The organism is Mycobacterium sp. 1245111.1 (assembly GCF_001673405.1).
Lineage (GTDB): Bacteria > Actinomycetota > Actinomycetes > Mycobacteriales > Mycobacteriaceae > Mycobacterium.
In genome coordinates this window covers 112330-166633 of record NZ_LZLV01000034.1, presented here as the reverse complement: position 1 = coordinate 166633, position 54304 = coordinate 112330, and the positions used below count along the sequence as shown (strand labels likewise).

The following is a 54304-nucleotide window of genomic DNA, read 5'->3' as shown; positions in this document are numbered from 1 at the left end:
GTGTTGGTCAAGCCCGAGGATCTGGCCGCAACGCTGATGCTGATCCGCGGCGGCTCCAACGCCGACGGCTCTGACGCTGAGTCCGAAACATAAAGAGCTGACGCCGGCTACGTCAGAAGAGAGCCGGCGGGTAGACGGCGCGGCGTCCCTCGGGTGGCATCACGTACGACGTCATCGTCCGGCACTCTGACCGCCGTCCACGTGCAATATCTCGCCGGTCACAAAAGGTGAGTTCTCCAAGAACATCACGGCGTCGACGACATCGTCGATCTCACCCACCCGGCCCACGGGATGCCTTTTGGCCAGGGCGTCATAACTCGCCGGGTCGTGCATCGGGGTGCGGATGTCACCGAGAGCAACGGCGTTGCAACGGATTCCCCGCTTCGCGTACTCGATTGCCAGTTCCTTGGTCACCGCGTTGAGGCCCCCTTTGGTCAGCGACGCCAGCGCGGACGGGAGTGCAGAATCAGCGTGGTCGACCAGACTGGTCGAGATGTTGACCAGGTGGCCGCCTGCGCCGATGCTGAGCATCGCCGACACCGCAGCGCGCGAAACCTCGAAGAAGCCACGCAGGTTGACCCCGGTGATGGCGTCGAAGTCGGCGTCGGTGTACTCGGTGAAGGGCTTGGCGATGAAAATTCCGGCGTTGTTGACCACCGTCCGGATCCCTCCGAACCGCTCCAGCGCGGCGTCGACAATACGTTGCCCGACGCCGGGTTGCGCTATGTCTCCGGCTACCGCCAGCACCATCGGATCGTCGCTCTGCGACACGTTTCGCGAGTTGGCGACGACGGCGTAACCGAGCCTGCGGTACCCCGCAACCAAGCCGGCGCCGATGCCTTGGGACGCGCCGGTGATGATGGCAACGGGTTGAGAACTCACACCCCTGCACCTTTCCTGATCAAAGGACCAGCAGCATCCGCGAATTACCCAACGTGTTCGGCTTGACGTAGCTGAGGTCGAGAAATTCCGCGACACCGATGTCGTACGAGCGGCGCATCTCCTCGAACACCTCGGGAGTCACCGGAGTGCCCTCGATCTCGGCGAACCCGTGTCGGCCGAAGAACTCCGTCTCGAAGGTCAACACGAACAGTCGCTCCAGTCGAAGTTCGCGGGCCACCCGGAGAAGCTGATCCACGATCGCGTGGCCGATACCGCGGCCGGTCACCGAAGGGTGCACGGCCACCGTGCGGATCTCGCCGAGATCGGCCCACAACACGTGCAGAGCGCCGCAACCGATCACCACACCCTGATGCTCGGCCACCCAGAACTCCTGGACCGATTCGTACAGCGTGACCAGGTTCTTTTCCAGCAGGATCTTGCCTGCGTAGGTGTCGACGAGCTGCTTGATCGCAGGTACGTCCGAGGTGCGCGCGCGACGGATCGTCGGCCCGTTGGCCGGTGGTCCGCTCGCTTCGTTCACGAATTGCAGACTATCGGCTACGGCTCCTCGAACCGGTAACCGATATTCTGTTGCCGTGTCGGGGCAGCCTCAACCAGGTCCGGTGGTCCCGCGCGTTCGCGTCACCAACCTCGCCAACGTGCTCACGCTCTTGCGGCTGGTCCTGGTGCCGGTGTTCCTGTTGGCGTTGTTCGCCGGCAACGGACACGAAACTCCCAGCCGCATCATCGCTTTCGTGGTGTTCGCCGTCGCGGTCATCACCGATCGGCTCGATGGCGCGCTGGCCCGCAACTACGGCATGGTGACCGAATTCGGCACGATGGCCGACCCTATCGCGGACAAGACCTTGATTGGCGCGGCCCTGATCGGGCTCTCGATGCTCGGGGATCTGCATTGGTGGGTGACGGGGGTCATCCTGGCTCGGGAGGTCGGAATCACCGTGCTGCGCTTCGTGATGCTGCGCCACGGCGTCATCCCCGCCAGCCGCGGCGGCAAGCTCAAGACCCTTGTCCAGGCCGTCGCCATCGGGCTGTTCGTGCTGCCGGTCTCGGGGCTCTGGCTGAAGGCGGCCTGGGTGATGATGGCGGCCGCCATCGTGCTGACGTTGGTCACCGGGCTGGACTATGTCGTCTCGGCCGTCAAGGATTCCCGTGGACGACCCGCTGCTGACTGAGGATGCGCGCGGACTCGTCGCCGATCTGACCGTTCGCAAGCAAAGCGTCGCGACCGCCGAGTCGCTCACCGCCGGTCTGCTCGCGGCGACGCTGGCCGGCGTGCCCGGCGCCAGTGAAGTCCTGCGCGGCGGCCTGGTCACCTACACCGAACGCACCAAGGTGTCGCTGGCCGGTGTCGCGCCGCAGATTCTCGAGGAGGTCGGACCGGTTGCCGCCCCGACCGCGCGGGCGCTGGCCGTCGGTGCTCGTCAACGCTGCGACGCGACCTGGGGCGTGGGGTTGACCGGCGTCGCCGGACCCGATCCCCATGGCGGGCATGAGGTGGGCACGGTCTTCATGGGCCTGGCGGGCCCGGTCGACACCGAGGTGGTCGAGCTGCGGCTATCCGGGACGCGCTGGGACATCAGGCTCGCGGCGGTGCGGGAGTCGATCAGCCGGCTTCGGGCGCTCGTCACAGCGGCGTAGACCTCCGGCGACGATGCGAGCCGCAGCGGCTCGCTGAGGAGACGGTCACAGAAATCGCTGCGGGGAACCAATGGCCGAGCGACGTGCGTTGACCTGATGAAGAATCTTGTTGTCCGGACGTAAGGAGAGCGCGATGCCGTCATTGCTGCGCGAAGTTCTCGGCGACGTGCTGCGTCAAGCCCGCATCACGCAAGGTCGGACGCTGCGACAGGTGTCCGACAGCGCGCGGGTCAGCCTCGGATACCTTTCCGAGGTCGAGCGCGGTCGTAAAGAGGCATCCAGCGAGCTGCTCAGCGCGATCTGCGACGCGCTGGACGTGCCGCTGTCACAACTGCTCACCGACGCCAGCGAACAGCTGACCGTCCAAGAGTCGGCGCAGGAGCCGACCGTGGTCGACTCCCTGACGGCGGCCAACATCGACGCCAGCACCAAGGTCGTCATCCCGCCGGTGGTGTCGTTGGCTATCGCCTAGGCCGGGGTGGAGACGATAAGTTGACCCTGACGACAGACATCTACACACGAAGGCGGAGCTAACCGATGGCCAACCCGTTCGTCAAAGCGTGGAAGTACGTCATGGCGCTGTTCAATGCCAAGATCGACGAGCACGCCGACCCCAAGGTGCAGATCCAGCAGGCCATTGAGGAAGCGCAGCGTCAGCACCAGGCGCTGACCCAGCAAGCCGCACAGGTGATCGGCAACCAACGCCAACTCGAGATGCGGCTCAACCGCCAGCTCGCCGACATCGAAAAGCTCCAGGTCAATGTCCGCCAAGCGGTGACGTTGGCCGACAAGGCCACCGCTGACGGCGACACCGCCAAGGCCACCGAGTACAACAACGCTGCCGAGGCGTTCGCCGCGCAATTGGTGACTGCCGAGCAGAGCGTGGAAGACCTCAAGGTGCTGCACGACCAGGCGCTCGGCGCCGCCGCGCAGGCCAAGAAGGCCGTCGAGCAGAACGCCATGGTGCTGCAGCAGAGGATCGCCGAGCGCACCAAGCTGCTCAGCCAGCTCGAGCAGGCCAAGATGCAGGAGCAGGTCAGTAAGTCGCTGCGGTCGATGAGTGAGATCGCCGCGCCCGGCACCACGCCGAACCTCGACGAGGTACGCGACAAGATCGAGCGCCGCTACGCCAACGCCCTCGGCCAGGCCGAGCTGGCACAGAACTCGGTGCAGGGCCGCATGATCGAGGTCGAGCAGGCCGGGGTGGAAATGGCCGGCCACTCCCGCCTCGAGCAGATCCGAGCCTCGATGCGCGGCGAGGCCTTGCCGGCCGGCGGCGCGACCGCCGAACCGACGGCCGGCCCCGGAACCCCAGCGGCAGCGCCTCAGGCCGCACCCACCGAGAAACCGCTCGGTCAGTAGCGCGGACGCGCGGGCGATGGCAGTGCAGTCCGGTCGCAGCGGGGTATGGCGGACGCTGCTGTTGCGCGGGCTCGACACGGCCAGCGATCTTTCCGAGCTGGTTTTCCAAAAGATCAGCGCCGCAACCGATCCCAGGGAAAGACAGCTGCGGCGTCGCCGCCGTGCGCTGCGCTGGGGTCTGATCTTCGCCGCGGGGACCGTCTTCTGGGCCGTGGTGACCGCGATCCTGGCGGCCTGGGGATGGTTCGCGCTACTACTGGAGATCACCGGAGGAGTAGCTGTCGCGCAAGCGATGGTCGCAACGCTGCTGCTGATCCGGTACCGCTGGCTGAAGGCAGACCCGCTGCCACCACAACGTCCGACTAGCCTTCGTCGTTTGCCACCGCCGAGTTCAGCGGCCCGGCCGGCGATGTACGCACTGGGCGCTTCCGAGCGGGGTTTCTTCTCCCTGCTGGGCGTCATGGAGCGCGGTAACATGTTGCCCGACACCGAGATTCGCGACTTGACGGCGGCGGCCAAGCGGAGTTCGGCGGCGATGGCCGCCACTGCCGCAGAGGTGGTGTCGATGGAGCGTGCGGCGCACGGCACCCCGCAGTCACGGTCCTACCTGGCGCCCACGATCAACGCGTTCACCGCACAGCTCAGCGCTGGCGTGCGTCAATACAACGAAATGGTCACCGCGGCCGCGCAATTGGTGTCATCCGCGAACGCCGACGGTGGCGCGGCGCTGGTCGCGTCTCGGCAGCGGTATCGCGCGGAGCTGGCGGGCGCGACCGACCGCCTTGTCGGGTGGGCGCAGGCGTTCGACGAACTCGGCGGTCTGCCCCGGCGGGCGTAGCCGTCAGCCGTCGCGAGGCCCGTAGCGCTCGATGTACGACTGGCGCATCTGCTCTTCGCGCTTACTGCGGCGTGCGTCAACCAGATTCGGGTCGAGGCCGTGCACCTGCATCATGTGCCGGCGCCACACCTTGTTCAGCGCGTGCGAGAAGTACACGAACGGGATCAAGATCGGCAGCGTCATGCTCAGGTGCACGTCCAGCGTCGTCGGGATCAGCCAGAACGGGGCGAGCACCAGCACCGCCGGAACCGCGACCCGTCGCATCATCCGGCCCGTCGCGCCCTTACCGGTCAAATCGTTGCGCACCCAGTCCCGCATCGAATCGGGCAGCCGCGCGCCGCAGCAGTACCGGACGAACTGCCAGGCGTTGGGTCGTGCGCCGTTGTCTGACATGGTGATTAAAGCGATGCCCGCAGCGACGGCACCACGAGGCCAGCGAGGCCGCGAAGGGTCGCCTTGAACATGTCGAAGAAGTCGAAGTAGTCGCGCCAGAGCGTGATGTGCCCGTCGTGGACCTCGAAGACGCCACACACCCAGAACTGCAGGCGCAGCGGACCGAAGATCAACGCGTCGGTCCGCTCGGTGAGCACCGCCGCGCCGTCGGCTGCGATCCGGTGGATCTTCACCTCGAAGCCGCTGGCACCACCGAGGGAGCTGAACAGTTTCATGGCTCGGCGACGGCCGTGGATCGTCGGCAGGCCGACGTTCTGGTACACCAGATCTTCAGCTAGTACGGAGCCCGCGGTGTCGAGGTCGGCGTCCTGCAAAGCATGCAAGAAGACCTCGACAGTGCGGGTGTTTTCAAGGCTCTGCTCGGTCATGATCACCAGCCTAACCAGTCGCTGTGGCAGGGTAGGGCGATGCGCGTGGCGGTGGTGGCCGGACCGGACCCCGGCCACTCCTTTCCGGCGATCGCGCTGGGTCAGCGGTTCCGGGCGGCCGGGGATACACCGACCCTCCTGACCGGCGCCGAATGGCTTGCCACCGCGCGTGCCGCCGGTATCGACGCTGTCGAACTGACCGGGCTCGACCCGATGCAGGACGACGACGATGCCGATGCGGGAGCCAAGATCCACCAGCGCGCCGCGCGGATGGCCGTGCTGAATCGCGCGCAGCTGCAGGCGATGGAGCTCGATCTGGTGGTATCCGACGTGATCACCGCCTGCGGCGGGATGGCGGCCGAGCTGCTGGGAATTCCGTGGATCGAGCTCAACCCGCATCCGCTCTACCGCCCCTCCAAGGGTCTACCGCCGATCGGCAGCGGCTTGGCGCCGGGCACCGGGATTCGTGGCCGGCTGCGTGACTCCACGATGCGCGCGTTGACCGCGCGGTCGTTGCGGGCCGGCAATCGGCAGCGGGAGCAGGTCCGCGTCGAAATCGGTTTGCCCGCAAGTGATCCCGGGCCACTGCGGATGCTGATCGCGACGCTGCCAGCGCTAGAGGTTCCACGTCCGGACTGGCCGGCCGACGCGGTCGTGGTGGGTCCGCTGCACTTCGAGCCGACCGAGCAGGTGTTGCCGCTACCGCCCGGCTCGGGTCCCGTGGTGGTGGTGGCGCCGTCGACGGCGACGACCGGTGCCAAGGGAATGGCCGAGACGGCTCTGGAGAGCTTGGCATCCCTGGGCGTGCGTCTGGTGGTGTCGCGACTGGGCGGCCCGGAATTGGCGCTGCCCTCGTGGGCGGTCGCCGGGCTGGGGCGGCAAGACGATTTGCTCGCCCACGCCGACCTGATGGTCTGCGGCGGCGGGCACGGCATTGTGGCGAAGACGTTGTTGGCCGGCGTACCACTTGTGGTGGTCCCCGGCGGCGGCGATCAGTGGGAGATCGCCAACCGGGTGGCGCGCCAAGGCAGTGGGCGGCTGGTGCGGCCGTTGACGGGCGAGGCGCTGGCCGGTGCGGTCGCTGATGTGCTGGCGACGCCCGGCTACCGCGACGCCGCACGGCGCGCCGCGGTCGGCGCCGCCGACGTGGCCGACCCGGTGCAGGTGTGCCATCAGGCGCTCGCACTTGCCGGGTAGGTAGCTTGGCGGAGTGCGTCTGACGGAATTCAACGAACGGGTCACCCTGCGATTCGGCGCGACATACGGCGCCTCGGTGTTGGCCGACCACGTGCTGACCGGGTTCGACGGGCGCACCGCCGCGCAGGCGATCGAGGACGGGATCGAGCCACGCGACGTGTGGCGGGCGCTGTGCGCCGACTTCGACGTTCCCCGGGAGCAGTGGTGAGCCGGTTATAGGGCGGCGATGATCGCGATCAGGGCGATGATCGCGGTGACAACCAGTGCTGCTTGAAGGATGCGTACACGCGTGGCGAGGATTTGCGCTTGCTCGTGTGCTGAGGCGGCGTGGGTCCGCGCTGTCTCCAGCTGCTTCACGGCCGCCGTCAGCGCGTCGTGGTGGCGTTGGCTTTCGTTTTCCAGCCTGAGGTTTTCGTGGCGTCGCGACGCCTTGAGGTAGTCGCGAGTGTGGGCCACCTGATCGCCGAATTCGGCTGTGTCGGCTAGGTTTTCGGCGTCGATGAGGCGGGTCCCTGACATCAGCCAGTTGGCGTCGCGGTTACCGGCTTCCCATTCGGCGGCATAGCGTTGCAGGTCGTCCGCGGTGTTGAGGTTGTGCCGTTGCTCGCGTAGCCACCCATGCAGCTCGGTCCAGTCGTGCAGCAGGCTTCGGTGGGCGATCTCGACGAAGATCTCACCCACCTCACCGCGGTCACCGACGCCGCGTCGTTCCTTGACCAGGATTCGCTTGGCGACCAGGGCGTCGACGAGCGGCTGGCTGGCTTCGGGGATCTGACTCCAGCGCGCGACCCGGTGCACGTACTGATTGCCACCGTCGATGGTGGCCAGCCACGGGATGAACGCGTCCCGCAGAAGTTCGAGTTGGCGGGCTCGCTCGTCGGGATCGGCCGAAAGGACGTCGTCGACTTGGGAGTCGACGACGCTCGGCGGTCTGTTCGGCTCTGAGAACTCAGCCATCTAGGGCGGCGATCAGGGCCTTGATCTTGGTGGTCTCTTCCTGGGTGGTCGGCTCGCCGTTTTCGATGGCCTCGAGCAGATCCGCGCGGAGTCCGACACCGTTGGCCGCTTCCTGGATCGTCAGGTCGGCCCCGCGCCGAGCGGCGTAGATTTGCTGACCCAGCGACGCGGACGGCGCAAGCGCGGCGCGCTTCATCAGGGTGGCGTAGCTTCGGCGGGCTTGACTCAAGGCCACCACGACGGAGGGGGTGGCGCGGCTACGGCTGGCCGCAAGCGCCAACGACGCCTCGAGTTTGCGCAGACCGGTGAGGATCACGTCGGCGCGTTTGACGAAGCTGCCGTCCTTCTGGTCCGGCAAGGCCTCGATGGCCGCCTCGAACATGTGCATGGCCGCTTCGGCAGCGCCGACGATGGCCGGGGCCTCGCCGTCATCGGGCGTTTGTCCGCGGTCCGGCCGGATTGGCGGGGGTGTCGGGCGCTCGCCCTGGTGGTCGGATTTGTGGTCGACGACAGCGCCTTCGTGCGCAACCGGGGCGGTGTCCTCGGCAGGCTTCTTCTCCACCATTGCTTGTGAACCTTCCATAATCGCGGCCAGTCCGGCATCAGATGTGTGCTGTCGGCGCCGATTACGCCGCGACCGCGCTGTCGCAGGAGAGGCGCGCCAACAGCGCCCGGTTTGGGCGACCCTACGCAACGTAATTGCTGGCTGAACGTCTGCACCCAAACCGGCACAACCCTACGGTGGCGCAGGTGGCCGATACAAGGCCGAGGCGTTGAAGCTTCGGTGGGCGGGCGGCGCGCCGAAGACACGCCAGCGGCGCGCCTTCTTGCTTTCGAACACTTGTTCGCTACTGTGGTGATCGTTCGACAGATGCCGACTTGTCGGAGGGCTGCTTTAACGTCACGGCCAATCGACCAACACCGGTCAGACCGAACAACGACTACACCGAGAGGTAGCACCATGGCACAAGCCCCAGATCGCGAAAAGGCCCTCGAACTGGCGATGGCCCAGATCGAGAAGAGTCACGGCAAAGGGTCGGTGATGCGCCTCGGAGACGAAGTGCGTCAACCGATCTCGGTCATCCCCACCGGATCGATCGCGCTGGATGTGGCTTTGGGCATCGGCGGCCTGCCCCGCGGCCGCATCGTCGAGATCTACGGTCCGGAGTCCTCCGGTAAGACCACCGTCGCACTGCACGCGGTGGCCAACGCCCAAGCCGCGGGCGGCATCGCGGCGTTCATCGACGCCGAGCACGCGCTGGATCCCGACTACGCCCACAAGCTGGGTGTGGACACTGATTCGCTGCTGGTCAGCCAGCCGGACACCGGGGAGCAGGCCCTCGAGATCGCGGACATGCTGATCCGCTCGGGCGCGCTGGACATCCTGGTCGTCGACTCGGTGGCCGCACTGGTGCCGCGCGCGGAGATCGAGGGTGAGATGGGCGACAGCCATGTCGGCCTGCAGGCCCGGCTGATGAGCCAGGCGCTGCGAAAAATCACTGGCGCACTCAGCAATTCGGGCACGACGGCGATCTTCATCAACCAGCTTCGGGAGAAGATCGGCGTGATGTTCGGCTCGCCCGAGACCACCACGGGTGGAAAGGCTTTGAAGTTCTACTCGTCGGTGCGTCTAGACGTGCGACGGATCGAGACGCTGAAGGACGGCACCGACGCGGTCGGCAACCGCACCCGGGTCAAGGTCGTCAAGAACAAGGTGTCGCCGCCGTTCAAGCAGGCTGAGTTCGACATCCTCTACGGCCGTGGCATCAGCCGCGAAGGCTCGCTGATCGACATGGGTGTGGACCAGGGCTTCGTCCGTAAGTCCGGGTCGTGGTTCACCTACGAGGGCGAGCAGCTGGGGCAGGGTAAGGAAAACGCCCGCAACTTCCTGCTGGAGAACGCTGACGTGGCCAACGAGATCGAGAAGAAGATCAAGGAAAAGCTCGGCATCGGTGCCGTGCTGACCGACGAGCCCGCCAATGTCGAGCCCCTGCCCGCTCCCGTCGACTTCTGAGCCGTCTCGCGAAGAGCAGGCGCGGGCGTTGTGCCTGCGCCTGCTCACCGCGAGGGCCCATACCCGCGCCGAGCTGGCCGGCCAGCTGACCAAGCGCGGGTACCCCGACGATGTCAGCACCCGGGTACTCGATCGGCTCACCGACGTCGGATTGCTCGACGACACCGAATTCGCCGAGCAATGGGTGCACTCACGGCTGGCCAACGCGGGAAAAGGCAAGCGCGCATTGGCAGCTGAGCTGCACAGCAAGGGCGTCGACAAAGACGTGATCGCCTCGGTGCTCGGCGGCATCAATCCCGCCGCCGAGCGTGGCCGAGCCGAAGAGCTGGTTCGCAGGAAGCTGCGGCGCGAGAACCTCAGCGATGAGGCCGCCGATGCCCGGGTGACCCGCCGGCTGGTGGCAATGCTGGCGCGTCGCGGGTTCGGCCAGGGCATGGCCTTCGATGTGGTCAGCGTCGAGTTGGCCGGCGAGCGGGAGCGCCGGCGCGTCTAGGTCGCCCGAACGCCGGGCTGCTGCCGCGCCGTACCATGGCCCAGTGACTTCGACGGTGGAACCAGACGTGACGCCCGCGGCGGCGCCGCTGCCGTCGCAGCGCACTTATGAGGTCCGCACCTACGGCTGTCAGATGAACGTCCATGATTCCGAGCGCCTGGCGGGTCTGCTCGAGGCGGCCGGCTACCGGCGAGCGGACGACGGTGACGATGCCGACGTGGTGGTGTTCAACACCTGCGCGGTGCGCGAGAACGCCGACAACAAGCTCTACGGAAACATCAGCCACCTGGCCCCGCGCAAGCGGAGCAACCCCGACTTCCAGATCGCCGTCGGCGGATGCCTGGCTCAGAAGGACCGCGACGCCGTATTGGGCAAGGCGCCGTGGGTCGATGTCGTCTTCGGGACCCACAACATCGGGTCGCTGCCGACGCTGCTGGAGCGGGCCCGGCACAACCAGATCGCCCAGGTTGAAATCGCCGAGGCGCTGCAGGAGTTTCCGTCGGCGCTACCGGCCGCCCGCGAATCCGCTTATGCCGCTTGGGTTTCGATCTCGGTGGGCTGCAACAACAGCTGCACGTTCTGCATCGTCCCGTCGCTGCGCGGCAAAGAAGTGGACCGCAGCCCCGACGACATCCTGGCCGAGGTGCGCTCGCTGGTCGCCGATGGCGTGCTGGAAATCACGCTGCTGGGCCAGAACGTCAACGCCTACGGGGTGTCGTTCGCCGACCCGCAACTATCGCGCAACCGCGGCGCCTTCGCCGAACTGCTGACCGAATGCGGCCGCGTCGACGGCCTGGAGCGGGTGCGGTTCACCTCGCCGCATCCGGCCGAGTTCACCGACGACGTCATCGAAGCGATGGCCCGGACGCCGAACGTCTGCCCGGCGCTGCACATGCCGCTGCAGTCGGGGTCGGACCGGATGCTGCGCGCGATGCGGCGGTCTTACCGCGCCGAGCGTTACCTCGGCATCATCGACCGGGTACGCGCGGCCATGCCGCACGCCGCGATCACCACCGACCTGATCGTCGGTTTCCCCGGCGAAACCGAAGAGGACTTCGCCGCGACGCTCGATGTGGTCCGGCAGGCCCGCTTCGCCAACGCCTTCACCTTCCAGTACTCGAAGCGTCCGGGTACCCCCGCGGCCGAGCTCGACAATCAGGTGCCGAAAGCCGTTGTGCAGGAACGCTATGACCGGCTGATCGCGCTGCAGGACCAGATCGCGCTGGAAGAAAACCGTAACCAGATCGGCCGGACCGTCGAATTACTGGTGGCTACCGGAGAAGGCCGCAAGGACAGCAGCACCGCGCGGATGAGCGGGCGCGCGCGCGACGGGCGGCTGGTGCATTTCACGCCCGGCCAGCAGCCGGTGCGCCCGGGTGACGTCGTCACCACGACGATCACCCGCGCCGCGCCGCATCACCTCATCGCCGACGGCGACGTCCTGAACTACCGACGTACTCGCGCGGGTGATGCCCACGCCGCCGGCCGGCGTCCCAGCGGTGTCGGCCTGGGCATGCCCGCGATCGGACAGCCCGTCGCCGCGCCCGAACCGCTCGGGTGCGCGCGATGAGCGGGGGAGAGTTCGACGCGTTCCGCGACGACATCGAGGCAGCCGAGCGTCGTATCGCCCGCGAAATCGAGCCGGGCACAAGGGCTTTGGTGGTCGCGATCCTGGTGTTCGTGCTCATCGGGTCGTTCGTCCTACCGCACACCGGTGATGTGCGCGGCTGGGACGTGCTGTTCTCCACGCATGGCGCGGGTAAGGCGGCGATAGCGCTGCCGTCGCGCGTATTCAGTTGGCTCGCCTTGGTTTTCGGGGTCGGATTCTCGATGCTTGCGTTGCTGACCCGGCGCTGGTCGCTGGCCTGGGTGGCGCTGGCGGGTTCGGCGGTGGCCAGCGCCGCTGGACTGCTGGCGATCTGGTCGCGGCAGACAGTGGCATCCGGGCATCCAGGTCCCGGCATCGGGCTGATCGTGGCCTGGATTGCGATCCTGTTGCTGACGTTCCACTGGGCGCGAGTGGTGTGGTCGCGCACGATCGTGCAGCTCGCCGCCGAGCAACAGCGCCGTCAATCCGCGGCGCAGAGCCAGGCCCGGACCTTGCTGGAAACCCTCGACGACCCGCAGCCGCCCACACCCAACGGCAAGACCGACTCGAGCTAGCGCCGGCGAGTCAGCGCGTCGGCCGCCGCGTCGGCCCACTGCCGCCATTGGTCGGCGTTGGCCTTGGCTTCCGCGGCTTCCTTACTGCGGCCTGCCGATTCGGCCTTTTGCGCTTGACGTTCGTACTGCTCGGCGCGCTCGCGGAACTGGTCGGCGCGGGCCTGCGCCTCCGGGTCCGGTCCGGACGGCTCGGCGGCGTCGCGCACCTTCTTCTCGACCGCCCGCAGGCGCCGCTCGAGATCCGCCGATTTCTCCCGTGGCACCTTGCCGATCGCGTCCCACTTGTCGCCGATGGCCCGCAGCGCGGCCGAGGCCGCCTTGGGGTTGCTGGTGTCGATCTTCTCCGCCTCTAACAGCAGCGCCTCTTTCGCGGTCGCGTTCGCATTGAATTCGGCGTCGCGCTCGGCGGTCGCGGCGTTGCGGGCCTTGAAGAAGGTGTCCTGCGCTCCCTTGAATCGGGCCCACAGCGCGTCGTCGACGTCGCGGGCGGCGCGCCCGGCGGCCTTCCACTCGACGAGTAGCTTGCGGAATTCGGCGCTGGTGGCGCCCCAATCCGTCGAGTCGACAAGCGCTTCGGCCTTGACGCAGAGCTTCTCCTTGGCCTCGCGGGCCCCGGCCCGGTCACGGTCCAACTCGGCGAAATGCGAGCCGCGCCGCCTGTTGAACGTCTCCCGCGCCGCCGAATAGCGCTTCCACAACGCGTCATCGGTCTTGCGGTCCAGCCCGGTGATCGTCTTCCATTCGTCGAGAATCGCGCGCAGCCGGTCGCCCGCGACCTTCCATTGCGTCGAGGTGTTGGCCAACTCTTCGGCCTCGGCGGCCAGGGCATCCTTGCGCGCGGTCTGGGCCGCGCGATGCTCGTCGCGGCGGGTGCGGTCGGCCGCGGCGGCCTCGCTGGCGTGGTCGGCTATCGCGGTGAGCCGGATGGCGAGCGCGTCGATGTCGCCCAGGACGTTGGCGCTGGGCAATGTCTCGGCCAGCGCCGCTGCCGTGGCCTTGATCTTGCGCGCATCGCCGGTGCCGGCGGTCAGGCGCTCTTCGAGCAGCGTGATCTCGGTGCTCAGGTCGTCGAATCGCCGCCCGAAGTGGGCGAACGCGGCTTCGGTGTCGCCGGCCTGCCAGGAACCGACGACACGCTCGCCGGCCGCCGTGATCAGCCACACCGTTCCGTCGTCGTCGACACGGCCGAATTTGTGCGGATCGCTGGTCGGCACCGACAGAACCGGGTGTGCGGGGGGACGTGGAGTCGGCTTGGGACCTGGCCGGGGTCCCGGCCGTGGGATGGGCCGGGATTCAGTGGGTTGCTCGTCAGGCGTCATAGCTGCCGTTACCTACCCTCCGTGCGGTTTTTGACCGCACACCTGCCGCGCATAGCGGCGCCGTCGACACGGGGCACGCACTGGAGTGCCCCATCAGTATTGAAGCAGCTTGTCGTGCGAAGCGTCCCGAGTTGGCCGCTCAGTGCCTGTTGGTTAGCTGAAATTTGGTGCGCGACGACGGTGTGAGCGCGGACGAGTCGCGGACCCCCTTAGGCTGGTTCACGGGAACTGGGGATGAATGGGTGGTGAACGATGTCAAAAGTGGACGTGGCGGCGCTGATCGCGTTGTGCGCCGCTCTGGCATCCGCGATCGGCGACGTGATCCGCCAGCGTTCGGCGCAGGAGGTCACCGATAAAGAGGTCGGCCACCTCGAGTTGTTCTGGCTGTCGGTACGAGACCTGCGGTGGTGGCTGGGCGGCATGGGCGCCGTCGCCAACTACAGCCTGCAGGCCGCTGCGCTCGCCTTGGGATCGGTGCTGTTGGTGACGGCATTGCAGGTGACCTCGCTGCTGTTCGCCTTGCCGATCTACGCGCGCCTGGCCTACCACCGGGTGACGCGCTGGGAGTGGACCTGGGCGGCGCTGCTGGCCGGCTCGCTGGCGGTGCTGGTGACAGTCGGCGACCCGGCCGACGGGTCTGCGCGCGGTTCGGTCGGCAGTTGGGCGGCGGTGGCCACGGTGATGGGTCCGCTCCTGGTGTTGTGCGTTTTGGGCGCGCGGATCTGGGCCAGGACGACGGTTGCGCCGGTGTTACTGGCGGTGGTGGCCGGGTCGTCGCTGGCGCTGTTCGCGGTGCTGACCAAAGGTGCGGTCGGTGCGGCGTCCGGTGGGTTCGGGGCATTTCTGCGCGCACCGGAGTCCTATTGCCTGCTGCCGGCCGCGCTGGTGGGAATGATCTTTCAGCAGTCGGCATTTCGGGCCGGCGCGCTGACCGCGTCGCTGCCGACCGTGACGGTCGCCAAGCCGGTGGTCGCCTCCGTGCTTGGTGTGCTGGTGCTCAGCGAGACGTTGAATGCCAGTGGCCCAAGGGTATTGACGCTGGTTGCCGCCGCGGCGCTGGTGCTCATGTCGACCATCGCGCTGGCTCGCGGTGAAGCGGCCACAATGGCGGCAGGACCCGGGCAGGACGTCGTCGTGCCTGCGAAAGCGCCGTCGAATCGGTAGCTGCGACGCGCGCCGACGAGCCTTTCACAGCGGACGTCAGTACCGTGGCGTGGAACGAAGAGTGCGAGGAGGTTAGGGCGTGCCGAAGGCAGAGCTCGCGGGACTGCTCGCGCTGGCGGCCGCGTACGCATCGGCGCTCGGCAACGTGGCGCGGCAACGGTCCGCCCACGAAGTCACCGAGGGGCGAGTCGGCTACCTCGCGCTGTTCTTCATGTCGTGGCGCAACCGGGACTGGCGGCTCGGCGCCGTCGCGGCGATCGCGAATTACGGCTTGCAGGCCGCGGCACTGAGCCTCGGTTCGGTGATCCTGGTGACGGGGTTGCAGGTGACGGCGTTGCTGTTCGCGCTGCCGCTCTACGCCCGCATGACCGGATCCCCCGTGAGCCGGTGGGATTGGACGTGGGCGGCGATACTGGCCACCGCGCTGGCCGTCGTTGTCACCGTGGGTAACCCGGTGGCCGGGTATTCGCGGGCGCCGCTGCACACGTGGCTGGTGGTTCTCGCCATCGCCGGCCCGCTTGTTGCGCTGTGTCTGCTCGGCGCGCGGCTCTGGCCCGACGGGGCGATCGCCGCGGTGTTACTGGCCGCGATCTCCGGTGCGTCGTTGGCGTTGTTCGCGGTGCTGGTCAAGGGCGCGGTCGAGGCGGCCAAGGGCGGCATCGTCGCGGTGTTGTGCGCCCCTGAGCTCTACGCCTGCATCGGGGCCGCGGTTGCCGGGATGGTGTTCCAGCAGTCGGCGTATCGCGGCGGACCGTTGAACGTATCGATGCCGACGATGACGGTGGCCAAGCCAACGGTGGGTGCACTGCTGGGAGTGTTCGTGCTGGGGGAGACCGTGCATCCTGGCGACGAGACGGTGTTCGTCCTCGCGGTCGCGGTCACCGTGATGGTGATTGCCACCGCGGCGCTCGCCCGCGGCGAGGCCAAGACGGTCGAAGCGCACACCGACACATTCGCCGCTATCGGGTTGACCCGCTAGTTTGATGGCGTGCTGAGCGCCATCTCGATCATCCCGTCCGCGCCGGTGCTGGTTCCCGAGCTGGCCGGCGCGGCCGCCGCCGAGGTCGAGGAGTTGCGGTCGGCCATGATCGCCGCCGCGGCGGCGTTGCCGCGGCGGTGGATCGTCGTCGGCGTGGGCGCCGCGGACGACGTGATCGGCCTCGAGGCGGTCGGGACGTTCGCGGGTTACGGCGCCGACGTTGTGGTGCGGCTGTCGCCGCAGGCCAGCGGTCCGCCGGTGCCGATGCCGTTGTGTGCGCTGATCGGCGGTTGGATCAGGGATTTGGCTCAGCCCGATGCCGAGGCGCAGGTTCGGGTTTACGCCGACAGCCACGACACCGCGGGCGCGGTCGAGCTCGGCCGGCGGCTGCGCGGTGAGATCGATCGGTCGACGGAGCCGATCGGGGTGCTAGTGGTCGCCGACGGGGTGAACACGCTCACCCCGGCGGCGCCTGGCGGATACCGGCCCGACGACGCCGAGGTGCAGAGTGCCTTGGATGACGCGCTGGCCTGCGGCGACGTCGCCGCGCTGACGCGGCTGCCCGCCCACGTCGGGGGACGGGTCGCGTTCGAAGTGCTGGCCGGGCTGGCCGAGCCGGTGCCGCGGTCGGCCAAGGAGCTCTACCGTGCGGCGCCCTACGGCGTCGGATACTTCGCCGGCGTCTGGCAGCCGTGAGGCCGCTGGCCATCGTCGGGCCGACTGGAACCGGCAAATCGCAACTGGCCCTTGATGTTGCCGAGCGGCTCGGCGGGGAGATCGTCAACGCCGACGCGATGCAGTTCTACCGTGGCATGGACATCGGCACCGCGAAACTGCCCGTCGCGCAGCGCCGCGGCATCCCGCACCACCAGCTCGACGTCCTGGATGTCACCGCCACCGCGACCGTCGCGCGCTACCAGCGCGACGCCGCCGCCGACATCGAGGCGATCGCCGCCCGCGGCAATGTTCCGGTGGTGGTCGGCGGCTCGATGCTGTACATCCAGTCGCTGCTCGACGAGTGGTCATTCCCGGCGACCGAACCTGCGGTGCGCGCGAAATGGGAGCAGCGGCTGGCCGAGATCGGCGTCGGCGCTTTGCACGCCGAGCTCGCCGATCGCGATCCGGCCGCGGCGGCGTCGATCCTGTCGACCGACGGCCGGCGCATCGTGCGCGCTCTCGAGGTGGTGGAACTCACCGGTCAGCCGTTCGCCGCGTCGGCGCCCGTCATCGGAACGCCGCGTTGGGACACCGCGATCATTGGATTGGATTGCGAAACAAAGCTTCTCGACGAGCGGCTGGCTCAACGCACCGACACGATGTTCACCGACGGCCTGGTCGCGGAGGTGGTCGGTCTGCGCGACCGCGGGCTGCGCGACGGCGTCACCGCGTCACGAGCTCTGGGTTACGCGCAGGTCCTCGACGACCTCGATGCCGGCGGTAACGGCGATGCGGCCCGGGAGCCGACGTTCATCGGCACCCGCCGCTACGTCCGCCGACAGCGGTCCTGGTTCCGCCGCGACCACCGGATCAACTGGCTGGACGCCACCGCCGAGGGCAACGCCGATGCCGCGGTGACGGCGTGGCGGCACGTGTCCTAGCCGGGCGCGCCGGCATGGCCGGAGTTGCCGGTCGCGCCTTGGGTGCCGTTCGCGCCCGCCGTCCCATTGGTGCCGTGCTGCACGACGGTTCCGAGTCCGTTGGTTCCCGTGCCGCCCGTGCCGCCGGCGCCCCCCGATCCGCCGGCCCCGCCGGTACCGCCGGCCCCCGCTGTGCCGCCACTGCCGATGGCGCCGTTCGTGCCGTTGGTGGCGATGCCGGGTGCGCCGCCGGCCCCGCCGTCGCCACCCGTTCCGCCGATTCCGCCGTTCAGCCCGGCGCCGCCGGCCCCGCCGTTGCCGCCCGTTACCGTCCCGACGTTCAGCGGAATAGTTGCGTTGCCCCCCTTGCCGCCGGCCCCGCCGGCCGGGCCCACCGCACCGGTGCCGCCGGTGCCGCCGGTGCCGCCGGTACCGCCGTTGCCGCCGTTGCCCGAGATCGATCCGCCGGCCCCGCCAGCGCCGCCGGCACCGCCGTTGCCGCCCGTGCCTCCGGTAGCGCCGACGCCGGTTGCGCTACCGCCGTTGCCGCCGTTGCCGGCGCTTGCGGTGCCAACCCCCGCCACGGCCGAGGCATTGCCCCCGTTACCGCCCGTCCCACCGGCGGCGACGTCACCGTTGCCGCCGTTCCCGCCGGCCCCGCCCTGGGCCCCGGCGAGGCTTAGTGCACCGCCGCCACTTCCGCCGGTGCCGCCATTGCCCCCAGCCTGTCCGACGACAGTGCCGCTAGTGCCGTTACCCCCGGTGCCGGGCGGAGTGCAGACGACAAGGGTGCAGGATTGGTTGGCGCCGGTCCCGCCGTTGGCCGCCTGGCCGGCCGACGGATTGACGCCGGTGGTGCCGGTGGCCCCGTTGCCGCCGTTCCCGCCGTTGCCGCCGTTGCCCATGGTGCCGCCGTTGCCGCCGGCGCCGCCGTTGCCGCCGTTGGCGCCCAATGTTGTTGGGCTGTAACCGTTGCCGCCGTTCCCGCCATTGCCGACCGGGCCTGTCGGTGTGCTGCCGGTGCTGCCGGCACCGCCCGGCGTAGATCCGGTGCCGCCGCTGCCGCCCGAGCCCGGCGTGCCGACGTTGCCGCCGTTGCCGCCGTTGCCACCGGCCCCGAGGTTGCCGCCAGAACCTGCGACACCGATCGCACCGGCCGCGCCGTTGCCGCCATTGCCGGGCGTACCGGCCTGGCCGCCGGTGCCGCCGTTGCCGCCGATGCCGGTGGCGCCAGTCGTGCTGTTCGCGCCGGTTCCTCCACCACCTCCGTTGCCGCCGGTGCCGCCGGCGCCGCCGTTGCCGCCACCACCGCCGTTGCCGCCCACGCCATTGCTGACGTTCGACACACCGGTCGAGCCGGCCGCGCCGGTGCCACCGGTGCCGCCCGTGCCGCCTTGGCCGCCGGCTCCGCCATTGCCCGCGACGGTGCCCGAACCGCCGGTGCCGCCGTTGCCGCCGGCGCCGCCGTTGGCACCGTTGCCACCGGTCGCGCCGGGCGTGGCACCGGTGGTGCCGGTGTAGCCGGTGCCGCCTTTACCGCCCGCACCGCCGTTGCCGCCGTTACCTTGGCTGCCGTTGGCGGCTTGGCCGCCGATGCCGGTGCCGCCCTGTCCGCCGGCTCCACCAGCGCCTCCGTTTCCGCCGTTGCCGCCGGTGTAACCGGTCGGGTGGGAAAGGGTGCCGGTGGCGCCGGTGGTGCCGACCGCGCCGTTACCGCCGTTGCCGCCGGCGCCGCCTTGGCCGCCGGCGCCCTGCTGACCGGCGACGGCGCCGGAACCGCCCGCACCGCCGTTGCCGCCGTTGCCGCCCGCGTAGCCGGTCTGCCCGCTGGAGCCCGCGACGGTGGCGTTGGCGCCGCTGTACCCGACGCCACCGGCTCCGCCCTGACCACCGGCTCCGCCGTTGCCCTGGGCGCCGCTGGCGGCTTGGCCAATGCCGCTGTGGCCGCCGACCCCGCCCAAACCTCCGTTGCCGCCTGCGCCGCCGTTGCCGCCGTTGTAGCCGGTCGGGTGGGCCAGCGTGCCGTTCGCGCCGAGGGCGCCGGCCGCACCTGTGCCGCCGTTGCCGCCGTTGCCGCCGGTGCCGCCGTACCCGATCAACGAGGAACCATCGCCTCCAGCCCCGCCGTTGCCGCCGACGGAGCCCGTGTAGCCGACACCGCCAGCGCCGCCGTTGGCGCCGTTACCGAAAGCGCCTATGTTCGTGATGTTTTCGCCGGTGCTCCCGCCGTTGCCGCCGTTACCGGCGGCCACACCGAGGCCGCCCGCACCGCCGGTGCCGCCGAGGCCGCCGTTGCCCAGAATGCCGCCGCCGTCGCCGCCGTTGCCACCGTCGGCGCCCAGCCCGCCGGCACCACCCTCGCCGCCGTTACCGATGCCCACCCCGGCATCCCCGCCGTTACCACCGGCCACACCCGCCACGGTGCTTGTCCAGCCGGCGCCGCCGTCGCCGGCGAGCAGCCCGCCGTCGCCGCCGGTTGGGTCGGCCTCCGTTCCGGGGGCACCGTCGCAAATCAGGCCACAAAAAGCGGTGGGCGTGATGTCCAGGCCGTACTGCTGAAAGAATTGGGTCACTATCTGTTGACCCTCTGGGCTACTGATGAAGTACGCGTAAAGCGCATTGGCTTGCGCGTCGACGAACTGGCCGACCGAACTGTTGATCCAATATTCGAGGAAATAGTGCACCGGCTGATAGAAGCCCTGTTGGAAGGCCGCAGCTAGTTCGGGAGTATCGGGTGTCCCGTCGCTGGTAAAGCCAAGACCGGCCAGCAGACCGGCGAGATCGAACGTGCCCGCGGGCTCGGCGGCCGCCGCGACCGGGGCCGGGTCGGTGGCCGCCGCGAGGGTCCCGAAGTCGAGGGCGGCGGAGGGATCTGGGGCCGCCGCGAGGGAGCCGACATCAAGAGCTGCCGTGATCGAGGCGGGGTCGAGGGCTGCTGCGACCGCGCTGGGGTCGAAGGCCGTCGCGAACGCCCCGGGGTCGAAGAGGTTGATGATCAGATCTTCAAAGTCGGCCTTGGCCAGCGGCGCAGTTGCGAACGGGCTCACGGCGGCGGCGACAAGCGCACCGGCGGTCGTGGACAGGCCGGCGGCCGCACAGCGGCGGACCTTACGGTTGCGCGCGCGAGTTCTCCGCTTCGCGTGTCGACCTGCCATCCGCCCCCTATCTACTCGCGATCGATGCGTAAACAGGCGAGTGCAGCTTCGCCAAAGTTACTCGACGTATGTTCAATACAAAACAGCTACGCGGAACTTTTCGGTATTTTTGCCAATGCCGGGTGGCGTTCACGCTGGTCACTGGGCCGGCGGTGGATCGAGAACTTCCACGGCTAATCAACCAGCCGCGGTGCGACCCCTCTGGGCGAGTTCGGAGGGGACGACTCCTCGGCACGTATCCTGAGCGGGTGATCTTCGCCAAAGGCCATGGCACGCAGAACGATTTCGTCGTGCTGCGTGACCTCGACGCCGCGCTGGCGCTGACGCCGGGCGTGGTGTCGGCGTTGTGTGACCGGTGCCGTGGCCTGGGAGCCGATGGCGTATTGCGCGTCACGACCGCCGGGGCCGCACTGGCGGCGGGCGTGTTCGAGCGGATCCCCGACGGCGTCGACGCCGGCGACTGGTACATGGACTACCGCAACGCCGACGGGTCGATCGCCCAGATGTGTGGCAACGGCGTGCGGGTGTTCGCGCACTTCCTGCGGGCCGATGGGTTGGAAACCCGTGACGAGTTCGTCGTGGGGTCCTTGGCCGGCCCGCGACCGGTCGTGATGCACCACGTCGACGCCACCAACGCCGATGTCCGGGTCGACATGGGCAAGGCCAACCGGCTCGGGCCGGGTCAGGCCGTGGTCGGTGGGCGGACGTTCAACGGGCTTGCGGTCGATGTGGGCAACCCGCACCTGGCGTGCGTCGACTCCGCGCTGACGCCGCAGACGCTGGCGGAGTTGGACGTCGCGGCGCCGGTCAGTTTCGACCCCGGCCAATTCCCCGACGGGGTCAACGTGGAGATTCTCACCGCCCCGGTCGACGGCGCGCTGAGCATGCGGGTGCACGAGCGAGGGGTAGGCGAAACCCGTTCCTGCGGAACGGGAACCGTTGCCGCGGCGGTCGCCGCGCTGTCGCATGGCGGCGCTACCACCGGCACGTTGACGGTTCGGGTGCCGGGCGGCGATGTCGTCGTCACTATCACCGAGGCCACCAGCTACCTGCGTGGGCCGTCGGTGTTGGTGGCTCACGGCGAACTCAGCGAGGAATGGTGGCAGCGCGCTCTCCGTTAAATCGGATGCGTGCGGTCGCCTCGACGGGCAGCATGTGACATTGCCTATGACATATCCCGATATTCCTGAAACCCCGAGCACGGGTGACCTCGCGCTCGACGACCGCGCGGCGCTGCGCCGTGTGGCCGGCCTGTCCACCGAACTCACCGACATCTCCGAGGTCGAGTACCGCCAGCTTCGCCTGGAGCGGGTGGTGCTGGTCGGGGTGTGGACCGAGGGCAGTGCCGCCGACGCAGACGCCAGCCTCGCCGAGTTGGCCGCGCTCGCCGAGACCGCCGGCTCGCAGGTGCTCGAGGGGATGGTCCAGCGGCGTAGCAAGCCGGACCCGTCGACCTATATCGGCTCGGGTAAGGCCGGTGAGTTGCGCGACGTGGTGTCGGCGACGGGCGCCGACACTGTGATTTGCGACGGTGAACTGTCGCCCGCACAGCTGACCGCGCTGGAGAAGGCTGTCAAGGTCAAGGTCATCGATCGCACGGCCCTGATTTTGGACATCTTCGCGCAGCACGCTACCAGCCGCGAGGGTAAGGCTCAGGTGTCGCTGGCGCAGATGGAGTACATGCTGCCGCGCCTGCGTGGTTGGGGTGAGTCGATGTCGCGGCAGGCGGGTGGTCGAGCCGGCGGTAGCGGCGGCGGTGTGGGCCTGCGTGGTCCCGGTGAAACCAAGATCGAGACCGACCGCCGGCGCATCCGCGAGCGAATGTCCAAGCTGCGCCGCGACATTCGTGACATGAAGAAGATTCGCGACACCCAGCGTAGCCGCCGGGTGCACAGCGAGATGCCGTCGATCGCGATCGTCGGCTACACCAACGCCGGCAAGTCGAGTCTGCTGAACGCGCTGACCGGCGCCGGGGTGCTGGTGCAGGATGCTTTGTTCGCCACCCTCGAACCCACCACTCGCCGTGGACAATTCGACGACGGCAGGGCATTCGTCATCAGTGACACGGTCGGTTTCGTGCGGCATCTGCCGACGCAGTTGGTGGAGGCCTTCCGCTCGACGCTGGAGGAAGTCGTCGATGCCGATCTGCTGGTGCACGTCGTCGACGGCTCAGATGTCAACCCGCTGGCGCAGATCAGCGCGGTACGCCAGGTGGTGTCGGAGGTGTTCGCCGACCACCACAGCGGACCGGCGCCGGAGCTGATCGTGGTCAACAAGATCGACACGGCAACCGATTTGGGCCTGGCCAAGCTGCGGCGTGCACTGCCCGGAGCGGTGTTCGTCTCGGCCGCGACGGGGGAGGGTGTTGACGCCCTGCGCAGACGGATGGCGGAGCTGGCCGCGCCGACCGACACTGCGGTCGACGTGGTAATCCCTTACGACCGTGGCGATTTGGTGTCGCGCGTGCACGCCGACGGCCGGGTGCAGCAGACCGAGCACATCGGTGACGGGACGCGGATCAAGGCGCGGGTGCCGGTGGCGCTGGCCGCGAGTCTGCGGCCGTTTTCGGTGAACGGGTCCGATCAGGCTTGAGCGTTCTCAGGTCGGTTGGCTCTCAGATTCACCGCACAAACAGAAAGCGCCGGAGCCCCCGGCTCCGGCGCTTCTGTTCCCCCGCGTGTTAGAGCAGACCTCCGCCGAGCAGCGCGGTGATGTCGGTGATCACGGCGCTGAAGTCGGTGGTGAGGTTGGTGCCCAGGTCGCTGAAGCTGTTGCTCAGGTCGGTGAGTAGCGTGCCGATCTCGCCGAGGGCGCTGGTGTCACCCGCGAGCGAGGCCAGGTAGCCCTCGAAATCGCTTGCCGCGAGGGCGTAGTCCGCGTTGGCGATCGACGTCAGATCCGTGTCGAAGGCCGAGGTGCCCAGGGCGCTTGTGAGGTCCGCGAGAGTTACGCCGGAGCTGGCAGGGATCGGCACGAAATCGCTGCTGAAGACGCTGAGCAGCTCGGTCTGCGAGGCGAGCGTACTGACCCCTAGTGCCTGGTTCAGCTGATCTTCGCCGACGAGTCCGTTCAGGAACAGCGCCTCGAAGCCACGGCTCTCCGCGCCATTGAAGACCCCGCTGAAGATCGGGTTGGCGCCGGTTGCGTCAAGCAGGGTGGTCGCCTCGCTGGTGCCTAATGTCGTCGACAGGGCACTGAACAGTTGCTCTTCGGCTCCGGTGGGCCCTAGGACGTCGTTCCAGAAAGCGTTGTCCAAAACGCCTTCGTCGAGCAGGAGCGTTGCACCGGCATCCACCAGCGCGACGTCGTGGTGCTGGGTCGGCACGCCGAGCGCCTGCGTGGAGCCGTGGTATGGCAGTGACCCAAAGAGTCCAGCCGCGGTCAGCGCACCTGCTGCGATGATCGTTCGTCTGGTTGCAGCTTTCATGATTTCCCTTCCCCTGCACTGATGCGGGCTGACGGCGCGATTGCGACTGGAGTCGTCGCGAGCACCAATGCGACACCGCAGCCTCTGATGAACCCCTTGCTGCTGTGCCGACCGGCCATAGACCGTCCTCCCCTAAGGACTCCTGAGATTTCTCAGGTGGATTTAAGTTACCGCTTAAGATTTGCACGAGTAAAGAAAATTGCCGGCAAACTTTTGGACTTTTTTCAATAGCGTATTGATGCTGGTTGAACCGTTTTTTGGGAGTTCGAGACCGCTAAAAGGGCTGCTTTCCAAAACTCGGAAAACAAGGCGGCATTTCAGAAATTCGTGATCCGATTTGTCAGATTAAAAGGCCAATTCGTAGACGTCTTCGGCGGACGCTGCCAACAGCTGGCGCGCCAGCTGAATGTTCAGCTGGTCGAGGTGCGCCTCATCGGAGGCGTCACGCTCGGGCTTGGCGGTCAGCTCGAAAAATTCGTCGGTGATGAAGCCAGGGCGCATCAGCAGCGTCGCGGTGCGGCCTTTGACGGTGACCTGAAAAGCGAAGCCCTGCAATATGCGCCCCCGGTCCGGTCGAACCAAGCCTGGATCGACGGTGTACCGGCCATCGGTTACCGCGCGAGTGACGGCCTCGATCCCGTCGCGGATCCCGGGTTCGTCGAACGCGGCGCGAACAATGATCGCTCGACGTTGCGGCGGGTGATTGGGTGACAGGGCGGCGAACGCTCGCTGCAGCACCTTGAGTGCGCTCGCCACGCCGGCCCGCGAAAACGGCCCGGCATAACAGAGCATGTCGGTGTAAGAAAACTCGAGCAGCTGCCCAAGCTCTTGCACCAGGATCGTCTCGTCCATCTCGCTGACTTTAAGCGGCGGCCGGCCAACCAACCATCTGGTTGGTATATCTTGGGTGGCAGTGTTCCCAAGTCGCCGGAGGTCATCTCATGAGTAGCGCCGTCAAGTACCAGCGCACGCTGTTCGAGCCCGAGCACGATCTGTTCCGCGAGTCGTATCGGTCATTCCTCGAACGCCACGTCGCGCCGTATCACGACGAATGGGAAAAGCAGAAGATCGTCGACCGGGGCGTCTGGCTGGAGGCCGGCAAGCAGGGCTTTCTGGGAATGTCGATACCTGAGGAGTACGGGGGTGGCGGCAACTCGGACTTCCGCTACAACACGATCATCACCGAGGAAACCACCTACGGTCGCTACAGCGGCATCGGGTTTGGTCTGCACAACGACATCGTGGCGCCCTACCTGCTGAGCTTGGCCAACGAGGAGCAGAAGCAGCGCTGGCTACCGAAGTTCTGCACCGGCGAAATGATCACCGCGATCGCGATGACCGAACCGGGCACCGGCAGCGATTTGCAGGGGATCAAGACCCGCGCCGTCAAAAAGGGCGATCACTACGTCCTCAACGGTTCAAAGACGTTCATCACCAACGGTATTAACTCCGACCTGGTTATCGTGGTGGCTCAGACCGATCCCGACAAAGGCGCGCAAGGCTTTTCGCTGCTGGCCGTCGAGCGCGGCATGAAGGGATTCGAGCGCGGCCGGCACCTGGACAAGATCGGCCTGGACGCGCAGGACACCGCCGAGCTGTCCTTCACCGACGTCGAGGTGCCGGTCGAGAATCTGCTCGGAAACGAGGGCCAAGGCTTCATCTACCTGATGCAAAACCTTCCGCAAGAGCGGATTTCGATCGCGATCATGGCCGCGGCCGCCATGGAGCAGGTATTGGAGCAGACGCTGCAATACACCAAGGAGCGCAAGGCTTTTGGTAAGCCCATCGGCAGTTTCCAGAACAGCCGATTTCTGCTCGCCGAATTGGCTACCGAGGCCACCATCGTGCGAATCATGGTCGACGAGTTCGTCGCGCTGCACCTCGAGGAGAAACTCACCGCCGAGCAGGCCGCGATGGCTAAGTGGTACGCCACCGAGAAGCAGGTATACCTGATCGACCGCTGCCTGCAGCTGCACGGCGGCTACGGTTTCATGCGCGAATATCCGGTCGCGCGAGCGTATCTCGATGCACGGGTGCAAACCATCTACGGTGGCACCACCGAGATCATGAAGGAAATCATCGGCCGCAGCCTCGGCGTCTAGCTGCGAACACCTTCTCAGCGTCGATTCGTCGGCCAATCTCGCTGCCGCGTGCACGATGATATCGGCGGACCGTAATCTATTTGCCGAACGAGCAGAATGCGGCACAACCCGGCTTCCGCGGACGGCAATTCGGCATCGATGAGATGACCATTCCGTAGGGTCTGGAGTATGGCTTCCGATGCGTCGTCGCCCTCAGCAGAGTTGTGGCGACCCGCAGGGCGGTTGACATTGGGCCCAGATTCCGGACTGGGCGGCCGCGGGGAGGGCGGGATGACGAGGCAGCGACGGCGATCGGGCATCTTCATGCGCTCAGCGCGTGGCCTGGTGGCGCTGACGGCGGGACTCACATTCGTTGCGCTGCAGACGCCCATGGCGAAGGCGTCTCCAATCGGCGATGCCGACAACGCGATTACCGCGGCGTGGAAAGAGGCCGGCGGAGATACCTCGGACCTGGGTGCCAAGCAGGGTGATTGTTACGTCGCCGGTCAAGGGTTTGCTCAGGACTTTGTGCACGGCAAGATGTTTTTCACGCCCGCGACCGGCCCCAGGTCGATGACGGGAGCGATCCTCGAGAAGTACGAAGCTCTCGGTGGCCCGGCGGCTTCCGACCTGGGTTTTCCGACCGCCAACGAGGTGCGCGGCCTGGCCGGCCCCGATAGCCGCGTCAGCACTTTTTCGGCCGGCGACAAGCCGCTGATCTACTGGACCGCCGATCACGGCGCGTTCGTCGTGCGCGGTGCGATCAACGCCGCCTGGGACAAGCTGGGCAGTTCCAGCGGCCCGCTGGGAGTCCCGATCGGCGACGAGACCTACGACGGTGAGCTCGCGACCCAGGCGTTCAGCGGCGGCAAGGTGTCCTGGAACCGGCTGACCAAGGCTTTCAGCACGGTCCCGCCCAACCTGGCCGGCCAGCTCGTGGGGCTGCAGGTGCCCGTCGACCCGACCGCTGAGATCAACATGGCCTGGCGAGCGACCGGTGGCGCCGCCGGCGCGCTGGGCGCCAAGGAGGGCGACCAATATCCGATAGGCAGCAACGGGCTGGCCCAGAACTTCGCCGGCGGGAAGATTTTCTTCAGCACCGCCACCGGCGCCAATGCCGTCGAGACCGACATCTTGACCAAGTACGAGGCGCTCGGGGGGCCGGCCAAAAGCGACCTCGGCTTCCCGATTGCCAACGAGGCCGATGGTGGCCTGAAACCGGCCAGCAAGGTCAGCGCATTTTCTGCCGACGACAAGCCGGTGATCTTCTGGACGCCCGACCACGGTGCCTACGTGGTACGCGGGGCGATCAAAGCAGCATGGGACAAGCTCCTCGGCGCAACCGGCAAACTGGGCGCGCCGGTCGGCGATCAGACGGTCACCCAGGACGTGGTCACGCAGAAATTCTCCGGCGGTCAGATCGCCTGGAACAAGACCAAGAACACCTTCACCACGCAGCCGGCGAACTTGGCGTCGGCGCTGTCCGGTCTGGAGGTGCCGGGACAGAAGTCGCCGGCACATTCGGCGGCGCCCAACGCGGCCACGGGTTGGCTTACCGGGCACTGGTGGTGGTTGCTGACCGGTGCCGGCGCGCTGTTGCTGATCGTCCTTGTGGCACTGCTGGCCCGATGGTTGGGTCGGCGTCGTGCCGCCAGACGCGACGATAAACCAGGTGACCTCGGCGGGTCGGACGACTCCGGATACGCGCCCACCACCGAAGCGGTTTCGCAATGGTCGTCGCCGGCCGATTCTGACCTGGCGTCGTCAAGCTTGGCAGAGGACTATCGGCCGCCGCGCCCACGGACCGTGCGCCTGCCCAGCCAGCCGTCCAGTGCGTGGATGCCGCCGGATCACCAGAGCTTGGTCGACGAGCTGCTCGGCGATGACGAAACCGATTCGCATCCCGAGCTTTCCGAGTTCGACCACGACGCAGAGTTCAGTCGCGCCGCGGCGTTCGACCACGGCACCCACGTCGACCACGGAGGCGACGAGCACGGCACCGACGAGCACCTCGACGAGGATCCCGACGACGTCGACACGGACCCGACCGGGATCCCGGTCGCGGAGGAGCCCCGAGCCGGTCGGCACGCGGCGGCGGACGCCGACGACGATGACTCTCAAGTGACGGCAGCGGTGCCAATACCGCGAATTGCGTCCGGACAGTTGGCAATTCATCTTCCGATGGACGACCCGTACCAGGTGCCGGACGGCTACCCCGTCAAAGCCAACGCCAGCTCCGGTCTCTACTACATGCCCGACAGCGGCGTGTACGAGGACACCCCGGCCGAAATCTGGTTCGCCACTGAAGAAATGGCCAAGGCGAACGGGTTTCACAAGGCCGCCGGCTAGCCTGCGGCCGCGGCGCCGTCAGATCTTGCGGATGACCGTGACGACCTTGCCGAGCACGGCCGCATCGTTGCCCGGGATGGGATCGAAAGCCGGGTTGTGGGGCATCAGCCAGACTTGGCCACCGGTGCGTTTGAAGGTCTTGACGGTGGCTTCGCCGTCGATCATCGCCGCCACGATGTCGCCGTTGTCGGCGACGTTCTGCTGACGGACCACCACCCAGTCGCCGTCGCAGATCGCCGCATCGACCATCGACTCGCCGACCACCTTGAGCAGGAACAGCGCGCCTTCGCCGACGAGTTCGCGCGGCAGAGGAAAGACGTCTTCGACCGCTTCCTCGGCCAGGATCGGGCCACCGGCGGCAATCCGCCCCAGCACCGGCACGAACGTGGGCTCGGGCAACGCGTCCGAACCGGCGACGTCGGTGATCACCGACGGCTTCGCCACGTCGTCAGCCGAGCGGACGTCGACGGCGCGTGGACGGTTTGGGTCGCGGCGCAGGTAGCCCTTCTTCTCGAGCGTGCGCAGCTGATGGGCGACGGAGGACGTCGATGTCAGTCCGACGGCATCGCCGATCTCCCGAATGCTCGGGGGATATCCGCGGCTGGTGACCGACGCGCGGATGACGTCCAAGATGGTGCGTTGGCGTGGCGTCAGCGCTGAATCCGCCGATCGCGGGCCACGGTCAGAGTCGGCGTCCGGAGTATCGCTATCGCTCATATGGACGAATGTAGCGGCATTACGCCTGGATATCAAACATGTGTTCGAGGCATGTCGTGGTTTTTGGCCTGACCAGGGCTGGAAAATGTGTCAGTGGCCCGCCTTATCGTCATCAGCGTGTGCAACAGTTCGATCACATGTTCGGTTTTCGAACACATTATCGACTACTCTTCGAACAAGTGATCGACCACGAGATGACTGGAGGAACGCACATGACGCACATCGAGACGATCTCTCGGACACCGGCGACCCGGGTTCGCCCGGTCCAGGTACGTCCCGCCGGCCGCGGTGGCCAGCGCGGATCGAAACGCCCTCAGCCATCTAGGCCCAACACGGCGCCGCCGCGCTACCGCGGCACGGGTGTGCTGATGTCGAACGCCTTGCATCGGCCGCGCCCGATCACGCCCGCGACCACCGTCGCGCTCGCCATCGTCGCCGCCGGCATCACGGTGTGGCTGGGATTCGTGGCCCACTTCGGCGGGATGCTGCACAGCGGTCCCGAGAACGCCTCGGTGCAGATGCCCGACCGGCTCGCCGTGGTCCGGGTCGAGCCGGGGGAGTCGCTGCAGCATCTGGCGGCCCGGGTGGCGCCGGAGGCCCCGAGCGGTCAGGTCGCCGCCCGCATTCGCGAACTCAACCAGCTCGAGTCGTCTGCGGTGACCGCGGGCCAGACGCTGATCGCGCCGGTGGGCTGAACCGTTTACCAGCCGCAACACCCGATGATGCTAGGCCCGTGCCCTGAGGCACAGGTAGGCTCGTGGTGGTTCGGGATACCCCGAAGTCAGCGCGGCGAAGGAGCGGCCATGCACTGTCCGTTCTGTCGGCACCCGGACTCGCGAGTCGTTGACTCCCGTGAAACCGATGAGGGACAGGCGATCCGACGCCGCCGATCCTGTCCGGAGTGTGGCCGGCGATTCACCACAGTGGAAACCGCGGTACTCGCAGTCGTCAAGCGCAGCGGCGTGACCGAGCCGTTCAGCCGGGAGAAGGTGATGCGTGGGGTGCGGCGCGCATGTCAAGGCCGACAGGTTGACGACGATGCTCTGAGCCTGCTGGCGCAGCAGGTCGAAGACACCGTGCGAGCTGCCGGCTCGCCCGAAGTTCCCAGCAACGAGGTCGGCCTCGCGATCCTCGGCCCCCTTCGAGAACTCGACGAAGTGGCCTACCTCCGATTCGCGTCGGTGTACCGATCTTTTGAGTCTGCAGAGGATTTCGAGCGCGAGATCAAAGCGCTGCGTGCCCACCGGAAGGTGCCCGCGTCCGGTTCACTGTCGTAGGGTCAGGCCATGACGCAAGTCGTGCACACTCAGGTATGTGTTGCCGGTGGCGGCCCCGCGGGCATGGTGCACGCTCTTCTGTTGGCCCGCGCCGGGATCCGCGTCACGGTGTTGGAAAAGCACGGCGACTTTCTGCGTGATTTCCGCGGCGACACCGTACATCCGAGCACGCTGCGGGTCATGGACGAGTTGGGGCTGATCGACGAGTTTCTGCGTCTCCCGCACACCAAGGTCAAGCATCTCGCCTTCGACACCGATGGAACGCTGCGGACTTTCGGAAACTTCAGCGCACTGTCGCGGCTCGGGTTCAAACAGCCCTACATCGCGCTGATGCCGCAGTGGGATTTCCTCGACTTCCTCTGCGAAAAGGCAAGTGCCTACTCCGAATTCACGTTGATCCGTAACGCCGAGGTCACCGATCTGATCTTCGACGGGGATCGTGTCGCCGGCGTGCGTACGCCGGAGCTGGAGGTGCGTTCCACCCTCGTGATCGGCGCCGACGGGCGCAAGTCCGCGGTGCGCGCCGCGGCGGGACTCCAGATCGGCAGCGCGAACTCGCCGATGGACGTGTTGTGGTTCCGGTTGAACTGGCGCCCGGGCGATCCTGAGGAGCTCGTCGGGGTAGTCCGCAAGGGCTTGATGATGGCAATGATCTACCGGAGCGACTACTGGCAGATCGCCTACCTGATGCCCAAAGGCGAAAACCCGCGGGACGGGTCGCTGGACGCATTCAAAGAGCGCCTGGTCTCCGTCCAACCCAACTTGGCTCAGCACGTCCACGATCTGCATTCGTGGGACGACACCAGCCAACTCGACGTGCGGGTGGATCGACTGAAAACCTGGTGGCGCAAAGGGTTGCTGTGCATCGGCGATGCTGCGCACGCGATGTCGCCGGTCGGTGGGGTCGGCATCAACCTCGCGGTCGCGGATGCGGTTGGTGCGGCCAACATCCTGTGCCGCCCATTACGCGAAAACCGGTTGACCGACGCCGATCTCGCCAAGGTGCAGCGGCGGCGTGAGCTTCCGGCACGGATCATCCAGGCCGGTCAGGTGTTCATTCAAAACAACCTCATCGAGCCGAACTTGGCCGGCGACCTGTCGTCGGTCCGGGTTCCGAAGATCGTCGGGCGGGGACCGCTGCAGTTCATCCCGCCGATCCTCGTCGGCCGGGGCTTCCGACCCGAGCACGTCCGCACGCCGGACGTCCACGCGGTCTAGTTAGGCTGGCCCGATGGCGCCCGACCTGCATCCCAACCTACAAGCACTCGCGCCGCTGCTGGGCACCTGGCAGGGACGTGGATCCGGCGAGTACCCCACCATCGAACCGTTCGACTACCTCGAGGAAGTCACGTTTTCCCATGTGGGCAAACCGTTTCTGATCTACGCGCAAAAGACCAAGAGCGCGGTTGACGGGCTACCGATGCACGCCGAGACCGGCTACCTTCGCGTACCCCGACACAACGAAGTCGAACTCGTGCTGGCGCATCCGAGCGGCATCACCGAGATCGAGGTCGGCAGATATGTCGCCGACGGCACGACGGTCGAGCTGGAGATGACGACGAGCGATGTCGGGATGACCCCCACCGCCAAGGAAGTCACGTCTCTGGCGCGACGCTTCCGGCTCGCCGGCGACGAGCTGACGTACTCCGTGCAGATGGGTGCCGTCGGACAGCCACTGCTGCACCACCTTTCGGCAGCGCTGCATCGCAAAGACTGACGCGCCCTCGCGTCGGAGGTTACCCAAGGAGGCACCGGAATGGATGTCGTAAACCATCTGTACCCGACGCAATCCCGTATCACGGCGCTGCTCGCGGATGACTCCGCGGACCGTGTGGTGATGCTCAATTTGCTCAAGTTCCGCGATAAGGCGGAGTACCCCGACGGGCGGGCCAGCGACTTGAGCGGCCGCGAGGCCTACAACCTCTACGGCACTGCGATGAAGGCGATCGTCGAGAACAACGGCGGTCGGGTGGTGTTCGGCGGCGACATCGCGTCCACCGTAATCGGCGAAGTGGGGCAGCTCTGGGATACCTGCGTGCTTGTCGAATACCCTTCGGCCGCAGCATTTGCCACGCTCGTCGTGTCTCCGGAGGTATTGGAGGCGGGCGTCCATCGCGCCGCGGGACTCGAGGGCCAGTTGCTGTTGCGCGTGGCACAGCGCGACGCGATTCTCAGCTAGGCCAGCTGCCGAATTCCGTCGTCTACGACGCGACCGCCCACCCGCACCCACCCCTGCGGGCTCCAGCTGGTCTCGATGATCGATCCCTTGCCCTGCGTGATGTGCAGGTCGCGGCTGAGGTAATCGGTGATCCGGACTGCGGCCGAACCCGTCGCTTCGTCTTCTGCCACACCGAGATTCGAGGCGAACATCCGCGACCTCAGTGATCCCGCGGCTTCGTCGATCCATGCCCACAGGTAGTGCGCGACATCATCGGAGTAGTCGGCCGGGTCGGCGGCAGCCAGCGCATCGACGCTGTTCAGGTCGTGGATGGCGAACTCCGGCGACCAGTCCGAGCGGGCGCTGACCGTGGTGATGTCGCCGTCGTAGCTCACCTGGACCAGCCCGGCGGGGACCCGCAGGGTGCGAATCGGCGTGCCGAGAGATCGCAACCACCATGACGCCCCGACCGTCGGATGCCCGGCGAATGCCAATTCGGTGGCCGGTGTGTAGATCCGCGCGTCAGCGGAGGTGGTCCCAGCTGCGGGAATATTAACGAAAACTGTTTCGCTGTAACCTAATTCGGTTGCAATGCGCTGACGTTGCTCCGGCTCGACCGTAGCGGCGTCGACCACTCCGAGTGGATTACCGAAATTGCCCGTCGCATCGGTGAATACTCGCAACACCGTGACATCGACGCTCATGAAGGCGACTGTACGGCGTCACCGCGGCGATGCGATCAGGTGGCGCTGCGTTCGTCGGCACCGATGGCCTCCAGCACCGCGGCCCGGGTATCGACGGGTCCGGAGAGGGTCTGCGCGCCACCACCGGACCGGAGTAGTTCGCGAAGGGCGTTCTGGTCATAGTCGGCCGGGGCGGTGGTGTCGATGAAGCGCTCGACGACCTCGATGAACCGATCGGGGTCGTCGTGGAACGGAAAGTGCCCGGAGCGCTCGAATATCTCCAACCGGGATCCCGGCATCGCGGCGTGAGCCATGTGGGCGTGGCTGACAGGAACCACGACGTCATCGGTACCCCAAATGATCTGCACCGGAACGGATTGCGTCAAATAACATCGATCGAGCATGGTGACGCTCTGGCCGCGCCAGTCCACCACCGCGCGCAGGGTCCGGGTGAACGCCGCAGAGGCCATGGGTTCCGGAAGGCCCGCCAGGATCCGCAGGACGTCGGGTAGGTCGTGGCCGATCGCGGTGGAGCCCAACACCATTCCCGCCGCTCGGCCGAACGTCTGCAGGGCCGGCAACACCAACGGCAGTCGCAGCAGCGCAAGCGCCTCGCTGCCCATCGGCAACGAAGCCACCCGCAAAAGAACGTTCACGTCCTTCGTGACCCCACCGGTGCCGACCAACACCAAACGCTCGACGAGTTGCGGGAACTGGTAGGCAAATTGCATCGCCACACCGCCGCCGAGAGAATGCCCGATCACCGTTGCGCGTTCGATGTCCAAAACGGACATCAGGTCGCGCATTCCGTTGGCGTAAGCCGCAATTGAGTAGTCGGCGCGTGGCTTGTCTGACTCGCCGTGTCCCAGCAGGTCGACCGCGATGACGGTAAAACGTTGCGCGAGTGTGGATTGCACCATCGACCAGGTCGTCGAATTGTCACCGATGCCGTGGATCAGCAGGATCACCGGGCCGGAGCCGGCCACCCGGAACGCCCGCCGGTACCCGTGCACCGTCCGAAATTGGAGCTGGGGCGTAAGCTCGCGCACGGAGCGAAGATTCGGCTTGCGCTGACTCACGTCGCCAACGTCGCTGTCGGGTTGGGAGACACGGGCCACTCCTCCTGATCGCTGCTTTGCATTGTGGTGGCCCGCCGGCGGCGATCAGGTCGGATCGTCGTCGTCGAACTTCTTGTCGGCCTGCTGTGCCAGGAAACGCTCGAACTCCGCGCCGAGTTCGTCACCGCTGGGCAGGTCCTCGTCACGCGTCAGCAGCGACCGGTTCTCCTGCGCAGCAATGAAGGCATCGTACTGGCGCTCCAGCGCAGCTACCACTTGAGCGACATCCGAGCTGGCTTCGACCTGTTCGTCGACCTTCGCTTTGACGTCCTCGGCCGCCTCGGTCAGCGCTTTTAACGGCAACTGCAGCGCACCGGTCTTGGCCAACTGTTCGAGCAACGCCTGCGCTGCGGCCGGGTAGTCCGTCTGCGCCAGGTAGTGCGGGACGTGGACCGTGTAGCCGACCACCTCGTGGCCATGCTGAGCCATTCGGTACTCGAGCAGGTTCGATGCGCTACCCGGAACTTGCACCTCCGAGATCCACGGCGTGAAGTCCGCGATCAGCTCACGGTTGTTGGAGTGGGCAGTCAATGTGATCGGCCGGGTGTGCGGAACCGCCATCGGGATGGTGCCCAGTCCGATGGTCTGCCGGACGCCGAGGCGTTCGGCCAACAACCGCACGGCGGTGATGAACCGCTCCCACTTCAAGTCCGGCTCCATACCGGCCAACAACAGAAACGGCGTCCCGACGCTGTCGTGCATGGCGTAGAGGCTGAGCTCGGGGTCTTCGTAGTGGGTGAAGTGATCGGTCTTGAACGTCATCAGCGGTCGCCGTGACCGGTAGTCGAGCAGCTCGTCGATCGCGAAAGAGGCCACCAGTTCGGTGTCCAACGTGTCTTTGAGGTGGCTGGCGGCCAGCTTGATCGCGTGACCGGCATCGGAGAACCCTTCCAGGGCGTGCACCAGGACGGGGCCACGCCCGTCGGACAGCGACAGCTGCGGCGCCGGGAATTCGAGCTCGTACATGCCGTTCTGTTCGGACTGGTAGTGCTTGTCCCGGTCAGGGGTGTTGGGGGGCTCGTTGTCGCCCATCGCTGTTGCCTCCTCGCCGCGGCGCCACACACAGCACCGTGTCAGTTAGTGTCCCTCAGATCGCCGAGCGGCGGATAGCTGACCCGCTCGCCCCCGTGCTGCAAAACGTGATCAGCAGCGGTGACATTCCAGGCATACCCGCTTCACGGGCCGCCGAAAGTGCCGCACGCCACCGGCTACCCGCCACATCGGGCATCATCGGTGGTGATGCGATTTCTGGCTACAGGGGTGGGGCTGGTTCTGGTACTGGCCGGCTGTGGACACCGAGCGCAATCGGCGTCGGTCACCAGCACCGTGCACGCATCCGTCGCGAACAACCCCGTCGCGGCGCCTGTCGACCCAGACCCACGGGTGGGGGCACTTTTTCTCTCTGACGGCGACCTGCACGTCTGCACCGCCTCTGTGCTGCATTCGGCGGCCGGCAATCTGGTGTTGACGGCCGCGCATTGCCTGAGCATCGGCGGCGGTCCAGTGCGGTTCGTTCCCGGTTTCGCCCGCAGTGCCGACCCCGACGCGTTCTGGACGGTCGACGCGGCGTACCTGGATCCGCGATGGCTGGCCACCAGAGACCCGCAGGCCGACTACGCGATCGCACGGGTCCGCAGGCCGTTGGGCGGCTCGGTGGAGGCGGTCGCCGGTTCGGCGTTGACGCTTGGCAGCACGGCGCCGCGAGGCAGCCAGGTGAGCGTGGTCGCGTATCCGGCGGGCGCCGGGGGAATGCCGATCGGTTGCCGGGCCGGCACCAAGCTCAGCGACACGGGATACCCGGCACTGCCCTGTGCGGGCCTGGTCGACGGGACCAGCGGCGCGCCGTGGATCAGCGGCTCGAGCGTGACCGGCGTGATCGGCGGCCCACAGGGCGGCGGATGCGCTGACAATCTGTCGTATTCGTCGCCGTTCGATCAGCACATCGCCGATCTCATGGCGCGGGCCGAGGGCGACGGGCCGGGCGACGTCGCGCCCGCGGGGCTCCACGACGATTGCTAGACATCGAAGTGACTTAGCTCGCGCACCTTGTTCATCACGTCCAGCGCCGCGACCTTGTATGCCTCTGAGAACGTCGGGTAGTTGAACACCGCGTCGACCAGGTACTGAACCGTGCCCTCGCAGCCCATCACCGCCTGGCCGATGTGGACCATCTCGGTGGCGTTGCTGCCGAAGATGTGCACACCGAGCACCTTCAAATCGTCGGTGGAGACCAGCAGCTTCAGCATCCCGTACGAGTCGCCGGCAATCTGGCCGCGGGCAAGCTCGCGATAGCGGGCCACACCGACCTCGTAGGGGATCGAGTCCTTGGTCAGCTCGACCTCGGTGGCGCCGACGTATGAGATCTCGGGGATCGAGTAGATGCCGATCGGCTGCAGCGCAGTCAGGCCGTGCACGGGCTCGCCGAAAGCGTGGCAGGCCGCGACCCGACCCTGGTCCATGGAAGTCGACGCAAGCGCGGGAAAGCCGATGACGTCACCGACGGCGTAGATGTGGTCGACCTTGGTCCGGAAGTCCTCGTCGACGAAGATCCGTCCGCGGGCGTCGGCTTCCAGGCCGGCGTTCCCCAGGTCGAGGTTCTCGGTCTGGCCCTGGCGGCCCGCCGAGTACATGACCGTTTCGGCGGGGATCTTCTTGCCGCTGGCCAGGCTGGTGACGGTGCCCGACGCGCCGACCTGGACGCGGGTCACCTCTTCACCGAAGCGGAAGGTGACGGCGAGGTCGCGCAGATGAAAGCGCAGCGCCTCGATGATTTCGGGGTCGCAGAAGTCCAGCATGTCGCGCCGCTTTTCGACGATGGTCACCTTGGTGCCCAGCGCGGCGAACATCGACGCGTACTCGACGCCGATCACCCCGGCCCCGACCACCACCATCGATGTGGGGATGGTCTTGAGGTCGAGGATTCCGTCGGAATCCAGCACCCGCTGGTCGTCGAATTCCACGCCCTCGGGGCGAGCTGGCTTGGTACCGGTGGCTATGACGAGGCGCTCCCCGCTGACCGTGGTCCGCTCGCCACGAGTGCGGTCTTCGACGAGCAGGGTGTGCTCGTCACGGAACCGGGCCTCGCCGGGAATAAGATCAATCCTGTTGCGCACCAACTGGTTCCGGACCACATCGGCCTGCTTGCCGATGACATGCTGGGTTCGCGACAGTAGGTCGGCCGGGGTGATCTTGTCCTTGACGCGGTAGCTGGCGCCGTAGAGCTCGCGCTGATTCATACCGGTCAGGTAGAGCACGGCCTCGCGCAGCGTCTTCGACGGGATGGTGCCGGTGTTGACGCACACGCCGCCGAGCATCGGACGCTGCTCGATGACCGCGACCGATTTGCCCAGCTTGGCAGCGGCGATCGCGGCCTTCTGGCCGCCCGGCCCCGAGCCGATGACGACCATGTCGTATTCGAGTATCGAACCCATGCACGACTCTTACGCCCTCATCGTTGCGGGGACGCGTCGAATCCGGCTACGTGCATGTGAACATTCACAGTCGCGACTAAGCCAGTACCGACATGAGCTCGGAGCGCGGTACCGGCACCCGCTGTGGCCCCGCGACTTCTGGCAGCCACATGCCCTGCCCGATGTAAAAGATGATCGTGTCGTCGGTGATCGCGAAGTTTTGATACACCTTCGCCCCGAGGGTGTTCTGCGGTGCGGGTCCCTCGTAGCCCTCCCAGCGCCTGTCCATGAAGCGCTGCACGATCGGATCGAGCGTCGCGACCGAGGACGCGCCCGGCTTGAACAGTGCCTCGAACGTGATCGGGGTGGCTCTGCCCAGGTCGTAGTTGAACGCCTTGAATCCGGTCACCGGGTGGGCGCCCGTATCGTCGTACACGTCGAAAACCACGCTCTGGGTACCGGTAGTCGAGTACGAGTGCGGTGTTAATTCGTGCCTGTAGGGGAGATCTCGCGGCCGGGCATGCGCCATGAAATCGACGAACACATCCCTGTCGTGCTTCACGAAGTCGCTTAGTGCCGGCTGGTCGACGTAGTCGAGCGGATAGCTCATGTCGATTGTGTACGTGGAGGTTTCGGTATGAACGCGGCAGCTCTGGTCCACGGCGACCGTCCCACCGATGTCGAGGCAGCCGGACGCTCCCGGCTGTGCAGCTGCACTGGCGCTCCATGCCATCGCGCAGAACAGGGCAGCCGTTGCCGCGACGGCCAACCGTGCGATCGTGGTCATTGCACTTCCTTTCGGTCAGCCGACGCGCGGGACGACCAGGTCCGCGAGTTCGATGTCGTCGGCGCGGTCCTGGTCGGTCCAGTCGCCCTTGATGTTGGCCACTTTTACGGTGATCAGCAGTCCGCCTTTGACGGCCACGATGCTTTCGCCAGGCCCGAACCAGTAAGCCTCGTAGCTAACGGCGTCAACTCGGTTGTCCGGGCGGATCACTTGGAAATGGTTGACGGGGGCGGTGGGGTCGGTCGGCCTCGGGAAGATCGAGACGTCGATCTCTCGTGTGGCGCCCGTGTAGTAGCACGCCGTGTCGCCTACAGGCAGCGGTGGGCGGGCTTCGTAATACAGTTGCCGTTGGGCGTCTTCGCCCACGAATTTCTTGGCGACGTCGGCAGTGAGCACGTCGCACGGCTTGCGTGTGAGTGCCGTGCTTGTGGGCGTTGGGCCCGTTGCCACCGCCGTGACTGTCGTCGTCACACGCGCCGGAGTGGTCGACGTGTGGCACGCTGACATCGCCGCGATGGCCGCAGCACTCATGAACGCCTGCAACAGAATTCGTTTGGACATTAGACGCCCTCGAGTTTGACGATCCGGCGATTGCCGTCGTCGACGACGTACACTTCGCCCTTGGCGCCGATAGCCACGCTGACGGGGCCGTTGAGTCCGGTGAACGGCAGCACGGTTGGTGTGTTCGATCCGGGATTGAGTTTCAGGATTTGATTCCGTTGTCCGTCAACCACATACACCGCGCCCTTCGCGTCGACAGCGATGTCTATGACGCTGCGGAGCGCATGGAAAGCGAGCTCCGCCGGCCTGCTCGCGCCTGGCGCCAACTTCAGGACCCGTCTGCCACTGGCGTCTCCGACGTACAGGTTGCCTGCCGCATCGACGGTCATCCCTGCGGCAACGCTCATGTGCTGGAACGGCAACGGCTCGGGGGTGTTTGATCCCACTGCTTGCTTGGCCACCTGAACGGGCAGACAGCATCCGCGACCTGAGTCCTCTCCGCCGCCGATCATGCCGTAGAGGCCGCCTGCGTCGTCTATAGCCTGAATCACACCGCGGTAATCGCGACCGAGCTCGGGCACTGGTAGCACGGCCTGCTGCTCGCCATCGTGCGCGAGCTTCACCAGTTGACTCGGCTCATGCCCCCCGTTGATGACCCACACCCGACCGGAGGGATCAGTCATCACCCTGGCGCGCGTAAACGGCAGCAGCCGTTGGGTATTCGAGCCGGCGGGCAACTCGATCACCCGATTGGATCCGTTCCTCCCCGAAGGGATGTCGGAAACGAACACGTTGCCCGTGGTGTCGACCGCGACATCGTAGGGTCCGTTCAGACCCGTGAACGGGAGCACTGACTGGGTGGGCGCCGCCGGCGGCGGCGGCGCAGGCGCCGGCGCGGACGCGTGACTGCATCCGGTGACGCCGACGGCGAGCACGAAAAGTGCTGCGATCAGGTGTCGCATCAGCCCGCCGCCAACTTCACGACACGGCCGAACCCGCTGGCGTCGAGCACGTACACGTTGCCTGCGCCGTCCACCGACACACTTTCGGGTCCGTTGAGACCGGCGAATGGAAGCTCGATGGATTCATTCGATCCTGCCGGCCGCTTCAGCACCCGTCGGTTCGTGTCATCGGTGACGAACACATCGCCGGCGGAGTCCACGGCGAACCCGCGGCCCCCGTCCAGTCCACTGATCGAGATCGTCGTCTGGTTGCTCGAACCGGCCGTGTACTTCACGATGCGATGGTTGCGCGAGTCTGCGATGTAGACGTTGTGCGCGCCGTCTACGGCCACACCGGCGGGGTACCTCATCTCCGCACTGAGCGGCAGCACCGTTTGCTCGCTCGCGCCCGCCGCCAGTTTCACGATTCGCGCCGCACTGTCAGTGACATAGACGGTGCCGTCGTCGTCCACCGCAAGATGTTGCGGGTTGTTCAGGCCCGTGAACGGTAGCGCCGTCGGTGCATTCGCCCCGCCGGTCAGCTTCAGCACGCGGTTGCCTTCGAAATCGACGACGTAGACATTGCCTGCGCCGTCCGCCGCGACATCGGCGATGCCTTTCACACCGGGCACCGGCAACTCCGTCGGTTCGTTGGATTCGGCCGCCAACTTCACCACTCCGCCCTGCTGGCTCACATAGACGTTGCCGTTCTTGTCGGCGGCGACCGCCCAGGGATTCATCAGACCCCCGACCGGCAACACGGACTGCCGATCCGATGGAACCTCCGGGCGCGCCGTAGGCGTGTCTTTGGGCGAGTCCTTCAACACGGTGAAGGGCAGATGCGCCATGCCGATCTCGACCAGGGAGTCCGGGACGACGGCCGTCGACTCCATACTGCCCTTACCCGCCGTCATCGAATGGTCCAGTGCCATACGATATTTGAGCGTCACGGCCTTGCCCTTGGGCAGCGGTTGTACATCGGTGAACCCACCGAGGAAGTCCATGCCGGTGGTGATGACTGGATGAACCAGCGGCACCCACGCGTTGGCCGCCGCGTCGAAACGCTCGATCCGACCCTGGGGCAGCCCCATCGGATTGATCGCGCAGCTACATCTCGTCAGCACCGTGGTGACACCCACACTTGGGTAGTCGACCGGTGAGTTATTGCAGAGCGTGACGTCGACCTCTGCCGGTGGGTCGCCGGGCTTGAGGGCTCCGGACGGGATGCCGCTCATCGTGACCGAGATTCGGCCGACCGGAGGCACGGGCCGGAATTTCTCGGCCGCAGGCATGGGCTCGGATTTCGGGTTGACCGCGCACTCCCCACCCTTCGCGGCGGCGGACGTCGTGGGGCCTGCGGGTGCGGTCTGCGGGTGGCTCGTCGAGCATCCGGCTAGTGCGAACGTCGTCGCCACGGCCGCGATCAGCGCGAGCTTCGAGATCGAAAAGTGCATGGTTGTCCTTCGTCAGCGAACATGTCGGGGTCAAGGGTGCGGCGGCCGCCTTAACGGATTCTTGGCACGTTTGCCCATGAATACGCGGATATCGGGAAACGGGGGATGTCGCCGTGCGATCGCGAGTTATCCCCAGCGCTGCATTTGTCCACAGTCTGCGGGTGACGCCGTCTGTATCGGGGACGTGCTGACGGTGTCGATTGCCAGCGTCATCGCCATGACCAAGCAGCGACGTGACTTTGAACTGAATCGGCCCGGCGCGGTGATTGCCGCGCTCCCAGCGATGTTGGGCTTCGTGCCCGAGAAATCGCTGGTGTTGCTGTCGATCGACGACGGCGAACTCGGGGCGGTGATGCGCATCGACCTCTCCGAAACGGTCGCCGAACAGGTCGGTCATCTCGCCGAGATCGCCGCGGCCGCCGGTCCGGAAGCGGCCATCGCGGTGATCGTCGACGCCGACGGCGCCGGCTGTCCGATGTGCAACGACCAATACCGCGACCTGTGTGCGGAGCTGACCGACGAACTCATCCGGCATGACATCGAGCTGTGGGCCGTGCACGTCGTCGACCGCGTGGCGCTCGGTGGACGTTGGCACTGCGTCGACGGTTGTGGCGCAGGCGGTTTCGTCGACGACCCGTCCGCCTCACCGCTGGCGGCCGCGGCGGTGCTGGACGGTCGCCGGCTCTGGGCGCGGCGAGCCGACCTGCAGGCGGTGATCGCGGTCGACCGGGCCCGCGCCGCGTCGCTCACCGGTCTGATCGCCGAGCGGGCCGCGTTGCGCGACGAGGCGCATCGCGCCGATCCGACTGCCTGCGCCCGTCGCGACGTCGAAGCCGCGATGGCGGCCGCCGCGGGAGTCGCCGACGGACAACAGCTCGGCGACGCCGAGATCGCCGGCCTGGCGTGTGCGTTGGCGGACGTCGAGGTGCGGGACACGCTGTACGCCTTGGCGGTTGGCCACAGTGCGGGAGACGCGGAGTCGCTGTGGGCGCTGCTGGCGCGCACTCTGCCGACACCGTGGCGGGCCGAGGCGCTGGTGCTGCTCGCGTTCAGCGCCTACGCCCGCGGCGACGGTCCGCTGGCCGGAGTGTCGCTGGAGGCAGCGCTGCGCTGCGAACCGGCACACCGGATGGCCGGCATGCTCGACACGGCGTTGCAGTCGGGCCTGCGACCCGAGCACATTCGCGAACTGGCGGTCACCGGCTACCGGCTGGCCGAGCGACTCGGCGTGCGGCTACCTCCGCGGCGGGCGTTTCGCCGACGTGCGGTGTAGATGGCCCGGCTCATCGTCATCGCGCTACGCGTCCCCCTCGCCGCTACGCGGCTGGGAGGTGTCCCACTGCATCGCCGCCGGACGTTAGACCTTTTCGACCTTGACGGCGTGGGCCATCTCATGCGGCAAGCTGACGTTCTCGTGACCCGGGATCACGATGGTCACGCCACCGGAGGGGTTGGACTCGACGGTCACCCGCGCGTTGGGCACGACGCCGGCGTCTTTGAGGCGGGTGATCAGGTCGATATCGCCCTGCACGTGCTCAGTCAGCTGACGCACGACTACCGCGACGGGCGGGCCGGCGGGCAGCTCCGTTAACCGCACCAGGTTGCCGTCGTCGCCCCCGAAGCCGTCGCCGATGCCCAGATCGATGAGCCCGGGAATCGGGTTGCCGAACGGCGAAGTGGTCGGATTGTTGAGCACCTTCATCAGCCGGCGCTCGACGTCGTCGCTCATCACGTGCTCCCAGCGGCACGCTTCGGCGTGGACTTCTTCCCATGGCAGGCCGATGACATCGACCAGAAGTCGTTCGGCAATCCGGTGCTTGCGCATCACGGAAACGGCCAACGCCCGGCCCTTGTCGGTCAGTTCGAGATGGCGGTCACCGGCCACATGCAACAGGCCGTCGCGTTCCATTCGCGACACGGTCTGGCTGACCGTGGGCCCGCTTTGGTCCAGTCGTTCGGCGATACGGGCACGCAACGGAGTGACGCCCTCTTCCTCGAGGTCGTAGATGGTCCGCAGGTACATCTCGGTGGTATCAACCAGGTCGTTCATTCCGCACCTTCCATTGCGGCTGAGTCTACTTGCCCAGCTGCGTCAATGGTTCGCTAACACTCCGCGCAGCCGTATGCCCGCCGCGGCGCCCGGCTTCGCCGCGCTTGCGATCGCCACGGCAGCAGTATGCCCGCCGCGGGTGCGGCGGGCATACGCGTCGACAGTGGTTCGAGTCGTCAGCTCGCGTAGGAGCGGAGCCGGTCGGCCCGCTCGCCGTTGCGGAGCTTGGCCATCACCTCGCGCTCGATTTGGCGAACCCGCTCGCGGGACAGACCGAACAGCTTGCCGATCTGATCGAGCGTGCGGGGCTGCCCGTCGTCGAGTCCGAAACGCAACCGGATCACCTGATGTTCCCGCTCGTCGAGCGTGGCGAGCACGCTGCGAATGTCGGTGTGCAGCAACTCGGCGATCACCGAGTTCTCCGCGGACATCGCCTCGGCGTCTTCGATGAAATCGCCCAGCGGCGCTTCCTCTTCCGAGCCGACCGGCATGTCCAGGCTTACCGGGTCGCGGCTGTGCTCGAGCAGATCGTTGATCTTCTCGACGGGAATGCCGGACTCCTCGGCGAGTTCTTCGTCGGTCGCCTCGCGACCGAGGTTCTGGTGCATCTCCCGCTTGATTCGGGCCAGCTTGTTCACCTGCTCGACCAGGTGGACCGGCAGCCGGATGGTGCGGCTCTGGTCGGCCATGCCGCGGGTGATGGCCTGACGGATCCACCACGTGGCATAGGTCGAGAACTTGAATCCCTTTGCGTAGTCGAACTTTTCCATCGCGCGGATCAGACCCAAGTTGCCCTCCTGGATCAGGTCCAGCAGCGGCATCCCGCGGCCCGTGTAACGCTTCGCCAGCGACACGACCAACCGCAGGTTGGCTTCCAGCAGATGGCTCCGTGCCGCCTCACCGTCGCGCACCACAGCCGCCAGGTCGCGCTTGCGGGCTTCGCCGAGCCGCTTGCGGGTTTCCAGCAGATGCTTGGCGTACAAGCCGGCCTCGATTCGCTTGGCCAGTTCGACCTCGTCGGCAGCGTTGAGCAAGGCCGTCTTGCCGATCCCGTTCAGATACACGCGCACCAAGTCCGCGGCTGGGCTTTGAGCGTCCAGATCGCCATCGATCCGGACTGTGTTGGCATTTGCCATGGCGGCCTCCTCAGAGCGTGAACTGTCATCGGGTACAACGACCAATCCGGCGTAGTAGTTCCCACCGGATGGCGTTCTCACACCGGTTGACGTGCGCGAATGTCCGTCAGCCCTGAGAATGTACTGAGAACCCGCTGCGCAGCAGGCTTATTCGGAACCGTCAACGGGTTGGTGATGCCAGTCCGGTTGCGGGGCCGTACGGCTGCGGCGTTCGAGCGCCGGGCGCTCGGCCGTGGGGAACAGGGGAGTCCGTCGTTCGGGCCCGTCGAAACGGCGCGGTTCGTCGGCCCTGCGCGGCGGGCGGTCGTTGGCGATGAGCACCGCGATCCATGGCAGCGGGATCGACGCGGCGATGATCGCCAGCGAGATAAGACCGTTGTGCCACAAGCCATACGCCACGGCGGCCAACAACAGGGCCGGAATCCGAAACGACATGATCGTCAAATACTTCCGGACACGTTGCCGGTGCTGAACCTCGTACGCGGGTGCGGCGGCGGTGATGAGGATCGGTCGACCATCGTCGTCGAAACCCAGCTCTTGGCTGCGCTTCATGACTCCACTGTTCCACAACTTGCTCACGGCGGCGGCCCCGGTTCCGGCACAATATGTGACATGGACACCCAGACGATCGAGCGCACCGACACCGACGAACGCGTCGACGACGGGACCGACAGCGATACCCCCAAGTACTTCCACTACGTCAAGAAGGACAAGATCGCGGAGAGCGCCGTGATGGGCACGCACGTGGTGGCGCTGTGCGGAGAGGTCTTTCCGGTGACCAAGTCCGCCAAACCCGGCTCGCCGGTGTGCCCGGACTGCAAGCGGATCTACGAGTCGCTCAAGAAGAGCTGACTCGGTCGGAGCCCGCTGGGGACGGTTCGTCGTCGTCCGTTGCGGCGCCGCCGTCGTCGACCACTTCCTTGGCCCGTTTGACCAGCCACCGCCGCATCCGGTGGGCATGCGTGCGGGGGGCCGGCCACTCCTCTTGGATGGCGGCGTTGAGTTCGGCTCCCAACATGATGGAAAAACCCGCGAAGAACGCGAACAGTAGAAACGCGATCGGGGTGGCCAGCGCGCCGTAGGTGTAACCGGTGCCGGTGATGTAGCGCAGATAGATGCGCAGCCCCAGGGTGGCGATCACGAACGCCACACTGGCCAGGGCAGCGCCGACGACCAGCCGATGCGAGGGGATGGGGTCGGGCAGGGCCACCCGGTAGAGCACGACCACCGTGGCAATCAGCCCGGCGAGCAACGCCGGGTAGTAACCGTAGGCCAGCACATCCTGCAGGCCGTCAGGAATGAGTTCGGCCAGCTTGCGGGGCCCGCGCACCAACAGCGGCGCGGTGACGATGACGAACAGCAGCATCACCACATACAGGGCCAGCGCGTACAGACGCTGGCGTACGGGATGGCGCAACGGGGTTTGGTCGTGGGCCTCGACCACCGAGTCGACGAACGCCGAAATCGCCGACGATCCCGCCCACAGCGAAATCAGAAAGCCCAACGACACCACTTCACCGCGGGCGCCGCGATCGATGTCGCGAATGGTCGGCTCGATGATCTCGTGCACGACGCTCTGCGAGAAGATCTTGTTCGACATCGAGACGAGGTAGTGCTCGATGACCGCCATCGTGTCCGGACCGAAAAGCGGTGCCACGTAGGCCAAACTGCCCAGCATTCCCAGCAGCAGCGGTGGCAGCGACAAGGCCGACCAGAACGCCGCTTGCGCGGCCTCGGAAAAGATTGAGTCGTCCCAGCTTTTCGACAGCGCACGCTTAGTGATATGCCAAAGGTGATGCCGCGAAGGTTTTACCGGGTGGTCAGTCATGACCCGTTCAGGATTACTGACGAACGCCACCGCCGCCAAGACCGCTGGTGGCGAGTCGTGTGCTTAAGCGTCGATCGGGTCGCCGCTGATTTCGAGCACGGCGGACAGCTCGATCAGCTTGGCCTCATGCTCGTTGGCGTGGTGTTGGCAGAACAGGAGTTCTGCTCCGGAGGGCAGCTTGGCGCGAACCCGTGCAGCGGCGCTGCATCGATCGCACCGATCAGCCCGGGTTAATTCTGGACTGGTCAACGTCGCGTTCATGGCTACTCCGTTCTGCCCTCTCCACTGTCCCAGATGTCTGCCCGTTTAGCCGTCTTCACCACGGGTTTACCCGCTGTGTCGTTTCTCACCCCTCGCCGTTTGGCGGCTGGAGCAAGATGGCGGTATGAGTCAGCCACCGGCGGTGCTGGTGCACCTTTGTCCTACCGACGATTGGTCAGCCGCCCAAGTTCACCGTGAAGTTCGACCCGAGTCGCTCGCGAGCGTCGGATTCGTCCATCTGTCGACACCAGAGCAAGTGCACCTGCCCGCTAATCGCCTTTACTGCGGTCGTACGGACCTTGTTCTGCTGCACATCGATCCGACTCATCTGGGCGCTCCCATTCGTTGGGAACTAGGTGTAGCAACGGATCCGGAGTCGATGGTGTTCCCGCATCTCTACGGCCCCTTGCCCGTTGACGCTGTGATCAACGTCACCAGCTACCTGCCAGACGCCGATGGCACGTTCCCGGCGTTGGGCGAATAAGCGTCCGCTTCGATCTCCACCAGCAGGCCGGGCTCGATCAGTGTGGCTACCTCGACCATGGTTGCCGCTGGGCGGATCTGGCTGAACACCTCGGCGTGCACCGCCGCGACGTCGCGCCATCGCGAGATGTCGGTGACGTAGATCCGGGTGCGGACCACGTCGGCGAGCGTGACACCTGCCTCGACGAGCGCTATTTCTATGCGGCGCAACACTTCTCGGGTTTGCGCGCCGATGTCACTTCCTGGTGCGGTCGTCCCGGATACGACGACGAACGGTCCGACCCGCACCGCGCGCGAGTAGCCGACGGTTGCCTCGAATTCGGTTCCCGAGGAGACGAGGATGCGGCTGGTTGACATGCGGTCAACCTAGGACAGGGGATGGCTGGCGTGCATCCGAATTAACTGCGCGACAGGCTTAGTCGCAGGCTCAGTCGAGGTAGTCGCGGAGCACCTGCGACCGGCTGGGGTGGCGCAACTTCGACATCGTCTTGGACTCGATCTGCCGGATGCGCTCACGGGTCACGCCGTATACCTGACCGATTTCGTCGAGGGTGCGCGGCTGGCCGTCGGTCAGCCCGAAGCGCAGTCGCACGACGCCGGCTTCGCGCTCGGACAGCGTCTCCAGCACCGACTGCAACTGGTCCTGCAGCAACGTGAACGACACCGCGTCGACGGCCACCACCGCTTCGCTGTCTTCGATGAAGTCACCGAGTTGGCTGTCGCCCTCATCGCCGATGGTCTGGTCCAGTGAGATCGGCTCCCGGGCATACTGCTGGATCTCCAGCACCTTCTCCGGGGTGATGTCCATTTCCTTGGCCAGCTCTTCGGGCGTGGGCTCGCGGCCCAGGTCCTGCAGCAGCTCACGCTGGATGCGCCCGAGCTTGTTGATCACCTCGACCATGTGCACCGGGATGCGGATGGTGCGGGCCTGGTCGGCCATCGCGCGGGTGATCGCCTGGCGGATCCACCATGTCGCATAGGTGGAGAACTTGTAACCCTTTGTGTAGTCGAACTTTTCGACTGCACGGATGAGGCCGAGGTTGCCCTCCTGGATCAGGTCGAGGAACGCCATGCCACGGCCGGTGTAGCGCTTGGCCAGCGACACCACGAGTCGCAGGTTCGCTTCCAGCAGATGGTTTTTCGCGCGGTCGCCGTCGCGGCAGATCCACATCATGTCGCGACGCTGAGCGGCGGGCAACTTCTCGCCCTTCTCGGTCAGGTCGGTCATCAGTTGCGTTGCGTAGAGGCCGGCTTCGATGCGCTTGGCCAGCTCGACTTCCTCTTCGGCGTTGAGCAGCGCCACCTTGCCGATCTGCTTGAGGTACGCGCGAACCGAGTCCGCCGAGGCCGTCAACTCGGCGTCCTTGCGGGCCTGCCGCAGTGCCTCGGACTCGTCCTCGTCCCAAACGAAATCGCCTGAGGCCTTGTCCTTTTCGCTCGGCTCGACGATCTCTTCGTCTTCAGACTCTTCGTCCGCGGCCTTGGCGGGCTTCTTCGCCACGTCCTCGGCGTCGTCGGCCGGCTCGGCCGCGTCATCGTCGGTGACGTCGGCCGCGTCGTCCTCGAGGTCTTCGTCCTCGAGGTTCAGATCTTCGTCGGCGAGATCGATCTCGTCGACGGGAACGTTTTCGAGCTCGGCATCGCTGTCGAGGTCCTGCTCGTCGGTGTCGAGATCAGGAGTCGTGGCCTCGTCGTCGGCGCCCTTTGTGGTCGCCTTCTTCGGGCGGCCGCGCGCGGGTGCGGCCTTGGTTGCGGCGCTCTTGGTGGCGGTGCGGGTCTTGGTGGCGGTGGCCGCTTTGGCGGCCTTCGCCGGTGCTTTGGCTGCCTTGCTGGCGGAGCCGTTGGTGGCCTTGGCCGGCGAACGCTTGGCGGGAGCTTTGGCTGCGGTGCGCTTCACCGGCTCATCGGTTGCCGGTCGTGCTTTGGTCGCTGCCACGTAAACCCCTTCGGTAGAACTCTGTTCCGGTGCTGTAGGCATGCTCAACCGGAATGCGTCAGCTATGTCGGATGTCGGCGTCGATTATCAGGCTAGATATTCGCCGCTATCGGTCAGGCGGCCGCCGGTGACCATTGTAACGACCGCGGGGCATTACCCCCGCCAGTGAGCGCAAATCAGTGCGTCACGTCGCGCGTCGCCGCCATGGCTGCTCCGACGATTCCGGCGGTGTTCTGCAGCGCGGCCGCGACCACCGGGGTGCGGTTTTTCAGCAGCGGGATCCATTTGTCCGCTTTGCGGCTGATTCCGCCGCCGGCGATGAACAGCTCGGGGCACATCGCGTTCTCTATCGCGATCAGCACCTTGGTCACCTGTTTGGTCCACTTCTCGTAGCTCCAGCCCCGCTTGTCGCGCACCGAGGAGGCAGCACGGCGTTCGGCTTCCTTGCCGCCCACTTCGAGATGTCCGAACTCGGTGTTGGGCAGCAATATCCCGTTGTGAATCACCGCCGACCCGATGCCGGTGCCGAATGTGAGCAGCACCACTACTCCGGTGGTCCCCTTGCCCGCGCCATAGCGTTCCTCGGCCAGTCCGGCCGCGTCCGCGTCGTTGAGGACGACGACCTCCTGGCCATCCAGCCCGGCGCTGATGATGTCGCGCGCGTTGGTGCCGATCCACTTCTTGTCGACGTTGGCCGCGGTCCGGACGATGCCGTGGGTGACGACGCCGGGATAGGTCACGCCGAGCGGGCCGGTCCACCCGAATTCGTTGACGACGGCCGCGATTGTTTTGGCCACCGCCGACGGAGTGGCTGGCTGCGGCGTGAGCAGCTTGTAGCGGTCGCCGACGAGCTCGCCGGTGTCGAGGTCGACGATGCCGCCCTTGATGCCGCTGCCGCCGACGTCGATGCCGAAGCCGCGTCTCGCCGGCGTGACGGTCCCGCCGCTCGTCGGTGAGGCGTGGGGCGGATCGGCAGTGGTCATCGAATCTCCTCGGCGAGACGTAGGCGCATCGACGAAAACCCTAGTGCGTAGCTGGGGCGTTGGTTGGCCTGTTACCCCGACGTTGCCGAAGCCGGCCAGACCTGTGCTGCGATGGGTCGGTGAGCACACCTGAGAACCAGCCGGCGCAGCTGCGTGCGGTGGCCGAGACGCTGGCGACCGAGGCGGCGACATTCGTGCGGCGCCGCCGCGGCGAGGTCTTCGGCGCGGATGCGGGCACCGACGGCGACGACGCGGTGCAAGCCAAGACGACTCCGACCGACCCGGTGACCGTCGTCGACACCGAAACCGAGCGGCTGCTGCGTGATCGATTGGCGCAATTGCGATCCGGCGACGCGATCCTCGGCGAGGAAATCGGTGGCCCGACCGACCCGGTGAGTCTCGCGCCCGGGGCGGTCACCTGGGTGCTCGACCCGATCGACGGCACGGTGAACTTCGTCTACGGGATCCCGGCGTACGCGGTGTCGGTGGCCGCACAGATCGGTGGCGTCTCGGTGGCTGGCGCGGTCGCCGACGTCGTGGGCGGACGGTTGTACTCGGCTGGGGCCGGGCTGGGTGCGCACGTCACCGATGCGGGGGGAACCCGCCGTCTGCAGTGCAGCGGCGCCGACGATTTGTCGCGGGCATTGGTCGGCACCGGGTTCGCCTACTCGGGGCGACGCCGGACGGTACAGGCGCAGCTGGTGTCGAGGATCCTGCCGATGGTCCGCGATGTGCGCCGAATCGGTTCTGCCGCATTGGATTTGTGCATGGTCGCCGCGGGCCGGCTGGACGCCTACTACGAGCACGGCCTGCACGCGTGGGACTCCGCGGCGGGCGCGCTGATCGCCGCAGAGGCCGGTGCGCGGGTGGTGTTGCCGGAGCCCGGCGACCCGGAATACAACGCGGCGTTGGTGGTCGCCGCGGCGCCGGGCATCGTCGACCAGTTGCTCACCGCATTGCGCGAATTCGACGGTCTGACACCGATTCCGGGCTGACAGGTCAGCAGCTGCCGGCGTGGATCTTGGCGAGCAGGGCAGGGTCGGCCGGCTCGGTGTTGCCCGGACGCAGGCCGCTGAGCACCGCGGCGATGTCGTCGCTGTGCGCCAGCGCGCCGAACTCGGTACCGATGGCCAGGTCGACGGAGTCGTCGGTGCGGTCGTCGCGGTACAGCTCGGCGCACGGCGCGACCAGCCACACTGCGGCCGCGCCGGCCTGACCGGCCTCGCCGAACCGGATCTGGCCCTGACAGTTCAGTCGCGTTTTCGCGTAGACCGGGTCGTTGGCCGCCGTCGGCTGCGCGAACCCCAGGTCCCGCAGCGCGCCCGACACGTCGGCGGCCTGACCGCCCCGGCCGCTGGCATTCAGGACCCGGATCTTGGTGTCCGCGAGTTTGGCCGGCGCAACGTTGATCATCGTGCTGCGCGACACCGCCGTGCCCAGGTGCGGCTGCGCGGGGTCGGGCTGCTCCGGCGGTGGGTTGCACACCGTTGCCTCGTGCACTTCGGCCGGACGGGTCAGGGCGACCGTCCACACCACCGCGGTGGCCACCAGCAACACCACCAGCAAGGCAATCGCCGGGCGGGCGTTGCGACGCCGGAAAGGCCGACCGTGCTTGTCGAACGCTGTGCCTTCAGTGATTTGCGCGACCACGTACGCACTCTAAAGCTCGATGTTTAGCGGGAGGTAGCGCGGCTAAACCCTGCATGTGACGTAAATCACACTGGAACACCCCGCGATACGGGCACGAATCGTTTTGCGGATGCGTTCGACGCTGGTACAAAGCTTTGCTTGCAGGGTTACGAGGGGACAGACGATGGCTACCGACTATGACGCCCCACGGCGTACCGAAACCGACGACGTTTCAGAGGACTCTTTAGAGGAGCTCAAGGCACGACGAAACGAGGCGGCGTCGGCGGTTGTCGACGTCGACGAATCCGAGTCCGCCGAGTCGTTTGAACTGCCCGGCGCCGACTTGTCCGGCGAGGAGCTGTCCGTCCGTGTCATCCCGAAGCAGGCCGACGAATTCACCTGCTCGAGCTGCTTCCTGGTCCAGCACCGCAGTCGGCTCGCGAGCGAAAAGGGCGGCGTGATGATCTGTACGGACTGCGCGGCCTGACTAGCTGCGCAACGCTGACAACACCCGCTCGGGGTGGCGGGTACTCACCAGCCAGTAGGGCGTCGGGTCGTCCGCATCGTTCAACACCACCAGCACCATGGGCCCAACCCAGCCGCGGTGCACGACGTAGGCGGCCGGGTCGAATTGGCGCCCCAACGCCGCGGACTTGGCCGAGCGCGGAATGTCGGCGGAGCGGGCGATGACGGAGACCGGCAGATGGGCCTCGCCGGCCCACAATTCGACGCCGTTGTCGCCCCTGGCGACGCGGACCTCGATGCGGCCCAGCCAGAGCAACGTCCCGGCGGCCACGGCGAACAATGCGACGAACGGGATCCAGTGCGGCAGGCTCGGTACGCCCATGTTGACTTCGACGGCGATCAGCGCCGCCAACCCGAAACCCAGTGGCCACCACCACCACGGCACCCACAAACGCTCGCTGTACCGCACGCTTTGCGGCGTGACTGGCGTCCCTGACATCCGGTCAAGGGTAATCTGTGCCCCCGTGTCGACGAGTCTGGCGGTTGTTCGTCTCGACCCCGGGCTTCCACTGCCCGCCCGGGCCCACCACGGTGATGCCGGCGTAGATCTATACAGCGCCGAAGACGTCGAGCTCGCGCCCGGGCACCGGGCGCTGGTGGGGACGGGGATCGCGGTGGCCATCCCGGTCGGGATGGTGGGTTTGGTGCATCCACGGTCCGGTTTGGCTGCGCGGGTGGGCCTTTCGATCGTCAACAGCCCGGGCACCATCGACGCGGGTTACCGTGGTGAGATCAAGGTGTCACTGATCAATCTCGACCCCGCGGCGCCGATCGTGGTCAATCGCGGCGACCGGATCGCGCAGCTGTTGGTGCAGCGTGTCGAGTTGGTCGACCTGGTCGAAGTGACGTCGTTCGACGAGGCCGGCGTGGCAGAAACTTCCCGTGGTGCCGGCGGCCACGGTTCCTCTGGCGGACATGCGAGTCTTTAGATGGCATTTGGCAGACGTAGAGCAAAAGACCAGTCGGTCGACGAGCCGGAATCGGCGGGTTCGCACCGGAAGCCGGAGGCGCCCGCCGAAACTCCGGCCGACGACGACATGGATGGCCCGTTCGACATCGAGGATTTCGACGAGTCGACGGTCGCGACGGAGGGTCGCCTGGACCTCGGCTCGGTGTTGATACCGCTGCCCGAAGCCGCACAGCTGCAGGTCGAGTTGACCGAGAACGGCGTCCCGAGCGCGGTGTGGGTGGTGACGCCCAATGGTCGTTTCACCATCGCGGCCTACGCCGCGCCCAAGACCGGTGGGCTGTGGCGGGAAGTCGCCGCCGAGCTGGCCGACTCGTTGCGCAACGACGGGGCGTCGGTGACCATTGAGGACGGCCGCTGGGGCCGTGAAGTGGTCGGCACCGCGTCCGGCGTGGTCCGCTTCATCGGCATCGACGGTTATCGCTGGATGATCCGATGCGTGGTCAATGGCTCCATCGAGAGCGTGGATGCGTTGACCGAGCAAGCGCGAAACACCTTGTTGGACACGGTGATTCGTCGAGGTGACACGCCGCTGCCGGTGCGCACACCACTGCCGGTGCAGCTGCCGGAGCCGATGGCGTCGCAGCTGCGCGAGGCCGCGGCCGCCCAGGGCGCTCCCGTGCCGCCCGTCGAGCCGACCGACGCCGACGGCGCCAGCCAGGAAGAACCGGTCGAGCCCGAGCGTCGCGGTGCCTCCGGCTCGGCCATGCAGCAGCTGCGCGGCACCGGCAACTAGGCACCGGCAACTAGGCCTCAGCGAGCGCCGCCAGGCAGGCGGCGCCCAGCTCGGCCGGGTCCGCGCCGATCTGGTCCAGCGTCACCGTCCGCAGCGCCGCACGCGGCGCGGCGGCCGCCCACTGCCGCCCGACGTCGATCGGATGAATCGGATCATCCTGCGCCGCCGCAACACCCAGCGGCGTCGAGAGCCGCTGCAGGTCCTCCGTCCTCGGGGCGACGTAGCCGGCGGCCGCTTCCATCGCATCGGGCAGGTGCGGCCACTGGCCCAGCCATGAGCGGGCCAAC

63 protein-coding genes (2 of these 63 running past the window's edge) are annotated in these 54304 nt (G+C 66.8%); 33 read left to right on the top strand and 30 right to left on the bottom strand.

The features are described from left to right. Positions 1-93 carry the final stretch of a DNA translocase FtsK gene (locus A5658_RS06860; protein WP_067332588.1) on the top strand. It extends 2421 nt beyond the left edge of the window, so 93 of the gene's 2514 nt are visible here — the last part of the coding sequence; its start codon lies beyond the left edge, outside the window; its stop codon occupies positions 91-93. A 78-nt stretch (positions 94-171) separates the two neighbouring features. On the opposite strand, the gene A5658_RS06855 is transcribed toward A5658_RS06860, so the two are convergent. Together A5658_RS06855 and A5658_RS06850 are read right to left on the bottom strand one after the other, a co-directional pair. After that, positions 172-882 carry an SDR family NAD(P)-dependent oxidoreductase gene (locus A5658_RS06855; RefSeq protein ID WP_067332586.1) on the bottom strand — a complete coding sequence of 237 codons (711 nt, stop codon included), beginning with the start codon at positions 880-882 and terminating at the stop codon, positions 172-174. A gap of 19 nt (positions 883-901) precedes the next feature. After that, positions 902-1423, bottom strand: coding sequence for an amino-acid N-acetyltransferase (locus A5658_RS06850; protein WP_067332584.1), 522 nt, complete (start codon positions 1421-1423; stop codon positions 902-904). Between the two features lie 55 nt (positions 1424-1478). Here A5658_RS06850 and pgsA point away from each other — a divergent pair, with 55 nt between their 5' ends. From pgsA to A5658_RS06825, 5 genes are all read left to right on the top strand, one after another. Continuing rightward, positions 1479-2075, top strand: coding sequence for a CDP-diacylglycerol--glycerol-3-phosphate 3-phosphatidyltransferase (gene pgsA / locus A5658_RS06845; RefSeq protein WP_067332582.1), 597 nt, complete (start codon positions 1479-1481; stop codon positions 2073-2075). Beyond that, positions 2053-2541 carry a CinA family protein gene (locus tag A5658_RS06840; RefSeq protein ID WP_067332580.1) on the top strand — a complete coding sequence of 163 codons (489 nt, stop codon included), beginning with the start codon at positions 2053-2055 and terminating at the stop codon, positions 2539-2541. Before pgsA ends, A5658_RS06840 begins: the two co-directional genes overlap by 23 nt. Before the next feature lie 133 nt (positions 2542-2674). After that, positions 2675-3013 carry a transcriptional regulator ClgR gene (clgR, locus tag A5658_RS06835; RefSeq protein ID WP_067332578.1) on the top strand — a complete coding sequence of 113 codons (339 nt, stop codon included), beginning with the start codon at positions 2675-2677 and terminating at the stop codon, positions 3011-3013. A 65-nt stretch (positions 3014-3078) separates the two neighbouring features. Further along, positions 3079-3903: a phage shock protein PspA gene (pspA, locus tag A5658_RS06830; RefSeq protein WP_067332576.1), complete on the top strand. Its 825-nt coding sequence runs from the start codon at positions 3079-3081 to the stop codon at positions 3901-3903. Between the two features lie 16 nt (positions 3904-3919). Then, positions 3920-4741: a hypothetical protein gene (locus A5658_RS06825; RefSeq protein WP_067332575.1), complete on the top strand. Its 822-nt coding sequence runs from the start codon at positions 3920-3922 to the stop codon at positions 4739-4741. A gap of 3 nt (positions 4742-4744) precedes the next feature. Here A5658_RS06825 and A5658_RS06820 read toward each other — a convergent pair whose 3' ends face one another. Then, the gene (locus tag A5658_RS06820; protein ID WP_067332572.1) at positions 4745-5134 is read right to left on the bottom strand and encodes a DUF5313 domain-containing protein; all 390 of its coding nucleotides are present in this window, start codon (positions 5132-5134) and stop codon (positions 4745-4747) included. A gap of 5 nt (positions 5135-5139) precedes the next feature. Then, positions 5140-5562, bottom strand: coding sequence for a limonene-1,2-epoxide hydrolase family protein (locus A5658_RS06815; RefSeq protein ID WP_067332788.1), 423 nt, complete (start codon positions 5560-5562; stop codon positions 5140-5142). Positions 5563-5601: 39 nt separating this feature from the next. Between A5658_RS06815 and A5658_RS06810 the strand changes: the two genes are divergently transcribed. Continuing rightward, positions 5602-6759 (top strand): glycosyltransferase, encoded by a 1158-nt coding sequence (locus A5658_RS06810; RefSeq protein ID WP_067332570.1) that lies wholly within the window; start codon positions 5602-5604, stop codon positions 6757-6759. Between the two features lie 13 nt (positions 6760-6772). After that, the gene (locus tag A5658_RS06805; RefSeq protein WP_067332568.1) at positions 6773-6967 is read left to right on the top strand and encodes a DUF3046 domain-containing protein; all 195 of its coding nucleotides are present in this window, start codon (positions 6773-6775) and stop codon (positions 6965-6967) included. Between the two features lie 5 nt (positions 6968-6972). On the opposite strand, the gene A5658_RS06800 is transcribed toward A5658_RS06805, so the two are convergent. Together A5658_RS06800 and A5658_RS06795 are read right to left on the bottom strand one after the other, a co-directional pair. Then, entirely contained in the window at positions 6973-7716 is a 744-nt protein-coding gene (locus A5658_RS06800; protein WP_067332566.1) for a hypothetical protein, read from the bottom strand. Continuing rightward, positions 7709-8104, bottom strand: a complete 396-nt coding sequence (locus A5658_RS06795) for a RodZ family helix-turn-helix domain-containing protein (RefSeq protein ID WP_231997239.1) — start codon at positions 8102-8104, stop codon at positions 7709-7711. Before A5658_RS06795 ends, A5658_RS06800 begins: the two co-directional genes overlap by 8 nt. A gap of 573 nt (positions 8105-8677) precedes the next feature. On the opposite strand from A5658_RS06795, the gene recA reads away from it, so the two are divergent. The 4 genes from recA to A5658_RS06775 are packed head-to-tail and all read left to right on the top strand — an operon-like array spanning position 8678 to position 12386. Then, a complete protein-coding gene (recA, locus tag A5658_RS06790; protein ID WP_067332564.1) occupies positions 8678-9730 on the top strand; it encodes a recombinase RecA in 1053 nt (350 codons plus the stop codon). After that, a complete protein-coding gene (recX, locus tag A5658_RS06785) occupies positions 9696-10223 on the top strand; it encodes a recombination regulator RecX (RefSeq protein WP_067332562.1) in 528 nt (175 codons plus the stop codon). The genes recA and recX overlap by 35 nt, the downstream gene beginning before the upstream one ends. A gap of 43 nt (positions 10224-10266) precedes the next feature. Continuing rightward, on the top strand, positions 10267-11793 hold the full coding sequence (gene miaB, locus A5658_RS06780) for a tRNA (N6-isopentenyl adenosine(37)-C2)-methylthiotransferase MiaB (RefSeq protein WP_067332560.1): 1527 nt from the start codon (positions 10267-10269) through the stop codon (positions 11791-11793). After that, positions 11790-12386: a hypothetical protein gene (locus tag A5658_RS06775; protein WP_067332786.1), complete on the top strand. Its 597-nt coding sequence runs from the start codon at positions 11790-11792 to the stop codon at positions 12384-12386. Before miaB ends, A5658_RS06775 begins: the two co-directional genes overlap by 4 nt. Here A5658_RS06775 and A5658_RS06770 read toward each other — a convergent pair. Beyond that, the gene (locus A5658_RS06770; protein WP_067332556.1) at positions 12383-13705 is read right to left on the bottom strand and encodes a DUF349 domain-containing protein; all 1323 of its coding nucleotides are present in this window, start codon (positions 13703-13705) and stop codon (positions 12383-12385) included. The two genes, A5658_RS06775 and A5658_RS06770, sit on opposite strands and share 4 nt — an antisense overlap. A 252-nt stretch (positions 13706-13957) precedes the next feature. On the opposite strand from A5658_RS06770, the gene A5658_RS06765 reads away from it, so the two are divergent. From A5658_RS06765 to miaA, 4 genes are all read left to right on the top strand, one after another. After that, the gene (locus A5658_RS06765) at positions 13958-14869 is read left to right on the top strand and encodes a DMT family transporter (RefSeq protein WP_067332555.1); all 912 of its coding nucleotides are present in this window, start codon (positions 13958-13960) and stop codon (positions 14867-14869) included. Positions 14870-14948: 79 nt separating this feature from the next. Then, positions 14949-15848, top strand: a complete 900-nt coding sequence (locus A5658_RS06760; protein WP_067332554.1) for a DMT family transporter — start codon at positions 14949-14951, stop codon at positions 15846-15848. A gap of 9 nt (positions 15849-15857) precedes the next feature. Further along, complete coding sequence (locus tag A5658_RS06755; protein ID WP_067332552.1) at positions 15858-16544, top strand: hypothetical protein; 687 nt, start codon at positions 15858-15860, stop codon at positions 16542-16544. Continuing rightward, the gene (gene miaA, locus A5658_RS06750; protein WP_067332550.1) at positions 16541-17446 is read left to right on the top strand and encodes a tRNA (adenosine(37)-N6)-dimethylallyltransferase MiaA; all 906 of its coding nucleotides are present in this window, start codon (positions 16541-16543) and stop codon (positions 17444-17446) included. Before A5658_RS06755 ends, miaA begins: the two co-directional genes overlap by 4 nt. Here the strand turns inward: miaA and A5658_RS29175 are convergent. Next, entirely contained in the window at positions 17443-20580 is a 3138-nt protein-coding gene (locus tag A5658_RS29175) for a PGRS repeat-containing protein (protein WP_067332548.1), read from the bottom strand. The genes miaA and A5658_RS29175 overlap by 4 nt on opposite strands. Positions 20581-20828: 248 nt before the next feature. On the opposite strand from A5658_RS29175, the gene dapF reads away from it, so the two are divergent. Together dapF and hflX are read left to right on the top strand one after the other, a co-directional pair. Beyond that, positions 20829-21701: a diaminopimelate epimerase gene (gene dapF, locus A5658_RS06740; protein WP_067332546.1), complete on the top strand. Its 873-nt coding sequence runs from the start codon at positions 20829-20831 to the stop codon at positions 21699-21701. A gap of 46 nt (positions 21702-21747) precedes the next feature. Then, the gene (hflX, locus tag A5658_RS06735) at positions 21748-23172 is read left to right on the top strand and encodes a GTPase HflX (RefSeq protein ID WP_067332544.1); all 1425 of its coding nucleotides are present in this window, start codon (positions 21748-21750) and stop codon (positions 23170-23172) included. A gap of 88 nt (positions 23173-23260) precedes the next feature. Here hflX and A5658_RS06730 read toward each other — a convergent pair whose 3' ends face one another. Beyond that, positions 23261-24007: a hypothetical protein gene (locus A5658_RS06730; RefSeq protein WP_067332542.1), complete on the bottom strand. Its 747-nt coding sequence runs from the start codon at positions 24005-24007 to the stop codon at positions 23261-23263. Positions 24008-24352: 345 nt separating this feature from the next. After that, positions 24353-24859, bottom strand: coding sequence for a hypothetical protein (locus A5658_RS06725; RefSeq protein ID WP_067332540.1), 507 nt, complete (start codon positions 24857-24859; stop codon positions 24353-24355). An 89-nt stretch (positions 24860-24948) separates the two neighbouring features. On the opposite strand from A5658_RS06725, the gene A5658_RS06720 reads away from it, so the two are divergent. Further along, positions 24949-26109 (top strand): acyl-CoA dehydrogenase family protein, encoded by a 1161-nt coding sequence (locus A5658_RS06720; protein WP_067332538.1) that lies wholly within the window; start codon positions 24949-24951, stop codon positions 26107-26109. A 303-nt stretch (positions 26110-26412) separates the two neighbouring features. Then, a complete protein-coding gene (locus tag A5658_RS06715) occupies positions 26413-28437 on the top strand; it encodes a hypothetical protein (protein ID WP_156751309.1) in 2025 nt (674 codons plus the stop codon). Between the two features lie 18 nt (positions 28438-28455). On the opposite strand, the gene lexA is transcribed toward A5658_RS06715, so the two are convergent. Further along, positions 28456-29154 (bottom strand): transcriptional repressor LexA, encoded by a 699-nt coding sequence (lexA, locus tag A5658_RS06710; RefSeq protein WP_067332534.1) that lies wholly within the window; start codon positions 29152-29154, stop codon positions 28456-28458. Between the two features lie 212 nt (positions 29155-29366). Here lexA and A5658_RS06705 point away from each other — a divergent pair, with 212 nt between their 5' ends. The 5 genes from A5658_RS06705 (at position 29367) to A5658_RS06685 (ending at position 32610) form a co-directional block, all read left to right on the top strand. Then, on the top strand, positions 29367-29849 hold the full coding sequence (locus A5658_RS06705; RefSeq protein ID WP_082993001.1) for a LysM peptidoglycan-binding domain-containing protein: 483 nt from the start codon (positions 29367-29369) through the stop codon (positions 29847-29849). Positions 29850-29957: 108 nt separating this feature from the next. Beyond that, entirely contained in the window at positions 29958-30431 is a 474-nt protein-coding gene (gene nrdR / locus A5658_RS06700) for a transcriptional regulator NrdR (RefSeq protein ID WP_067332532.1), read from the top strand. 9 nt (positions 30432-30440) lie between these two features. Beyond that, positions 30441-31649 carry an FAD-dependent oxidoreductase gene (locus A5658_RS06695; RefSeq protein ID WP_082992984.1) on the top strand — a complete coding sequence of 403 codons (1209 nt, stop codon included), beginning with the start codon at positions 30441-30443 and terminating at the stop codon, positions 31647-31649. 13 nt (positions 31650-31662) lie between these two features. After that, positions 31663-32148: a peroxynitrite isomerase gene (locus tag A5658_RS06690; protein ID WP_067332525.1), complete on the top strand. Its 486-nt coding sequence runs from the start codon at positions 31663-31665 to the stop codon at positions 32146-32148. Positions 32149-32187: 39 nt separating this feature from the next. Beyond that, positions 32188-32610, top strand: a complete 423-nt coding sequence (locus tag A5658_RS06685) for a DUF1330 domain-containing protein (RefSeq protein ID WP_067332514.1) — start codon at positions 32188-32190, stop codon at positions 32608-32610. Here the strand turns inward: A5658_RS06685 and A5658_RS06680 are convergent. The 3 genes from A5658_RS06680 to A5658_RS06670 form a co-directional block, all read right to left on the bottom strand. Then, positions 32607-33293 carry a PhzF family phenazine biosynthesis protein gene (locus A5658_RS06680; protein WP_067332513.1) on the bottom strand — a complete coding sequence of 229 codons (687 nt, stop codon included), beginning with the start codon at positions 33291-33293 and terminating at the stop codon, positions 32607-32609. The genes A5658_RS06685 and A5658_RS06680 overlap by 4 nt on opposite strands. Positions 33294-33328: 35 nt before the next feature. Next, positions 33329-34351 carry an alpha/beta fold hydrolase gene (locus tag A5658_RS06675; protein WP_067332784.1) on the bottom strand — a complete coding sequence of 341 codons (1023 nt, stop codon included), beginning with the start codon at positions 34349-34351 and terminating at the stop codon, positions 33329-33331. An 84-nt stretch (positions 34352-34435) separates the two neighbouring features. Further along, the gene (locus tag A5658_RS06670) at positions 34436-35422 is read right to left on the bottom strand and encodes a proteasome assembly chaperone family protein (RefSeq protein WP_067332512.1); all 987 of its coding nucleotides are present in this window, start codon (positions 35420-35422) and stop codon (positions 34436-34438) included. Positions 35423-35629: 207 nt separating this feature from the next. Between A5658_RS06670 and A5658_RS06665 the strand changes: the two genes are divergently transcribed. Further along, on the top strand, positions 35630-36409 hold the full coding sequence (locus A5658_RS06665; protein WP_156751308.1) for a trypsin-like peptidase domain-containing protein: 780 nt from the start codon (positions 35630-35632) through the stop codon (positions 36407-36409). Here the strand turns inward: A5658_RS06665 and sthA are convergent. The 5 genes from sthA to A5658_RS06640 form a co-directional block, all read right to left on the bottom strand. After that, positions 36406-37812: a Si-specific NAD(P)(+) transhydrogenase gene (gene sthA / locus A5658_RS06660; RefSeq protein ID WP_156751307.1), complete on the bottom strand. Its 1407-nt coding sequence runs from the start codon at positions 37810-37812 to the stop codon at positions 36406-36408. The genes A5658_RS06665 and sthA overlap by 4 nt on opposite strands. Positions 37813-37897: 85 nt before the next feature. Beyond that, positions 37898-38587: an esterase gene (locus A5658_RS06655; protein ID WP_067332509.1), complete on the bottom strand. Its 690-nt coding sequence runs from the start codon at positions 38585-38587 to the stop codon at positions 37898-37900. A gap of 15 nt (positions 38588-38602) precedes the next feature. Continuing rightward, entirely contained in the window at positions 38603-39130 is a 528-nt protein-coding gene (locus tag A5658_RS06650) for a hypothetical protein (RefSeq protein ID WP_156751297.1), read from the bottom strand. A 17-nt stretch (positions 39131-39147) separates the two neighbouring features. Next, positions 39148-40050 (bottom strand): hypothetical protein, encoded by a 903-nt coding sequence (locus A5658_RS06645; RefSeq protein ID WP_067332504.1) that lies wholly within the window; start codon positions 40048-40050, stop codon positions 39148-39150. After that, on the bottom strand, positions 40050-41483 hold the full coding sequence (locus A5658_RS06640) for an NHL repeat-containing protein (protein ID WP_067332503.1): 1434 nt from the start codon (positions 41481-41483) through the stop codon (positions 40050-40052). Before A5658_RS06640 ends, A5658_RS06645 begins: the two co-directional genes overlap by 1 nt. Positions 41484-41700: 217 nt before the next feature. Between A5658_RS06640 and A5658_RS06635 the strand changes: the two genes are divergently transcribed. Further along, positions 41701-42756 (top strand): DUF4192 domain-containing protein, encoded by a 1056-nt coding sequence (locus tag A5658_RS06635; RefSeq protein ID WP_067332782.1) that lies wholly within the window; start codon positions 41701-41703, stop codon positions 42754-42756. An 84-nt stretch (positions 42757-42840) separates the two neighbouring features. On the opposite strand, the gene A5658_RS06630 is transcribed toward A5658_RS06635, so the two are convergent. The 3 genes from A5658_RS06630 to A5658_RS06620 all read right to left on the bottom strand — a co-directional run bounded on the left by A5658_RS06630 (position 42841) and on the right by A5658_RS06620 (position 45239). Continuing rightward, entirely contained in the window at positions 42841-43533 is a 693-nt protein-coding gene (locus A5658_RS06630) for a metal-dependent transcriptional regulator (protein ID WP_067332502.1), read from the bottom strand. 176 nt (positions 43534-43709) lie between these two features. Next, positions 43710-44669, bottom strand: coding sequence for a sigma-70 family RNA polymerase sigma factor SigB (gene sigB / locus A5658_RS06625; protein ID WP_067332501.1), 960 nt, complete (start codon positions 44667-44669; stop codon positions 43710-43712). 147 nt (positions 44670-44816) lie between these two features. Next, on the bottom strand, positions 44817-45239 hold the full coding sequence (locus A5658_RS06620; RefSeq protein WP_082993000.1) for a DUF3099 domain-containing protein: 423 nt from the start codon (positions 45237-45239) through the stop codon (positions 44817-44819). Between the two features lie 42 nt (positions 45240-45281). Here A5658_RS06620 and A5658_RS06615 point away from each other — a divergent pair, with 42 nt between their 5' ends. Further along, entirely contained in the window at positions 45282-45521 is a 240-nt protein-coding gene (locus tag A5658_RS06615) for a DUF3039 domain-containing protein (protein ID WP_067332497.1), read from the top strand. On the opposite strand, the gene A5658_RS06610 is transcribed toward A5658_RS06615, so the two are convergent. Both A5658_RS06610 and A5658_RS06605 read right to left on the bottom strand, forming a co-directional pair. Continuing rightward, positions 45508-46497: a YihY/virulence factor BrkB family protein gene (locus tag A5658_RS06610; RefSeq protein WP_067332781.1), complete on the bottom strand. Its 990-nt coding sequence runs from the start codon at positions 46495-46497 to the stop codon at positions 45508-45510. The genes A5658_RS06615 and A5658_RS06610 overlap by 14 nt on opposite strands. A 63-nt stretch (positions 46498-46560) precedes the next feature. Further along, positions 46561-46758 carry a hypothetical protein gene (locus A5658_RS06605; protein ID WP_067332495.1) on the bottom strand — a complete coding sequence of 66 codons (198 nt, stop codon included), beginning with the start codon at positions 46756-46758 and terminating at the stop codon, positions 46561-46563. A 124-nt stretch (positions 46759-46882) separates the two neighbouring features. Here A5658_RS06605 and A5658_RS27405 point away from each other — a divergent pair, with 124 nt between their 5' ends. Next, entirely contained in the window at positions 46883-47242 is a 360-nt protein-coding gene (locus A5658_RS27405) for a DUF952 domain-containing protein (protein ID WP_082992983.1), read from the top strand. Here the strand turns inward: A5658_RS27405 and A5658_RS06600 are convergent. From A5658_RS06600 to ppgK, 3 genes are all read right to left on the bottom strand, one after another. Further along, on the bottom strand, positions 47197-47598 hold the full coding sequence (locus A5658_RS06600) for a RidA family protein (protein ID WP_067332494.1): 402 nt from the start codon (positions 47596-47598) through the stop codon (positions 47197-47199). The genes A5658_RS27405 and A5658_RS06600 overlap by 46 nt on opposite strands. A gap of 70 nt (positions 47599-47668) precedes the next feature. Next, positions 47669-49219 carry an RNA polymerase sigma factor gene (locus A5658_RS06595; protein ID WP_082992999.1) on the bottom strand — a complete coding sequence of 517 codons (1551 nt, stop codon included), beginning with the start codon at positions 49217-49219 and terminating at the stop codon, positions 47669-47671. A 134-nt stretch (positions 49220-49353) separates the two neighbouring features. Beyond that, positions 49354-50160, bottom strand: coding sequence for a polyphosphate--glucose phosphotransferase (gene ppgK / locus A5658_RS06590; RefSeq protein ID WP_067332491.1), 807 nt, complete (start codon positions 50158-50160; stop codon positions 49354-49356). Between the two features lie 119 nt (positions 50161-50279). On the opposite strand from ppgK, the gene A5658_RS06585 reads away from it, so the two are divergent. Next, positions 50280-51155 carry an inositol monophosphatase family protein gene (locus A5658_RS06585; RefSeq protein ID WP_067332489.1) on the top strand — a complete coding sequence of 292 codons (876 nt, stop codon included), beginning with the start codon at positions 50280-50282 and terminating at the stop codon, positions 51153-51155. A 4-nt stretch (positions 51156-51159) separates the two neighbouring features. Here the strand turns inward: A5658_RS06585 and cei are convergent, their stop codons facing one another. Next, the gene (gene cei, locus A5658_RS06580; protein ID WP_067332487.1) at positions 51160-51810 is read right to left on the bottom strand and encodes an envelope integrity protein Cei; all 651 of its coding nucleotides are present in this window, start codon (positions 51808-51810) and stop codon (positions 51160-51162) included. Between the two features lie 163 nt (positions 51811-51973). Between cei and A5658_RS06575 the strand changes: the two genes are divergently transcribed. Beyond that, positions 51974-52276, top strand: coding sequence for a DUF4193 domain-containing protein (locus tag A5658_RS06575; protein WP_067332485.1), 303 nt, complete (start codon positions 51974-51976; stop codon positions 52274-52276). Here the strand turns inward: A5658_RS06575 and A5658_RS06570 are convergent, their stop codons facing one another. Continuing rightward, positions 52277-52753: a DUF3093 domain-containing protein gene (locus tag A5658_RS06570; protein ID WP_067332482.1), complete on the bottom strand. Its 477-nt coding sequence runs from the start codon at positions 52751-52753 to the stop codon at positions 52277-52279. It abuts the gene before it with no gap. A gap of 25 nt (positions 52754-52778) precedes the next feature. Here A5658_RS06570 and dut point away from each other — a divergent pair, with 25 nt between their 5' ends. Further along, the gene (gene dut / locus A5658_RS06565; RefSeq protein WP_067332481.1) at positions 52779-53243 is read left to right on the top strand and encodes a dUTP diphosphatase; all 465 of its coding nucleotides are present in this window, start codon (positions 52779-52781) and stop codon (positions 53241-53243) included. After that, positions 53244-54017, top strand: coding sequence for a DUF3710 domain-containing protein (locus A5658_RS06560; protein ID WP_067332480.1), 774 nt, complete (start codon positions 53244-53246; stop codon positions 54015-54017). A gap of 10 nt (positions 54018-54027) precedes the next feature. On the opposite strand, the gene A5658_RS06555 is transcribed toward A5658_RS06560, so the two are convergent. Next, positions 54028-54304, bottom strand: partial view of a thioesterase domain-containing protein gene (locus A5658_RS06555; RefSeq protein ID WP_067332479.1) — the 3' end only. Its footprint extends 422 nt past the window's final position; the window shows 277 of its 699 coding nt (coding positions 423-699); the start codon falls outside the window, past its right edge; it ends in the stop codon at positions 54028-54030.

Bases quoted from the DNA above. Each gene is read 5' to 3' on its own strand.
- A5658_RS06680 (WP_067332513.1), bottom strand. From the start codon at position 33,293: ATGAGCGTCGATGTCACGGTGTTGCGAGTATTCACCGATGCGACGGGC.
- sigB (WP_067332501.1), bottom strand. From the start codon at position 44,669: ATGGCAAATGCCAACACAGTCCGGATCGATGGCGATCTGGACGCTCAA.
- A5658_RS06570 (WP_067332482.1), bottom strand. From the start codon at position 52,753: ATGTCAGGGACGCCAGTCACGCCGCAAAGCGTGCGGTACAGCGAGCGT.
- A5658_RS06690 (WP_067332525.1), top strand. From the start codon at position 31,663: ATGGCGCCCGACCTGCATCCCAACCTACAAGCACTCGCGCCGCTGCTG.
- A5658_RS06765 (WP_067332555.1), top strand. From the start codon at position 13,958: ATGTCAAAAGTGGACGTGGCGGCGCTGATCGCGTTGTGCGCCGCTCTG.
- A5658_RS06630 (WP_067332502.1), bottom strand. From the start codon at position 43,533: ATGAACGACCTGGTTGATACCACCGAGATGTACCTGCGGACCATCTAC.
- A5658_RS27405 (WP_082992983.1), top strand. From the start codon at position 46,883: ATGAGTCAGCCACCGGCGGTGCTGGTGCACCTTTGTCCTACCGACGAT.
- A5658_RS06560 (WP_067332480.1), top strand. From the start codon at position 53,244: ATGGCATTTGGCAGACGTAGAGCAAAAGACCAGTCGGTCGACGAGCCG.
- A5658_RS06610 (WP_067332781.1), bottom strand. From the start codon at position 46,497: ATGACTGACCACCCGGTAAAACCTTCGCGGCATCACCTTTGGCATATC.
- A5658_RS06575 (WP_067332485.1), top strand. From the start codon at position 51,974: ATGGCTACCGACTATGACGCCCCACGGCGTACCGAAACCGACGACGTT.
- pspA (WP_067332576.1), top strand. From the start codon at position 3,079: ATGGCCAACCCGTTCGTCAAAGCGTGGAAGTACGTCATGGCGCTGTTC.
- nrdR (WP_067332532.1), top strand. From the start codon at position 29,958: ATGCACTGTCCGTTCTGTCGGCACCCGGACTCGCGAGTCGTTGACTCC.
- A5658_RS06635 (WP_067332782.1), top strand. From the start codon at position 41,701: ATGACCAAGCAGCGACGTGACTTTGAACTGAATCGGCCCGGCGCGGTG.
- A5658_RS29175 (WP_067332548.1), bottom strand. From the start codon at position 20,580: ATGGCAGGTCGACACGCGAAGCGGAGAACTCGCGCGCGCAACCGTAAG.
- A5658_RS06615 (WP_067332497.1), top strand. From the start codon at position 45,282: ATGGACACCCAGACGATCGAGCGCACCGACACCGACGAACGCGTCGAC.
- A5658_RS06815 (WP_067332788.1), bottom strand. From the start codon at position 5,562: ATGACCGAGCAGAGCCTTGAAAACACCCGCACTGTCGAGGTCTTCTTG.
- A5658_RS06665 (WP_156751308.1), top strand. From the start codon at position 35,630: ATGCGATTTCTGGCTACAGGGGTGGGGCTGGTTCTGGTACTGGCCGGC.
- A5658_RS06720 (WP_067332538.1), top strand. From the start codon at position 24,949: ATGAGTAGCGCCGTCAAGTACCAGCGCACGCTGTTCGAGCCCGAGCAC.
- A5658_RS06605 (WP_067332495.1), bottom strand. From the start codon at position 46,758: ATGAACGCGACGTTGACCAGTCCAGAATTAACCCGGGCTGATCGGTGC.
- hflX (WP_067332544.1), top strand. From the start codon at position 21,748: ATGACATATCCCGATATTCCTGAAACCCCGAGCACGGGTGACCTCGCG.
- A5658_RS06810 (WP_067332570.1), top strand. From the start codon at position 5,602: ATGCGCGTGGCGGTGGTGGCCGGACCGGACCCCGGCCACTCCTTTCCG.
- A5658_RS06715 (WP_156751309.1), top strand. From the start codon at position 26,413: ATGCGCTCAGCGCGTGGCCTGGTGGCGCTGACGGCGGGACTCACATTC.
- A5658_RS06770 (WP_067332556.1), bottom strand. From the start codon at position 13,705: ATGACGCCTGACGAGCAACCCACTGAATCCCGGCCCATCCCACGGCCG.
- A5658_RS06640 (WP_067332503.1), bottom strand. From the start codon at position 41,483: ATGCACTTTTCGATCTCGAAGCTCGCGCTGATCGCGGCCGTGGCGACG.
- A5658_RS06725 (WP_067332540.1), bottom strand. From the start codon at position 24,859: ATGGACGAGACGATCCTGGTGCAAGAGCTTGGGCAGCTGCTCGAGTTT.
- A5658_RS06775 (WP_067332786.1), top strand. From the start codon at position 11,790: ATGAGCGGGGGAGAGTTCGACGCGTTCCGCGACGACATCGAGGCAGCC.
- A5658_RS06695 (WP_082992984.1), top strand. From the start codon at position 30,441: ATGACGCAAGTCGTGCACACTCAGGTATGTGTTGCCGGTGGCGGCCCC.
- A5658_RS06705 (WP_082993001.1), top strand. From the start codon at position 29,367: ATGACGCACATCGAGACGATCTCTCGGACACCGGCGACCCGGGTTCGC.
- A5658_RS06645 (WP_067332504.1), bottom strand. From the start codon at position 40,050: ATGCGACACCTGATCGCAGCACTTTTCGTGCTCGCCGTCGGCGTCACC.
- ppgK (WP_067332491.1), bottom strand. From the start codon at position 50,160: ATGACCACTGCCGATCCGCCCCACGCCTCACCGACGAGCGGCGGGACC.
- A5658_RS06655 (WP_067332509.1), bottom strand. From the start codon at position 38,587: ATGACCACGATCGCACGGTTGGCCGTCGCGGCAACGGCTGCCCTGTTC.
- A5658_RS06595 (WP_082992999.1), bottom strand. From the start codon at position 49,219: ATGCCTACAGCACCGGAACAGAGTTCTACCGAAGGGGTTTACGTGGCA.
- clgR (WP_067332578.1), top strand. From the start codon at position 2,675: ATGCCGTCATTGCTGCGCGAAGTTCTCGGCGACGTGCTGCGTCAAGCC.
- A5658_RS06670 (WP_067332512.1), bottom strand. From the start codon at position 35,422: ATGGGCGACAACGAGCCCCCCAACACCCCTGACCGGGACAAGCACTAC.
- lexA (WP_067332534.1), bottom strand. From the start codon at position 29,154: ATGAGCGATAGCGATACTCCGGACGCCGACTCTGACCGTGGCCCGCGA.
- A5658_RS06730 (WP_067332542.1), bottom strand. From the start codon at position 24,007: ATGAAAGCTGCAACCAGACGAACGATCATCGCAGCAGGTGCGCTGACC.
- A5658_RS06795 (WP_231997239.1), bottom strand. From the start codon at position 8,104: ATGCACATGTTCGAGGCGGCCATCGAGGCCTTGCCGGACCAGAAGGAC.
- A5658_RS06820 (WP_067332572.1), bottom strand. From the start codon at position 5,134: ATGTCAGACAACGGCGCACGACCCAACGCCTGGCAGTTCGTCCGGTAC.
- A5658_RS06600 (WP_067332494.1), bottom strand. From the start codon at position 47,598: ATGTCAACCAGCCGCATCCTCGTCTCCTCGGGAACCGAATTCGAGGCA.
- recX (WP_067332562.1), top strand. From the start codon at position 9,696: ATGTCGAGCCCCTGCCCGCTCCCGTCGACTTCTGAGCCGTCTCGCGAA.
- A5658_RS06825 (WP_067332575.1), top strand. From the start codon at position 3,920: ATGGCAGTGCAGTCCGGTCGCAGCGGGGTATGGCGGACGCTGCTGTTG.
- recA (WP_067332564.1), top strand. From the start codon at position 8,678: ATGGCACAAGCCCCAGATCGCGAAAAGGCCCTCGAACTGGCGATGGCC.
- A5658_RS06685 (WP_067332514.1), top strand. From the start codon at position 32,188: ATGGATGTCGTAAACCATCTGTACCCGACGCAATCCCGTATCACGGCG.
- A5658_RS06800 (WP_067332566.1), bottom strand. From the start codon at position 7,716: ATGGCTGAGTTCTCAGAGCCGAACAGACCGCCGAGCGTCGTCGACTCC.